This is a genomic window from Bartonella sp. OT172YNZD, assembly GCF_042193725.1.
GTDB classification, from domain to species: Bacteria; Pseudomonadota; Alphaproteobacteria; order Rhizobiales; family Rhizobiaceae; genus Bartonella; species Bartonella grahamii_A.
This window is the reverse complement of record NZ_JBHILZ010000003.1, coordinates 57,672-115,342: the sequence shown is the minus strand read 5'-3', so window position 1 is coordinate 115,342 and position 57,671 is coordinate 57,672. Positions and strand designations below refer to the sequence as shown.

Annotated in this window: 48 protein-coding genes, 1 other RNA gene and 1 pseudogene (1 of these 50 only partly in view); 32 read left to right on the top strand and 18 right to left on the bottom strand. The window is 37.9% G+C overall.

The window, feature by feature from the left end; all coding sequences use genetic code 11:
• Positions 1-1,009 precede the first annotated feature (1,009 nt).
• The 12 genes from ACFIJS_RS02270 to gshB form a co-directional block, all read right to left on the bottom strand.
• Positions 1,010-1,339, bottom strand: coding sequence for a hypothetical protein (locus tag ACFIJS_RS02270; protein WP_375649518.1), 330 nt, complete (start codon positions 1,337-1,339; stop codon positions 1,010-1,012).
• 1,439 nt (positions 1,340-2,778) lie between these two features.
• Positions 2,779-3,399, bottom strand: a complete 621-nt coding sequence (locus ACFIJS_RS02265; protein ID WP_375649515.1) for a ribonuclease D — start codon at positions 3,397-3,399, stop codon at positions 2,779-2,781.
• A complete protein-coding gene (locus ACFIJS_RS02260) occupies positions 3,392-4,786 on the bottom strand; it encodes a M20/M25/M40 family metallo-hydrolase (RefSeq protein ID WP_375649513.1) in 1,395 nt (464 codons plus the stop codon). Before ACFIJS_RS02260 ends, ACFIJS_RS02265 begins: the two co-directional genes overlap by 8 nt.
• A gap of 83 nt (positions 4,787-4,869) precedes the next feature.
• Positions 4,870-5,745, bottom strand: a complete 876-nt coding sequence (gene mutM / locus ACFIJS_RS02255; RefSeq protein ID WP_375649511.1) for a bifunctional DNA-formamidopyrimidine glycosylase/DNA-(apurinic or apyrimidinic site) lyase — start codon at positions 5,743-5,745, stop codon at positions 4,870-4,872.
• A gap of 280 nt (positions 5,746-6,025) precedes the next feature.
• A complete protein-coding gene (locus ACFIJS_RS02250) occupies positions 6,026-7,273 on the bottom strand; it encodes an aminopeptidase (protein ID WP_375649508.1) in 1,248 nt (415 codons plus the stop codon).
• Between the two features lie 176 nt (positions 7,274-7,449).
• Positions 7,450-8,292, bottom strand: a complete 843-nt coding sequence (locus ACFIJS_RS02245; protein WP_375649506.1) for a cell wall hydrolase — start codon at positions 8,290-8,292, stop codon at positions 7,450-7,452.
• A 547-nt stretch (positions 8,293-8,839) separates the two neighbouring features.
• On the bottom strand, positions 8,840-9,562 hold the full coding sequence (gene phoU / locus ACFIJS_RS02240; RefSeq protein WP_375649504.1) for a phosphate signaling complex protein PhoU: 723 nt from the start codon (positions 9,560-9,562) through the stop codon (positions 8,840-8,842).
• A 21-nt stretch (positions 9,563-9,583) separates the two neighbouring features.
• Positions 9,584-10,342 carry a phosphate ABC transporter ATP-binding protein PstB gene (gene pstB / locus ACFIJS_RS02235; protein WP_375649501.1) on the bottom strand — a complete coding sequence of 253 codons (759 nt, stop codon included), beginning with the start codon at positions 10,340-10,342 and terminating at the stop codon, positions 9,584-9,586.
• A 51-nt stretch (positions 10,343-10,393) separates the two neighbouring features.
• A complete protein-coding gene (pstA, locus tag ACFIJS_RS02230; RefSeq protein WP_375649499.1) occupies positions 10,394-11,683 on the bottom strand; it encodes a phosphate ABC transporter permease PstA in 1,290 nt (429 codons plus the stop codon).
• The gene (gene pstC, locus ACFIJS_RS02225; protein WP_375649497.1) at positions 11,680-13,140 is read right to left on the bottom strand and encodes a phosphate ABC transporter permease subunit PstC; all 1,461 of its coding nucleotides are present in this window, start codon (positions 13,138-13,140) and stop codon (positions 11,680-11,682) included. Before pstC ends, pstA begins: the two co-directional genes overlap by 4 nt.
• Positions 13,141-13,213: 73 nt before the next feature.
• The gene (locus ACFIJS_RS02220; RefSeq protein ID WP_375649494.1) at positions 13,214-14,260 is read right to left on the bottom strand and encodes a PstS family phosphate ABC transporter substrate-binding protein; all 1,047 of its coding nucleotides are present in this window, start codon (positions 14,258-14,260) and stop codon (positions 13,214-13,216) included.
• A gap of 142 nt (positions 14,261-14,402) precedes the next feature.
• The gene (gene gshB, locus ACFIJS_RS02215) at positions 14,403-15,341 is read right to left on the bottom strand and encodes a glutathione synthase (RefSeq protein WP_375649492.1); all 939 of its coding nucleotides are present in this window, start codon (positions 15,339-15,341) and stop codon (positions 14,403-14,405) included.
• Between the two features lie 87 nt (positions 15,342-15,428).
• Here gshB and ACFIJS_RS02210 point away from each other — a divergent pair, with 87 nt between their 5' ends.
• Positions 15,429-16,223: a molybdopterin-synthase adenylyltransferase MoeB gene (locus tag ACFIJS_RS02210; RefSeq protein WP_375649490.1), complete on the top strand. Its 795-nt coding sequence runs from the start codon at positions 15,429-15,431 to the stop codon at positions 16,221-16,223.
• A gap of 875 nt (positions 16,224-17,098) precedes the next feature.
• On the opposite strand, the gene ACFIJS_RS02205 is transcribed toward ACFIJS_RS02210, so the two are convergent.
• The gene (locus ACFIJS_RS02205; protein WP_375649487.1) at positions 17,099-17,662 is read right to left on the bottom strand and encodes a c-type cytochrome; all 564 of its coding nucleotides are present in this window, start codon (positions 17,660-17,662) and stop codon (positions 17,099-17,101) included.
• A 104-nt stretch (positions 17,663-17,766) separates the two neighbouring features.
• Between ACFIJS_RS02205 and ACFIJS_RS02200 the strand changes: the two genes are divergently transcribed.
• The 24 genes from ACFIJS_RS02200 (at position 17,767) to truB (ending at position 42,345) form a co-directional block, all read left to right on the top strand.
• Complete coding sequence (locus ACFIJS_RS02200; protein WP_375649485.1) at positions 17,767-18,498, top strand: 3-deoxy-manno-octulosonate cytidylyltransferase; 732 nt, start codon at positions 17,767-17,769, stop codon at positions 18,496-18,498.
• Positions 18,495-19,358, top strand: coding sequence for a prephenate dehydratase (locus ACFIJS_RS02195; protein WP_375649483.1), 864 nt, complete (start codon positions 18,495-18,497; stop codon positions 19,356-19,358). Before ACFIJS_RS02200 ends, ACFIJS_RS02195 begins: the two co-directional genes overlap by 4 nt.
• A 399-nt stretch (positions 19,359-19,757) precedes the next feature.
• A complete protein-coding gene (locus tag ACFIJS_RS02190) occupies positions 19,758-20,129 on the top strand; it encodes a hypothetical protein (RefSeq protein ID WP_375649568.1) in 372 nt (123 codons plus the stop codon).
• A 324-nt stretch (positions 20,130-20,453) separates the two neighbouring features.
• An RNA gene (gene ffs, locus ACFIJS_RS02185) (signal recognition particle sRNA small type) lies at positions 20,454-20,551 on the top strand.
• A 222-nt stretch (positions 20,552-20,773) separates the two neighbouring features.
• Entirely contained in the window at positions 20,774-22,714 is a 1,941-nt protein-coding gene (locus ACFIJS_RS02180) for a DNA polymerase III subunit gamma/tau (protein WP_375649481.1), read from the top strand.
• A 14-nt stretch (positions 22,715-22,728) separates the two neighbouring features.
• The gene (locus ACFIJS_RS02175; RefSeq protein WP_375624615.1) at positions 22,729-23,052 is read left to right on the top strand and encodes a YbaB/EbfC family nucleoid-associated protein; all 324 of its coding nucleotides are present in this window, start codon (positions 22,729-22,731) and stop codon (positions 23,050-23,052) included.
• Between the two features lie 36 nt (positions 23,053-23,088).
• A complete protein-coding gene (gene recR, locus ACFIJS_RS02170; protein WP_375649479.1) occupies positions 23,089-23,694 on the top strand; it encodes a recombination mediator RecR in 606 nt (201 codons plus the stop codon).
• Between the two features lie 68 nt (positions 23,695-23,762).
• Positions 23,763-24,791 (top strand): YeiH family protein, encoded by a 1,029-nt coding sequence (locus tag ACFIJS_RS02165; RefSeq protein WP_375649476.1) that lies wholly within the window; start codon positions 23,763-23,765, stop codon positions 24,789-24,791.
• 725 nt (positions 24,792-25,516) lie between these two features.
• A complete protein-coding gene (tsaB, locus tag ACFIJS_RS02160; protein ID WP_375649474.1) occupies positions 25,517-26,203 on the top strand; it encodes a tRNA (adenosine(37)-N6)-threonylcarbamoyltransferase complex dimerization subunit type 1 TsaB in 687 nt (228 codons plus the stop codon).
• Positions 26,203-26,694: a ribosomal protein S18-alanine N-acetyltransferase gene (gene rimI / locus ACFIJS_RS02155; RefSeq protein ID WP_375649472.1), complete on the top strand. Its 492-nt coding sequence runs from the start codon at positions 26,203-26,205 to the stop codon at positions 26,692-26,694. The genes tsaB and rimI overlap by 1 nt, the downstream gene beginning before the upstream one ends.
• Positions 26,695-26,725: 31 nt before the next feature.
• Complete coding sequence (gene miaB, locus ACFIJS_RS02150; protein WP_375649469.1) at positions 26,726-28,102, top strand: tRNA (N6-isopentenyl adenosine(37)-C2)-methylthiotransferase MiaB; 1,377 nt, start codon at positions 26,726-26,728, stop codon at positions 28,100-28,102.
• A 158-nt stretch (positions 28,103-28,260) separates the two neighbouring features.
• Positions 28,261-29,385: a PhoH family protein gene (locus tag ACFIJS_RS02145; RefSeq protein WP_375649566.1), complete on the top strand. Its 1,125-nt coding sequence runs from the start codon at positions 28,261-28,263 to the stop codon at positions 29,383-29,385.
• Positions 29,382-29,873: an rRNA maturation RNase YbeY gene (gene ybeY, locus ACFIJS_RS02140; RefSeq protein WP_375649467.1), complete on the top strand. Its 492-nt coding sequence runs from the start codon at positions 29,382-29,384 to the stop codon at positions 29,871-29,873. Before ACFIJS_RS02145 ends, ybeY begins: the two co-directional genes overlap by 4 nt.
• 85 nt (positions 29,874-29,958) lie before the next feature.
• Positions 29,959-30,984, top strand: a complete 1,026-nt coding sequence (locus ACFIJS_RS02135) for a hemolysin family protein (protein WP_375649464.1) — start codon at positions 29,959-29,961, stop codon at positions 30,982-30,984.
• Positions 30,965-32,581, top strand: a complete 1,617-nt coding sequence (gene lnt, locus ACFIJS_RS02130) for an apolipoprotein N-acyltransferase (protein ID WP_375649461.1) — start codon at positions 30,965-30,967, stop codon at positions 32,579-32,581. Before ACFIJS_RS02135 ends, lnt begins: the two co-directional genes overlap by 20 nt.
• A gap of 149 nt (positions 32,582-32,730) precedes the next feature.
• The gene (locus tag ACFIJS_RS02125) at positions 32,731-33,144 is read left to right on the top strand and encodes a helix-turn-helix domain-containing protein (RefSeq protein WP_012754634.1); all 414 of its coding nucleotides are present in this window, start codon (positions 32,731-32,733) and stop codon (positions 33,142-33,144) included.
• A gap of 129 nt (positions 33,145-33,273) precedes the next feature.
• Positions 33,274-34,542, top strand: coding sequence for a methionine adenosyltransferase (gene metK / locus ACFIJS_RS02120; RefSeq protein WP_375649459.1), 1,269 nt, complete (start codon positions 33,274-33,276; stop codon positions 34,540-34,542).
• The gene (locus ACFIJS_RS02115; RefSeq protein WP_375649457.1) at positions 34,539-35,240 is read left to right on the top strand and encodes a tRNA (guanine(46)-N(7))-methyltransferase TrmB; all 702 of its coding nucleotides are present in this window, start codon (positions 34,539-34,541) and stop codon (positions 35,238-35,240) included. The genes metK and ACFIJS_RS02115 overlap by 4 nt, the downstream gene beginning before the upstream one ends.
• A 127-nt stretch (positions 35,241-35,367) precedes the next feature.
• Entirely contained in the window at positions 35,368-36,018 is a 651-nt protein-coding gene (gene rimP / locus ACFIJS_RS02110) for a ribosome maturation factor RimP (protein WP_375649563.1), read from the top strand.
• A gap of 47 nt (positions 36,019-36,065) precedes the next feature.
• Positions 36,066-37,697, top strand: coding sequence for a transcription termination factor NusA (nusA, locus tag ACFIJS_RS02105; RefSeq protein ID WP_375649454.1), 1,632 nt, complete (start codon positions 36,066-36,068; stop codon positions 37,695-37,697).
• Positions 37,698-38,333 (top strand): RNA-binding protein, encoded by a 636-nt coding sequence (locus ACFIJS_RS02100; RefSeq protein WP_375624628.1) that lies wholly within the window; start codon positions 37,698-37,700, stop codon positions 38,331-38,333.
• The gene (infB, locus tag ACFIJS_RS02095; protein ID WP_375649452.1) at positions 38,330-40,849 is read left to right on the top strand and encodes a translation initiation factor IF-2; all 2,520 of its coding nucleotides are present in this window, start codon (positions 38,330-38,332) and stop codon (positions 40,847-40,849) included. The genes ACFIJS_RS02100 and infB overlap by 4 nt, the downstream gene beginning before the upstream one ends.
• 121 nt (positions 40,850-40,970) lie before the next feature.
• Positions 40,971-41,378, top strand: coding sequence for a 30S ribosome-binding factor RbfA (gene rbfA / locus ACFIJS_RS02090; RefSeq protein ID WP_375633973.1), 408 nt, complete (start codon positions 40,971-40,973; stop codon positions 41,376-41,378).
• A 4-nt stretch (positions 41,379-41,382) separates the two neighbouring features.
• A complete protein-coding gene (gene truB / locus ACFIJS_RS02085; protein ID WP_375649449.1) occupies positions 41,383-42,345 on the top strand; it encodes a tRNA pseudouridine(55) synthase TruB in 963 nt (320 codons plus the stop codon).
• Positions 42,346-42,804: 459 nt separating this feature from the next.
• Here truB and ACFIJS_RS02080 read toward each other — a convergent pair whose 3' ends face one another.
• Positions 42,805-44,433 (bottom strand): MFS transporter, encoded by a 1,629-nt coding sequence (locus tag ACFIJS_RS02080; RefSeq protein WP_375649447.1) that lies wholly within the window; start codon positions 44,431-44,433, stop codon positions 42,805-42,807.
• Between the two features lie 314 nt (positions 44,434-44,747).
• On the opposite strand from ACFIJS_RS02080, the gene rpsO reads away from it, so the two are divergent.
• From rpsO to ACFIJS_RS02065, 3 genes are all read left to right on the top strand, one after another.
• Complete coding sequence (gene rpsO, locus ACFIJS_RS02075; protein WP_005774142.1) at positions 44,748-45,017, top strand: 30S ribosomal protein S15; 270 nt, start codon at positions 44,748-44,750, stop codon at positions 45,015-45,017.
• Positions 45,018-45,267: 250 nt separating this feature from the next.
• The gene (pnp, locus tag ACFIJS_RS02070) at positions 45,268-47,463 is read left to right on the top strand and encodes a polyribonucleotide nucleotidyltransferase (RefSeq protein WP_375649445.1); all 2,196 of its coding nucleotides are present in this window, start codon (positions 45,268-45,270) and stop codon (positions 47,461-47,463) included.
• Positions 47,464-47,535: 72 nt separating this feature from the next.
• Entirely contained in the window at positions 47,536-48,531 is a 996-nt protein-coding gene (locus ACFIJS_RS02065) for a class I SAM-dependent methyltransferase (protein ID WP_375649442.1), read from the top strand.
• 18 nt (positions 48,532-48,549) lie between these two features.
• On the opposite strand, the gene hslU is transcribed toward ACFIJS_RS02065, so the two are convergent.
• Entirely contained in the window at positions 48,550-49,860 is a 1,311-nt protein-coding gene (gene hslU / locus ACFIJS_RS02060) for an ATP-dependent protease ATPase subunit HslU (protein ID WP_375649440.1), read from the bottom strand.
• A 2-nt stretch (positions 49,861-49,862) separates the two neighbouring features.
• Complete coding sequence (hslV, locus tag ACFIJS_RS02055) at positions 49,863-50,444, bottom strand: ATP-dependent protease subunit HslV (protein WP_375649437.1); 582 nt, start codon at positions 50,442-50,444, stop codon at positions 49,863-49,865.
• 220 nt (positions 50,445-50,664) lie between these two features.
• Here hslV and ACFIJS_RS02050 point away from each other — a divergent pair, with 220 nt between their 5' ends.
• The 4 genes and pseudogenes from ACFIJS_RS02050 (at position 50,665) to ACFIJS_RS02035 (ending at position 55,178) form a co-directional block, all read left to right on the top strand.
• Positions 50,665-51,654 (top strand): asparaginase, encoded by a 990-nt coding sequence (locus ACFIJS_RS02050; RefSeq protein WP_375649435.1) that lies wholly within the window; start codon positions 50,665-50,667, stop codon positions 51,652-51,654.
• A gap of 118 nt (positions 51,655-51,772) precedes the next feature.
• Positions 51,773-52,771 carry a type I pantothenate kinase gene (gene coaA / locus ACFIJS_RS02045; protein ID WP_375649432.1) on the top strand — a complete coding sequence of 333 codons (999 nt, stop codon included), beginning with the start codon at positions 51,773-51,775 and terminating at the stop codon, positions 52,769-52,771.
• A 13-nt stretch (positions 52,772-52,784) separates the two neighbouring features.
• A complete protein-coding gene (locus ACFIJS_RS02040; protein WP_375649429.1) occupies positions 52,785-54,158 on the top strand; it encodes a M17 family metallopeptidase in 1,374 nt (457 codons plus the stop codon).
• Between the two features lie 157 nt (positions 54,159-54,315).
• Positions 54,316-55,178, top strand: a pseudogene (locus tag ACFIJS_RS02035) (NlpC/P60 family protein).
• A 925-nt stretch (positions 55,179-56,103) separates the two neighbouring features.
• Here the strand turns inward: ACFIJS_RS02035 and mutT are convergent.
• Positions 56,104-56,517, bottom strand: a complete 414-nt coding sequence (mutT, locus tag ACFIJS_RS02030) for an 8-oxo-dGTP diphosphatase MutT (RefSeq protein ID WP_375649427.1) — start codon at positions 56,515-56,517, stop codon at positions 56,104-56,106.
• A 128-nt stretch (positions 56,518-56,645) separates the two neighbouring features.
• Positions 56,646-57,671 carry the 3' portion of a bifunctional glutamate N-acetyltransferase/amino-acid acetyltransferase ArgJ gene (gene argJ / locus ACFIJS_RS02025; protein ID WP_375649425.1) on the bottom strand. It continues 207 nt past the right edge of the window, so the window shows 1,026 of its 1,233 coding nt (coding positions 208-1,233); its start codon lies off the right edge, out of view — the gene reads right to left on this strand; its stop codon occupies positions 56,646-56,648.

Here is a 57,671-nt window from a genome sequence, read left to right as displayed (position 1 = left end):
CATTTTTTGCTTATCTGAACCTCATAGAAATTCTTTTTCAGAGTTTCTGTCTTATTTGTAGGCTCTCTATATTCATACTCTTTTATAAACTAAACTGTAAAAAATACCTCAAGACAGGCAACTGGTATGATAAATGCTAAAATCTATATTAAAACTCTTCCTAAAGCAAAAAAGATGAGAGAAGATCTTTCTTAAAGTTTTCACACCAAACTTTGCTTTGAAAAGCATTAATTGAGCAAACAATTTGGCAGAAAAAATATCTGATATTGAATCATAGATAAATAAAAAATATTTTTAGATCTAAGTCGAACAATATATTGATTATAAACATAATTCATCGTTTCGTATATTGAATAAGAAACCGGAATATCATAAGATTCTCTTATTCCAAACCGGTTGCATATTACAATCAATCAAAACCATTCGCTTGCACATTACAAGCAGGAAAAGCCGTGTAGATAAAAACTGTACAAGAAAGAACAAGAACGCCTCTTATGAAGAGTTTCACATACCAAAGGCTGTCACAACATTGAGAGCTAGTAAAGTGTGTGATGAATGCTGGCTTTCCCTCTTCATAAGTGTAAAGAGGGGAGCACTCACTGGATTTACCATTATACCCTTCATAAATGGCGTCGCGAAATGGGTTTGGGAGCATTGAGAAATGTTTCTTTAAAACAAGCGCACGTAAGTATGAAACTCAATAGCGTTTTACATGCCTTATATAATCACACTTAAAATGATGATATTTACGGCATAAAAAACAACCCCAAATCTCTAAGCTATATTCATCTAAACCCACGAATTTTGTAATGACTGATTGCTATTATACAGTATTATTCTTCCACTGAAATTCCTGCTCATATCTTTTCCGAACAGTACTCTTCATTCTCACTGTTCACAATCATAACACCCTTTACACAAATTTCTCCCCCCTGTTTTCAAGTGATAATATCTTCTTTCTTCAATTCTCGAGCATATGTTACACCTATCAATGTTGTTTTCTTACTTTTTAAAAACTCATTGGACTTCGTGTAAATAGGTTTGTCCGCCCTCTTTTCCCTAGTCCTTTTTTGGAATTATATCCTCTTTTTTTACCAGAATGTGACACAGGTACTAACTTAGCTGCTGTTATGCATTCGCTGTTATTTATACAAGAAAATTCTATTTGAAAAACTTCAGATAAAACCTTGCGAAGCTGTTCACTAGAAAAAAGACCTATTGGAGGAACAGCCGAAGATGCTCTCTGTATAAAGTTTTGAGACGCTAAAAAACTCGCACCCTGAGCGATAGAGATTGAAGCAAAAGTAGCAAACGCTGTAATAAAATATTTTATGTTCATAAATTTAACCTTATTAAATATCCATAATGGATTTTATCTAGTGCCTTCATTGCAAATTTCTAGAGAAAAATAATATGTTTATAGAGAAAAAGTGAAAATCCTTAAAAATAAAGCTTGGGAGCATTTTGATTTTAAAATAAAAGCAAATTGTCCTGCTCTGCCAACATAGAAATCACTTATTGAGTAATAAATAAAGACACGAAGTATCATCTGAAAATAACAAACTATACGAACTTCACATCAACATATTGATTTATAAATATAATTTATATTTCTTCACACAAAATGAGCCCCTCGAATATCAGAATATTCTCTCATTTCAAACATGTTCATTATACATTAGTAAATTTATTCGCTTACACATCATAAATGAGGTTTATATATGGATAAAACTCTTGAAGAAGGGGAGGATTCTTACGAATCTGTTTAAATGCAAAAGCTATTGCAACATTTTGGCTTAGTCAAAAGCGCTCTTGCTGACTTGTTTCTAGCACAGTTTTCTAGGAGTCGTTCTTTGTATTGTTCAGTATAATCGTGGTTATTTTTATACATTAATCATATAATGTATTGATTTATAGTGATAGTTTAGCATTATTCATATTGAATGAGAACTCTCAATAGCATAAGATTCTCTCATTCCCAATCTTTTTCATGTTGGATCAATCAAAACCATTTGATTGCATGTTACACGTGAGGAAAACCGTGTAGATAAAAAACACTAAAGAAAAGACTAAAAATGCCTCTTATGAACCGTCTCAAGTGCCAAGGACTAAACAATATCCGAAGTTGGCAAAGTGTGTGATGGTAGCGGCTTGTTCTATAAGCGTAAAGATGGGAGTGCTCAACGAATTTTATATCATATTGAAGGCGTTTACCGTTATACCATTCATAAGCGCCGCCGTAAAATGGGCTTGGGTGTCGGTTTCTTAAAAAAAAAGCACATGAATTAGCAACAGAAATATATTCCGTTTAGAGCGTTCTGTTTTACATGAAGAACGTAAATCCATTAAAAAATGTGAGAAACAAAACCATGAGGCAATGCGTAATCTCTATTATTTAACAGACATTGCTTTAGATACTTTTGAAAGTCGTAAAGCAGAATTAAAAATGATGGTAAAGATGAGATTTGGTTTTTACATTTACGCCTTCATATTCTCCTCCAATGAGGCTGTATACCGGTTTCAGAGATTTAAGTCTTCCAACCTACCGTATGTTTCCAGCCTCTCCTCAAAATTGCTTTTTTTTCAAATAAAAGCTGTTACAAAATAAAAAATATGAATTCGCAAAAGTACTTTTATTGTCTAAACTTCAAATGAAATAGCACTAAGAATTTATTATAACTCTTACCAGAAAAGATGAGAGGATAAAATGCCTCTAATGTACAAGCATTTTGTCCTCTCACTTCGATAATTAACTCCATTTAAAAGCCAATTTTAAAGTTAGCTATGCGCAAAAATATCAACTTCCGCCCATCCTAAAAGATCAAGCCTAGCTCTCATAGGTAAAAATTGAAAGCATGCCTTGGCAACATTTTCTCGCTCTTCACGTCTTAAACGTTCTTCAAATATCACTTTTAAACGATGCAAATATAATACATCCGACGCAGCATATTCAATTTGTGCCTGTGATAACGTTTCTGCCGCCCAATCCGAAGATTGTTGCTGCTTAGAAATATTCACATTCAGCAATTCATTACAAATTTCTTTCAAGCCATGACGATCCGTATAAGTACGCGTGAGTTTCGAAGCAATCTTTGTACAAAAAATGGCTTCTGGCATAACACCAAATGTATGCGCTAAAATAGCAAGATCAAAACGCCCAAAATGGAATATTTTGGTGATCGCCTTATCCTCAAGCAATTTTATCAAATTGGGGGCACTCTTTTGTTCTTTAGCAATCTGTATAACGTCAGCAGTACCATCCCCAGAAGAAAGCTGAACAACGCATAAACGATCACGATGGGGTTGTAATCCTAAAGTCTCGGTATCAATTGCAACAGCATCAATTTGATAATTGTCTAAGTTTGGTAAATCACCTTGATGAACACGAATCTCAGCCATTTACCCTCCTATTTGCGAAAGAAGCAAGAATACGCGCCCAAGACCGCTGCCCCTTATGAAATGATTTTAAATTATACTTTTCATTAGGCGAATGAATACGGTCATCAGCCAGTCCAAAACCAACCAAAACAGTTTCCATACCAAGAATCGACTGAAAGTCTGCTACAATTGGAATCGACCCCCCCATAGCTGTCAATACAGCAGGAACTTCCCACTCTTGCGATAAAGCATCTTTTGCCGCCTTGATAAAAGATGAATCATAAGAAAGCTGTATTGCTGCAGAAGAACCGTGATTTTTAAATGTCACTGTACAGTCATCAGGAATTGAGTTGCGTACGTAATCACGAAAGGCTTGACGTATTTTTTCTGGATCTTGCTTATGAACCAAACGACACGATATTTTTGCACTTGCTTGAGAAGCAATAACCGTTTTTGTTCCTTCTCCCTCATAGCCTCCACTAATACCGTTAATCTCTGCTGTAGGACGTGCCCATATGCTTTCTAAAATGCTTCGTCCTTTTTCACCAACAGGAATGGAAAGCCCTATAGGACCAAGAAATTTTTCAGCAGTACAATTAAGTTCATTCCATGACTGCAAAATCTGTGGAGGTGTTTCTTCTACACCATCATAAAAACCAGGAAGCGTCACCTTATTATCTTCATCATGAAGTCCTGCTAAGATTTTCGTTAAAATATGAATGGGATTAGCTGCTACTCCTCCAAAATAACCAGAATGCAAATCACGATTCGCTGCTGTAATAATAATCTCTTCTGCCATAATCCCCCGAAGAGAAAGAGCAATAGACGGTGTATCCGCATCCCACATCGACGTATCACAAACCAATGCGCAATCAGCCTTAAGTTCATCTTTATTTGCTTTTAAAAAAGGAATAAGGGAAGGAGAAGCACACTCTTCCTCACCTTCACATAAAATAGTAACTTTAACAGGAAGCTGCCCTGTTTCTTTCTTAAATGCACGACATGCTTCAATAAAAGTCATCAACTGACCTTTGTCATCTGAAGCTCCACGAGCACAAATAACTTTCTCTCCATCTCTCTCTTTTAAAGAAGGTGTAAATGGATCATCCTCCCATAAACTCAATGGATCAACAGGTTGAACATCATAATGTCCGTAAAATAACACATGCAAACAATCATCCGAAGGTCCTGGATGATGCCCAACAACCATTGGATGACCCGGTGTATCACGGCGTGAAGCGTCAAAACCAATGCTTTTTAAATCCTCTACTAACCAATCAGCTGCTTTACGACATGCAGCCTTGTAAGCCAAGTCTGTAGAAATCGATTGAAAACGTAAAAGAGAAAAAAGGCGCTCAAGGCTCTTTTCTATATTTCCATCAAGATGTGTTAGTACTTTATTCAGCATAAAAAAACCTCTCAAGCCTTGTCTAATTATATTATAGATACGACAACTTTAAGCCTCTTGTAAGATTTTGCAAGACACCTTATTCATTTTTGACATTGTGAGCAGTAAAAACTTGAACGCCCAGCCTGTAAAATGCGCACAATAGGCGTTCCACATTCCAAACATTGCTTGCCTTCTCGTCCATAAACTGAAAAAGCATGTTGAAAATAACCAAGTGAACCATCTATATGCATATAATCACGTAAAGAAGAGCCACCAGACAAAATGGCTTCAAAAGTTACATTACGTATATTTTGTGCTAAAGAATCTGCAAATTCACATGCACGTGCCGTTTTTGATGCCAATGTAAAGGCACCACGTTGTGGAGACAAACGACTCCGCCAAAGTGCTTCACAAACATAAATATTCCCAAGACCTGCAACAATAGACTGATCAAGTAAAACGCTCTTGAGAGACTTTCTTTTATTAACAAAAGCCTTTTGTAAATAACGACCAGAAAACGAATTACTCATAGGTTCAAGCCCTAGCTTATTTAAAAGTGGATGTTCATAAAGCTTGTCCGTATTAACTAAAAGCATAAATCCAAAGCGACGCACATCATTATAAATAAGATGATAAACTTCACCATCCCTTGTTTGAATATCCATGATAAAATGATCATGCTTAACCAATTTACTTGTCGTTGAAAAAACTGTTCTTAAAAGACCATTCTCTATACGCCATGAACCAGACATTCCTAAATGGCTTAGAATCGTTTCATCCTGAGAAAGATGGAATAATAAATATTTCGCACGCCGACCAAGTTCTATAATTGTTCTGCCAATAAGGCGCTCAGAAAAAGCCTCAGGAAAAGGAAAGCGCAAATCTTTACGATTAAGTCTGACAGATACTATCTTTGCATCAGTTACAACGGACTCAAGTCCACGACGAACTGTCTCTACTTCAGGAAGTTCAGGCATCTCTCTTCTTTAATAATTATACACTTTCCAATCGTATCACCGATAAATTGACTTCTTTCCCCCCTCAAAGAACGAAGACTTCCTCTACATCTGCTCTATAAAAAAACAAATTCTTGATGAGTGGATTTCACTTGGCTTCCTACTCATGTGAGTTAATTAAGTAAAAGCTTTATGGTCAAGCACCGCCTTGAATATTCACCAGACACTCTAAAATACTTAATGTATCAATGAAGCTTATCCAACCCCACCTCAAATGACTATATTTGACGGCATAACGGGATTAAGCCCATTCACCCTTACGAAATACAGGCACTCTTACACCATCTTGGGTAATGCCATCTATATCAATTTCGCTAGAACCAATCATCCAGTCAATATGAATGACACTTTTATTACCACCACGTGCTGCAATCTCTTCTGACGTCAATGATGCCCCATCTAAAAAGCATTTGGAATAACACTGCCCTAAAGCAATATGACATGCAGCATTTTCATCAAATAAGGTATTATAAAAAAGGAGGTCACTCTTAGAAATTGGTGAAGAATGGGGTACAAGGGCAACTTCGCCCAATCGGCTTGCACCCTCATCACTTTGCAAAACCTGTTGCAAAACTTCCTGACCCGTTGATGCACGGGCCTCAACAATACGCCCTGCTTCAAAACGTACTTCAATATTATCAACCAGTGTTCCTTGATAGGAAAGTGGCCTCGTCGAACGAACAAAACCTTCAACCTTATGAGCATGAGGAGTGGTGAAAACTTCTTCTGTCGGAATATTCGGATTGCAAATAACACCATTTTGAGCAACGGATGCACCACCATGCCATTCATGATCGTCTGCCAAACCAACAATTAAATCAGTCCCTGGCCCTGTAAAGTGTAAGGCAGAAAAACGCTGCTCATTAAGCCAAGATGATCGTTTCTTTAAATTCTCGTTATGGACAATCCACGCATGTACCGGATCTTCTTCTGTAACACGTGACGCAGAAAAAATTGCATCGGCTAATTTTTTAATCGCCTCATTAAGTGGTAAAGAAGGAAACATTGTCTCAGCCCATCCTACTGTTGGATAAGCAACAATCGACCAATTTATAGAAAAATTCGATATTTTTTTGAGAGCAGGCTGGTAAGCTAGTGAAGTCGCCTTATTCAAACGCGCAACCTTATCAAAATCTTGATTGGAAAGGAGCAAAGGATTATCACCAACAATCGCTAAACGCGCTGCCCCATTTTCAAAAGCCTTCGCCATTCCCTCATAAAGCCAAGAAGGGGCACAATCAAAACTAGCTGTATGGGCATTTTCAAAACGTGTAAGCGATAACATATCATCACTAAAAATTGGTGTAATGACACCAGCACCAACCTTATAAGCATGATATGCAATACGCCGAACAAAAGGTAATGCTGAAACTGGAGAAGTCAAAACAAGATCCTGCCCCTCTTGTAAATTCAACCCCACTTTTACTGTAATTTCTGCAAGACGATTAAGCATTTCAGGCGAAATTGTCTCATGAATATCAAAGTACATTACCAATACCCTTCTTTAAATAAAATGCGTTCTTCACGTCGTCATATTATAAATTGTTTTTCAGATCCTTTGAGTTCACTTTCTCTACGTATATTTATGCGTGTCATTATCGCTAAAAGGTTCACTTAATTCATAAACCGCAATAGGTGTATAACCCTTCTTTGGTCGTGAAAAACTTACCAATTTCTGTGTCGTTTTTCTAACATTGCAACAATTGCATTTAACTGATCTGATGAAGGTAAAGCCATTATCGTTTTATTTTCCTCTTTCCTAGCTAGATGTTGAGGTGCATAGGCAGGAATAGGAACTTTATCAAGCTGTACCATCGCAAAAGACGCAGGATGTGCTGTCTTGGTCTTGGACTGTGCTACTTCTGTCAAAGAAGATGCACTTTTCTCTGCCTTTATTCTTCCACTTTCTAAGCTTTCATCTATAAAGCTTGGCGCATGACCAGAACGTTCTTGAGCAAAAGCATAAGCAACATCATAAGGACGATTATTTGTAGGAACTTGAAGTTCCCCATCACGTGATCGTTTTTCATAAAAAGCATTTCCCCCTGCAACCTGAACATAATGCATGTTTTTATAGGGAAAAGATAAACCAGCGGTATGAAAAAACTTAGCGTGTTTAACTTTCTTATCTCGTTCACCCCGTAAAACAGCATCAGCCGCCTCTCTTACACGAGCAACAGATGCTTTCTCCGTCATAGGACGCGTTAAAACACCAGGAGCAAATTGCCTATATTGACCAACAACACCACAAATCGTCTTAGGATAGGCGGTTGAATTAACACGATTCATAACAACCGTTCCAACGGCAATCATTCCTTCACGGCTTGTGCGATTTGATTCAAAATACATCGCTCGCATAAGACATTGACGCTCTGTCAATGGATATGTAACCGTTTTTGTCTTATTATTATCTACTTTTCCAGCATCTAAATGACTTGAAGCACATCCCACAACAACTAACGGTGCTACACAACAGGTAACAAAAACATTCCAACGATTTTTTTTCATCTTATGCAACACATTCCTATAATCTCTGAGATATTCAAGTCTTGAAATGAGCTTTAAATGTATCTCTCAATAAAGTACATAGCTAATTGTTACCACTCAGTAAAATTTTAATACAAGAGGTAATCAAAAAGTATCTATGCAAAATAAAAAATAAAAAACTATTAATTTGCGGATCGATATTGTTATTCTTTATGGTTCAATATAGGCTATAATAACCTACACGTTTCAATTACAATAAAGTAACACTATCCACTTCTTCTACATACGAAAAAATAATACAGATATCCCCTTTAATATAAAATTTTAACAAAATGATCCGAAAGGAAATCCCCTAGAAAACTCCCCTCCTGCCACAATACGAGTGATGATATCATCCAATATACAAATATGTCAAACCAAGAGTTAACAATCTGCCATGCTTCTCTGAAAAAACTCTTTGTTGCTTCTTTGTGCTTTTCCATAGATGGTTATCTTATTCTTTCTATAGCTGCACTATAAGAGAATACTTATATATCTACAAACTGATTTTATATATATAAGAGAAATTTTAATCTATTTTCTTCTCACCTACCCCAACTTTATAAGTAAGGTCATCGCGAGGACGATCAGAGGACATATGGTAACCCGTTATGATATAATGCAGCATTTCAGCAATATTAGTAACATGATCACCAATTCGTTCAATATTCTTTAAACAAAACAGTAAGTGCGTACAAACCGTAATATTGCGCATATCTTCCATCATATACGTCAAAAGTTCACGAAAAAGAGAAGTATACAAAGCATCAATCTTCTCATCACGCTCACGCACCGCGTCAACACACTCTAATAGGCGACTCGTATAAGCATTTAAGACTTCTTTTAATTGATTGAGTGCTAAAGCTGTAATTGTTTCAAGCCCATGATAAACAGAAGCAGATTGACGTATTTCTGAAAGTGCAACAGTCCTTTTAGCAATGTTTTTTGCCATATCCCCAATCCGTTCAAGATCAGAAGAAATACGAATGGCTCCAATAATTTCACGCAAATCGACAGCCATCGGTTGGCGTTTGCAAATAATAGCAACTGCTTTTTCATCAATGTCACGTTCTGCTTCATCTAAAAACACATCATCGGCAATCACTGTCGTTGCAAGTTGAAGATCACTACACACAACCAATTCGACAGAACGTTCAATCATCCTTTCTGCATGGCTCCCCATTTCTGTAATCCTTACTCTTAAATATTTTAGTTCTGCATCATAAGAACGGACAGTATGTTTCATAGACATATCTTACACTCCTCAATTCACCTATCCAAAACGCCCCGTAATATAATCTTGCGTCCGTTGCTCTTTTGGTGAGGTAAAGATCATTTCAGTCGCACCAACTTCTACCAAATGCCCTAAATGAAACATAGCCGTATATTGAGAAACACGTGCGGCCTGTTGCATGGAATGCGTTACGATAACAATTGTATAATTTTGCCGTAACGCATCGATAAGCTCTTCAATCCGTGCTGTCGCAATGGGATCAAGAGCTGAACATGGCTCATCCATCAAAATAACTTCAGGACTAACCGCAATAGCACGTGCAATACACAAACGCTGTTGTTGTCCCCCTGATAAACTTGTTCCAAGATCATGAAGGCGGTCTTTTACTTCTTCAAACAAACCTGCCTGCCTCAAACTCTTTTCAACGACATCATGCAGTTCAGAGCGTGTTTTAACTAAACCATGAATGCGTGGACCATACGCAACATTCTCAAATATAGATTTTGGAAAAGGGCTGGGCTTTTGAAAAACCATTCCAACACGAGAGCGCAATTCTACAACATCAATCCGTGTGTCATAAATATTCTCCCCATCTAAGGTAATAAGACCAGTTGTTTTAGCGCCTTCAATTGTATCATTCATACGGTTAAAACAACGCAAAAAAGTTGACTTTCCGCATCCTGATGGACCAATCAAAGCAGTTACTTGATGTTCAGGAATATCAAGTGTAATACCGTGGAGTGCTTCTTTATCTCCGTAAGAAACCTTCACATCCTGACCGCGCATTTTAATCTTCATTACAAAAATTCACCTTACAAAAATCTTATCAAAGCTGTTGTTTTATTAAAATTACTGGCGACGTTCAAATCGTCGACGTAAAAAAACCGCAGAAATATTCATGATCGCAAGAAAAATCATCAATACAATAATAGCACCTGATGTCTTTTCAACAAAAGCACGCTCTGCTTCACCCGCCCACATAAAAATTTGAACAGGCAAAGCCGTTGCTGGATCCATGGGGGTCGTAGGAATATTAACAACAAAAGCAACCATTCCAATCAAAAGCAAAGGAGCTGTTTCACCCAAAGCCTGAGCGACTCCAATAATTGTGCCTGTCAAAATGCCAGGCGCAGCTAAAGGAACAACATGATGAAAAATCATTTGTGTTTTTGATGCTCCCAACCCCAAAGCTGCTGCACGAATAGAGAGAGGAACAGCACGCAGAGCAGAACGTGTTGCAATAATGATCGTGGGAAGAGTCATGAGCGCTAAAACAAGACCACCAACAAAAGAGGCTGAACGTGGTAATCCTAAAAAATTAACAAAAAAAGAGAGTCCTAAAAGACCAAACACAATTGAAGGAACAGCTGCAAGATTATTGATATTAACCTCTATAAAATCTGTAAATTTATTTTTGCGTGCATATTCTTCTAAATAAAGAGCCGTTGCTATACCTATTGGAAGTGAAACTAATAAAACGATGCCTATCATATAAAGAGAACCAATGATCGCAACACCTAATCCCGCAGTCTCAGGACGACTTGAAGCGCCAAATGTAAAAAAACCAATATTAAATGTTTTATAAAGCGTACCATCATGCGCTAAACGCTTTATCCATTCTACTTGTCGATTAGAAACTTTACGGTTTTTTTCTGCTACACGCAGATCAATCTGTCCCTTATAAGCAGAATCAATATCCGCAGATGCCAAAACTTTAACTTTTTGCATTGTGCCAATCAGTTTTGGATTCTTTGTCACCATTTCACGCAGTTGAACGCGGGCACCATTTGAAAACATACGGCTAACATCCCGAAGAGAGGCTCGATCATTTTGATCTATATTAAGTCTCTTTGCTAAAGCATTGCGTACAAGAAGTGGATAATTCGCCATCATGAGCACTCGCGGTTTTGTGTTACGTTGACCACTTGGATCAATGATCTTTTCGTCCAAATAAATTGATAATGTCATTTCAGTTTGAAAAAAAGCTGTATAACCCTGACTAATGATAGACCATAAAAGCGCAAATAAAAAAAACAAACCAATAAAAATGGCAATTAAACCATAGGCACGAAAACGACGTTCAGCCCAATATCGACGCTTGAGGCTAATATTGCGACGAGGAAAAAAATCTTTATTCATTCATATTGTTCCCGATATTTACGCACAATATAAAGAGCCAGAATATTCATCAAAAGTGTCATAACAAAGAGCGTCATTCCTAAGGCAAAAGCTACCAGAGTTTGTGGAGAATTAAACTCAAAATCACCGGTCAATTGATTAACAATCTTAACAGTCATCGTAGTCATTGCTTCGAACGGATTGAGTGTTAAATTTGCTGCAACACCTGCTGCCAAAACCACAATCATTGTTTCTCCAATTGCACGCGATGCCGTCAACAAAATAGCCCCCATAATCCCTGGAAGCGCTGCTGGTATAACAACCTTTTTAATTGTTTCAGATTGCGTTGCGCCTAAACCATAAGAACCTTCACGTAAAATGCGTGGAACAGCCGTAATAACATCATCCGATAAAGAGGAAACAAAAGGTATCAACATAATTCCCATTACAACTCCAGCAGTAAAAACACTTTGTGCCATAATAAAACCGACCCCATCTGAGAGAGAAACAGAGAGATCACGTAAAAATGGTCCTACCACCTTCAAAGCAAAAAAACCATAAACAATGGTTGGGATGCCAGCAAGAACTTCCAACAACGGTTTTACAATTGCTCGCAATCGCGCAGAAGCATACTCCGCCATATAAAGAGCTGAAAATAGTCCTATAGGTACAGCAAAAAGCATGGCGACAAATGCAATATAAAGCGTACCAGCAAGAAGCGGTATTAAACCAAATTGTCCTACTTCATCGCTCGAACCGCTCGCGGAAAAACGTGGATCCCAAACTGTTCCTAAAAAGAAATTTGAAAAGGATACAGACTGAAAAAAGCTTAATGTCTGAAAAAGCATAGAAAGCGCAATGGCTATTGTTGTCAAGACTGCAACAATAGATGCACAAATCAATCCAATAATAATAAAAGATTCAACCTTATTGCGCGCACGCTGATGAGGTGCAATTTGCATCATTCCACAGATAAAACCAAAAGACGCAATAGCAAAAAGGAAACCATAACCTATAAACTTAAGCTTTTCAGAAGAGAACACCCACGACTGTGCTATTTTGAACACATCATCCGATGCTTCATAAGGTAAAATCAATCCCTTCGCGAGTAGTTGTGCCTGCACTTCCTTATAGGAAGCGTTAGAAAGATTCCCCTCAAAGCGATGAATCATTTTGACGAGACTTCGAAGTGTCTCCCAAAGTAGATCATGATTTACAGACTCTGTTACATGCGCACTATACGCCCCAAGTTCTCGAGAGGCATTATATTCTAAATAAATTGTACTCCCAGCATCCCAAAAAATTAAAAAAACAAAAGCTGGAATAACAGTAATCAAAAATGTCCACCAGCCATAATAATAGGCACGAGAATGCATTTTATCTCGTCTGTATTCAAGAGTGCGTGCTCGCATATAAGAAATACAAAAGCCACAAAATCCAAAAATCAATAATAGCAAAATAATGAAGGAAATGCGCATTTTATCTTTCAGTTTTTATAAAAAATAGCACCAAAATTTCCTATCCCAGAAATCCAATAAATTTCCCTGCGAATTATTTCAATGTCATTACTCGACCAGCAGAAAAATCAGAACGCTGTGCTTGACGCTCCTTTTCAGGAGAAACAATCAAACCATATTCAGCCAAGGGACCCTCTGGACCAATCATTTGATCAGAAAGAAAAAAGTCAACATACTCTCGTAAACCTGAAACAATATCTAAATGTGCTTTCTTAATATAGAAAAAAAGCGGACGAGAAACTGGATATTGTCCACTAGAAATCGTTTCAACTGTTGGCGCAAAACCGTTAATATAGGCAACCTTTAGCCTATCAGCATTATTTTGATAAAAAGACAAACCAAAAATACCAACCCCTGTTTTATTAGAAGTTAGACGCGCAAATGTTTCAGAATAATCACCATCAATATCAACCGCTTTTCCATCCTTACGTACCGCAATACAAGCAGTGTGTATCTCCTTATCATCCATTCCTAAAGACTTCATCACCTCAACTGCCCCACTCTCTTTACACCCTTCAGTAAGTAATTTTTCCTCAAAAACTTCACGCGTCCCATGCTTCTCTCCAGGAATATACGCTACTATTGTCCAATCAGGAAGAGCACTATTAACTGCACTCCATTTCAAAACATTATTCGGTCGCAACTTTCCATCCACAATAATTCGAGCAGCAAGGGCTTTATAAACATCTACTGGCTGTAATTTCCAATCAGGACCCTTAATATCTGTTGCAAAAACAATGCTATCATACCCAATACGTATTTCCTCAACATCTTTTACACCAGCATCAAAGCAAGACTGTAATTCACTCGGTTTCATTGCTCGCGAAGCATTAACAATATCAACGGTGTTCTCCCCAATACCACGGCAGAATTCCTTAATACCAGCTCCTGTTCCACCCGATTCGATAACAGGAACCTTAAAATGGGGATAAATTTCTCCAAATGTCTCAGCAACAATCTTTTGATAAGGTAAAACTGTAGATGAACCAGTAATCTGTATTTGATCACGCGCATTGCCTCCATTTGCTGACAGCAGTAGCGCAAAAATCAATCCCACTCCAATTGATAATACTTTGCTCATCTATAAACTCCCTAAAATTGAGGACAAAGCCTCCTAATTTATATCATACGGTCATTCTAATTCACATTTGCAACATAACAAATATAAAAAAACAACATGGATCATTTTTTTAAAACCATGGTTTTGTCCTCTGTCAAATAAATTAATTTGAACGCTTGAACTCAATAATATCCCAAAACAAATGAGCAACATCTGTCCCGCAGAAGCGTTTAATTTCACGAATTCCTGTAGGAGACGTCACATTAATTTCTGTTATATAATCTCCAATCACATCAATCCCCACAAAAAGAAGACAACGTTCTTTTAAGGCTGGACCAATGCGTTCACAAATCTCATAATCACGTTTTGTTAACTCAACATTTTCCGCTCGACCTCCAACATGCATATTAGAGCGCACATCTGTTTTTGTCGGAATTCGATTAATAGCTCCAACAGGTGTACCATCAAGTAAAATAATCCTTTTATCTCCTTTTCGCACTGCTTCTAAATAGCGCTGAACAATAAAAGGTTCGTGATAAATTTCTGCAAACATTTCTAACAATGATGCGAAATTGCGATCATCTTGTTTTAAATAAAAAATACCAGCGCCCCCATTTCCATAAAGTGGTTTAACAATAATATCGCCAAATGTCTCTCTAAAAGCTGTTATTTCTTCAATATCTTTGGTAATTAATGTTTCTGGCATCAGATCAGAAAATTCAGTAACAAAAATTTTTTCTGGAGTGTTGCGTACCCATGCCGGATCATTCACAACGAGTGTTTTAGGATGAATACGTTCTAACAAATGAGTCGTTGTGATATAATTGAGATCAAAAGGTGGATCTTGGCGTAAAAGAACCACATCCATATCTGTTAATTCCGTGCGAACAGGCTTTGCTAATTGATAGTGGCTTCCCTCTTTATCATATACAATCAATGGCTCTAGTCGTGCAATCACACAACCACCGCACAGAGATAAACGATCTGGTGTATAATGGAAGAGAGAGTGTCCACGTTCTTGTGCTGCTAAAGCGAGTGCAAATGTCGTATCTCCTTGAATCCGAACTGTTGAAATATGATCCATCTGAATGGCAATTCTCATAAATAAATCCTCCCTATCCTAAAAGCAGACTGGTCTATGCACCATAAACTTAGTAAACAATAAAAGAACTATGACAAGAGAAAATTTATGACACAAGAAACAGATACAAAATTCAACAACAAAGAAATCGAACGCTATGCACGCCACATCATTTTGCCTGAGATTGGTGGTGCAGGGCAACAAAAGCTAAAAAAAGCACGTGTTCTTGTTGTGGGCGCTGGTGGTCTTGGTGCTCCTGTCTTAACCTATTTGGCTGCTGCAGGTGTTGGAACCCTTGGAATTGTTGATAACGACATCGTTTCACTTTCCAATTTACAACGCCAAGTTATTCATAAAACAAATGCAATAAACAAAAGCAAAACAGACAGTGCTGAAACCACTATAAAAGCAATAAACCCCCATGTTATAGTTGAAAAACACACCCTACGCTTAGATAACAGTAATGTGGATAAACTGCTCTATGCTTACCACATCATTGTTGATGGAAGTGATAATTTTACAACACGCTATCTTCTTGCTGATCACGCTGCCCAATGCAAAAAACCTTTAATTAGTGGTGCTGTAGAACGTTTTAATGGCTCATTAACCGTCCTTATGCCGTATAAAGACAATAATCCTCACTATCGCGATTTATTTCCCATCCCTCCGGCTCACGGAACTATCCCAACATGCGCTGAAACTGGAATCATCGGTGTTTTAGCTGGCGTTATTGGGACCCTACAAGCAATGGAAGTTATTAAAATGATCACAAACATCGGAGAGCCATTAGTAGGAAAGATTCTTCTCTATAATGGATTATTAGCGCAATTTAATATTATTACTTATAAACGCTCAAATTATAAAGAAAATGCCATAGTTATTAAGAAGCTTAGAGAATCATGATTGTGTCTCTTTTCCGACTAATTTTAAGCACTCTCGCAATATGTATTGAAATACTTAATATTTTATCGCAAGTCATCGAAACACTGTAACCAATGGAAACTATTAAATTTATCCCAAATATGGAAGACCTTTTGTGAAAAAATAATTCTCTATAATGGATTATCAGCATAATTTCATGTCATCGTCTATAAATGGACAGAAACTCGTGCAAACGTAGTTACCATCAGTATTCCTGTGTCATAAATTTTTGAAGTAGATAAAAATACACTCAGCAGAACTCTATTCAACTATTTTACTATTCATACATAAAAATTGCTTCACATGAAAGTGCTTACTTCAAACCATAACTTATAAATAAATAGTCTAAATCATATTTTAGTGATCGACACTATAAAAGGTCAATGATCTGTACCTACACCTCTAACCTCAAGAGAAAACGTCTATTCATCAAACATCATAAAAGGACAATCAATTGTCTCTGTGCATAAGAAAAATACATGGGGATTGATGTGTATAGAAGGATTAAGATAAACCTCATGGCGAGCTTTAATTACATAATTATTGCATTCAGAAGCAGAAACCTGCGGCTCATGAATTGATAATCCTTCAGCGATAATTTCACAGACAAGCATATGTAGAAAAAGTGAAGCAAACGAATCTTGAAAACTAATCTGCAAATGACAGCGTAAAAAGTGCACTTTCTTAAGAAATCTCTTTAAAACAAGCGAGTCAATATGCAACGTTAAATGTGTTCTGTTTTGCGTGAGGAGCGTTCTCCCTAACAAAACATCAATAAGAGCCCTTGTGATAAAACCGTGAAACTAAAATTACAAAAAAATCAGACTTCTTTCTAAAATTAACATCTATGGTATATATTAATTTGGCTCGTTCGCTTTATTATTATCTATTGGTAAAGGAATAGGATGATCGGATAAACTGCGTAAATAAAGTAAAAGATCGGCACGATCTTGGTCATTTTTAATTCCACGAAAAGACATAATGGTCCCAGGAAAAGCTTCACGTGGAGAATGTAGATAACGATCCAAAGTGATAAAATCCCATTTTTGATCAGAATGAGCACGCAATGCTCGTGAATAAGAAAAACCTGCTGCTGATGCCAAAGGGCGGTTAACAATCTCCCAAAGAACTGGACCAACACGCCCTGCTTCATTGCGTCCAGAAGTATGGCATATGGCACATTGGCGAAAAATTTTACGGCCATTTTCAAAATTGCCTTGTTGAAGGCGGCTATTTAGTGATAGGGAAACATCAGGTGCTTTTTGTTTTTCTTGAAATGTATCATTCTTGGCAACTGTATGATGATATTGGACTGATGTAGGATAATCGTAAACTATATTGCTGAGTGTGGAAATCCCCACAATAATGACCAGCACACATAAACAAGCACAAATAAAATAAATAAAACTCGAGCGATTCATAAAAACTCAAATGTTCACGGTTTCATTACCATTTTTAGTTTAAGCTTTTTCTTTAGAACACACAACATCATAAATGCATCATAGATGACATTTGGAATCTTACAATGACTCTTGAACCAATTATTCTTATTCCTGCCCGTATAGGCTCAACCCGTCTTCCTCAAAAAGCTCTCGCTGAAATTGGCGGAAAGCCGATGATTGTTCATGTCGCAGAACAAGCCAAAAAAGCTGCAATAGGGCGTACGATCGTTGCAACAGATCATAATGATATTGCTAAAGCTGTTGCAGATTATGGGCATGAATGTATCATAACACAAGGTGATCATAAGTCTGGATCTGATCGTATTTATGAAGCTTTAATGCGTATTGATCCTGAACAACGTTACAATGCCATTTTAAATATACAAGGTGACTTACCAACAATAATGCCTCGTGAAATCATTCATGCGCTACGCCCTTTAGAAAATAGCTTTACTGATATTGCAACCTTGGGAGCTCAAATCATTGAAGAAAATGAAACAAGAGATCCAAACGTTGTCAAAATCATTGGTACACCGCTTTCTCAAAATCGCCTTCGTGCTCTTTACTTTACGCGCGCCAAAGCACCTTATGGAGAGGGTCCTCTTTATCACCATATTGGAATATACGCCTATAGGCGCGAAGCACTTGAGAAATTTGTATCATTCAAACCCTCACCACTTGAGAAACGTGAAAAACTTGAACAATTACGTGCATTAGAAAACAATATGCGTATTGATGTGGAAATAGTCGATACAATTCCCTTAGGTGTAGACACACAACATGATCTCGATAGAGTTTGTGAGATTTTAGCATGAAAATACTTAAAAAAAACAATAAAATTTCTTTCCAAGGAGAATACGGCGCTAATTCCCATATTGCTTGCTCCAATATGTTCCCCAATATGGATGCTGTTCCCTCTGCTACTTTTGAAGACGCCCTTAATTTAGTGGAAAGTGGGAAAGCTGATCTTGCTATGATTCCTATTGAAAATACTCTTGCGGGACGCGTTGCAGACATTCATCATCTTTTACCGCAATCATCTCTTTATATTATTGATGAATATTTTTTACCTATCCATTTTCAATTAATGGTTTTGCCCGGCGTTACATATGACGAAATTAAAACCGTCCACAGCCATACGCATGCCCTTGCACAATGCCGAAAAATCATACGTGAAAATGGCTGGATACCTGTTACTTCTGCTGATACAGCTGGTGCCGCAAAGTTTATTAAAAAAAATGGAAAGCGTTCACAAGCAGCCTTAGCTCCTCTGATCGCAGCAGAACTCTATGGACTTGATATTCTTGAAAGAAATGTTGAAGATAGTCCTCATAATATTACGCGTTTTGTTATCCTTTCACGTTCTCAACAACACGTACCCAAACCTCAAAACGGTGAAAAAATCATTACTAGCCTTCTTTTTCGAGTCCGTAATGTCCCTGCTGCCCTTTATAAAGCTATGGGTGGATTTGCCACAAATGGTATCAATATGACAAAATTAGAAAGCTACCAAATTGGCGGAAATTTCAATGCAACACAGTTTTTCGTTGATATTGAAGGGCATCCTGAAGATCCCATGATGAAACTCGCTCTAGAAGAGCTTGCTTTCTTTTCTGCTGAGTTGCGCATAATCGGCATCTATCCTGCTAAAAACGATCGAAAACCGCAGGTATAAAGAACAATTAAATTGTTAAATTGCATAACGGCTCTTCATAAATAAGCACTGAAAAATAAAATAAGTAACAGTATATACTCATAGAATCCTTTTATTATCCGTATAGCATTCCTTCGCGAATTTACAAAATAATGAATCCGAGTTCAGCCGGTACAAAAAAAATGACGCCAACATCGGAAACAAAAGTCTCCTTTCACCATTATACCAATCATATAAGAGTGCATTCACTGAGAGTACAAACAATCTTCCATAGCGATCTACCCCAAAGGAATAAATGTAAAGCTAAAAAATGGAGTATAGTCTGGCATCCCTGAGTTAAATTCAACCTTTTACATTCATCAAAAATAATTTATAATCGGTATGGTTATGCACTAAAAAGGAAAAACACAATGGAAAAAAATTTTTACTCAAGGATTATTAGCTGCAAATATTCTAACTTACTCCACTGTTGCATCTGCTGGATTTGGTGAAAGAGAATGGAATTTTGCACCAAATGAAAGTGTTACAATTGGTACGCCTGGTAAACTACCGCAAGGCTTTGAGTGCGGTTGTGAGAGATTTGAACCCGAAAAAGTATCGTTCACTTTATCGTACACAACTCCTTCCGATTTAGACAGATTAGAAATTATTGCTGATGATGAAAATAAGATATTTATCCTTAAAGATGTAAAGTCTCTCGTTCTCGGCTTTCCTGGGTCGGAAAGCTATATTTTTAAAAACATTACTAACCAAAATGTTACTGACATAGAATGTAATGCAGGGGATTTTTAATAATATTTTCTATAGTACCTCAGTTTTAAAGTAGTCCTCTCAGCAACAAACTAGCCCTAATTTAGTGAGCGGCTTCAGCGAGTTAAGCTCCCTACCACTGTATCTTAATATCCTTTAACCAATGAGCACCTCCTATAATCTGTCATTATATCAAACCAATATACCAGATAAATATGGAGTGATCTTCAAATAGAAATTGATAACTCCCCAGAATATTAGTAGTTCATAGTGTGAGAATTAAGCTAAAAGAAAAAAATCGCTGTTCTTTCCATATTTTTCGTTTCTGAGCTTGATTTTTTATTCCAAATCGACAATATGAACTTGGGAGGTTGGCGATGGACGAACTGCTCGCCAACTGGGTCAGGTCTGGAAAGAAGCAGCCCCAACGAGTTCTGGTACGGGTCATCGTCCCAACCTCCTATTTTGCTGAAGAAATTATTTTTATGCTGTCTTTTAGCAAGGTGTTTTTAATCTTCAGAGCGGCATTTGTATGCAGCAAATAAAGGGGTTTGGTTATTTTTAAACAAATTGTCCCGTAAATAATTTGATTAAGAAAAAATCCTTTTATATGAGACTACAGTATTGATCTATGCTTTTGTATTATCAAAATGTACGCATAAAGAACTTCGAAGTTGGAAATATTCATGGAAAATGTACCGGTAGAAACAGCCTATCGTGTTCTTGCTCGTAAATATCGACCCCAAAACTTCTCTGACCTCATTGGTCAGGAAGCTATGGTGCGTACTCTCACCAACGCCTTTAAAAAAGGTCGGATTGCACAAGCGTGGATGTTAACAGGGATTCGTGGCGTAGGTAAAACCACAACAGCACGTATTTTGGCACGTGCGCTTAATTATAAAACAAAAGATATTGACCAACCAACAACCATATTGGACTCTCTTGGTGAACATTGCACACAAATTATCGAAGGACGCCATATTGATGTTATAGAAATGGATGCTGCTTCTCATACGGGCATTGATGATATTCGTGAAATTATTGAACAAATACGCTATCGTCCTGTTTCTGCACGTTATAAGGTTTATATTATCGATGAAGTACATATGCTCTCAACACAAGCCTTTAATGGTTTATTGAAAACTCTTGAAGAACCACCGTCCCACGTGAAATTTATTTTTGCCACAACAGAAATTCGCAAAGTTCCTATTACAATCCTTTCGCGTTGCCAACGTTTTGATTTGCGACGTATTGAATCAAAAGCTTTGAGTGCACATTTACGCCAAATTGCGAAATATGAAAAGGTAGAAGTAGAAGATCAAGCACTCTCTATGATTGCCCGTGCTGCAGAAGGATCTGCACGTGATGCATTATCCATTTTTGATCAAGCGATTGCCCATAGTAATGGCAATGTTAATGCCATTGCGGTGCGTACAATGTTAGGATTAGCGGATCAAGCACGTATTATTGATCTTTTTGAATTTATCATGAAGGGCGATGTTATTAATGCATTACATGAATTACGTAGTCAATATGAGGCAGGTGCAGATCCTCTTACTATATTGACAGAACTAGCCGATTTTAATCATCTGGTCACACGTTTACGTTTTACACCAGAAATAGTGGAAGATTTCTCACTGACTGAAGAACAACGTTTAAGAAGTTTAGACTTTTCAAAAAAACTTTCCGTTCCTGTTTTATCCCGAAACTGGCAAATGTTACTCAAAGGTTTACAGGAAGTTAACCAAACTGCACGTCCGCTTCAAGCCGCTGAAATGCTTTTAATTCGTCTTGCTCACACGGCTGACTTACCAACTCTTGATGAAGCTTTAAAAAAGCTTACGCAAGAAAAAACACCTCTCACACTGGTTAAAAACTCTTCTCATCAAAAATCTACAAACGCAAATAATATAACAAAAGAAACAATGATCGAAGCCTATGCTTCCTCGAGTATTTCAAATACATTACCAGATCAATCAGATTTAAAAACATCCTTGAAAAACCAATTAGATCATTCCTTACATCCGGAAAATTTAGTTAAAAATCACACTACTGACAAAATAAACGCCCAAGAAGTAACAGAAACTCTTGAAACTTCTCAAGCTATTAATCTTTCTGAAAAGATTGCAAATTTATCGCATTCTGTCACGCAAACAACAGAAAAGATTACTCAACCTAAAACTCTAGTGATTAATTCTTTGCACGATATTGTTCAATTAGCCGAACAGCATAATGACGCTCCTTTCAAACTCCTTGTTAAAGAATTTGTTCATCCTGTTTCTTTTGAAGCTGGGCATATTACCTTAAGACTTTCTGAAAATGCTCCACAATTTCTTGCTCATGATATAGAAAAAAAGATATCTCAATGGACTGAAAAACGCTGGACAATAACTTTTGTTAATGAAGGAGGTGGACCAACCTTACAGGAGGAAAGTATAGCGATTCAAAAGTCTCTTTTTTCCAATGCAGAAACAGATCCTGATATCGCGAAAATCCTCAACCATTTCCCAGAAGCAAAAATTGTCGATATCCGACTCAATAAAGAAGAAAATGATCTTGATTTACTCCCCAATACCTTTAAAAATGCTGATATTTTTAAAAATAAAAATGATATCAATGATGAATAAGGATACCTATTCCTATGCGTGAAATGATGAGCATGATGAAAAAAGCCAAAGAAATGCAAGAAAAAATGCAGAAAATTCAGAAAGAAATAGCTAATCTACAAGCTACCGGCACTGCAGGGGGTGATCTCGTCAATATCACTTTAAATGGCAAAAATATTATAACAGCAATTCAAATTGATCCTTCATTACTCAAACCTGAGGAAGCTGAAATTCTTGAAGATCTCATTATGGCAGCTTATAATGAAGCAAGAACAAAAATCGAAGTCGCAATAGAAGAAAAAACCAAAAGTATGACGGCAGGGCTACCACTCCCATCAGGTTTCAAACTTCCGTTCTAATGAACTGGATTTTACCTAATCCCTTGGAGTAAGAGTATGTCTAAATACATCGCAGGACCTGAGATTGAGCGTCTTATTCAGCTTTTAGCGCGGATACCAGGTCTTGGCCCTCGTTCGGCACGCCGTGCTGCACTTCATCTCATCAAAAAAAAGGAGACATTACTGGAACCTTTAGGAGCAGCAATCCAAGAAGCTGTAGAGAAAGTCTGCATTTGTTCTGTTTGTGGAAATGTCGATACCATTGATCCGTGTTCAATTTGTACAGATTTGCGCCGCGATGATACAACAATTATTGTTGTTGAAGATATTGCTGATCTTTGGGCTCTTGAGCGTGCAAAAACTTTAGCCGCACGTTATCACGTTTTAGGTGGCCGGCTCTCCCCATTAGATGGAATAGGTCCTGATGAACTCAATATCACCTCTTTAATACAGCGTGTCGTACAAAATCCAATTACAGAGATTATTCTAGCCGTGAATGCTACGGTTGAAGGACAAACAACAGCTCACTACATCACTGATCAGCTCACCAATTATTCGGTTAAAATTACACGACTTGCACATGGAGTACCCGTGGGAGGTGAACTAGATTATCTTGATGATGGAACTTTGGCAGCAGCTTTACAGGCAAGGACCAATCTTTAAAACTCGCTTCTAATACCCGTTATCTCTTCTTACTTGCTATTCTTTCTTTTTATGGGGAAAGTATTAAAATGATCAAGAAAAATTTCTCACTTGTAAACAACTTTGGTCCAGGTATTCTAGTATGTTTGCTCATATCAGCCTTAGCTTATGGTTTAGAGGTTGTAGAAAAACAGCTTTTCGCAGAAGCGTGGCTTGAAAGCCTTGTTTTGGCAATTCTCTTAGGATCTATTACTCGTAGTTGTTTGACTTTACCAACATACTTTCAAAAAGGTATCACCTTTTGTGCAAAAACACTTCTTGAAATTGCTATTGTTCTTCTAGGAGCAAGCATTAGTATTAACGCAGTGCTTTCAGCCGGTTGGAATTTACTTGCTAGCATCATATTCGTTATATTCGTAACGATTATCCTTAGCTTTGCCATTGGTCGACTTTTCGGGCTTTCTACAAATTTAGCAATGCTGGTCGCTTGTGGTAACGCCATTTGTGGCAATTCAGCTATTGTCGCTGTTGCGCCTGTTATTAAAGCAAAACATGACGATGTAGCTGCATCAATTGCTTTTACTGCTCTTTTAGGGGTCCTTATTATTTTACTTCTTCCTTTTTTACATCCACTTTTGAATTTATCATTTAGCCAATATGGTGTGCTTGCAGGTATGGTTGTTTATGCTGTACCACAAGTTTTGGCAGCAACAGCATCTGTCTCTTTTGTAAGCGTTCAAATTGCAACAATTGTCAAATTGGTGCGGGTTTTAATGTTAGGTCCTGTTATCTTTACTCTGTCAATCATCTATCGTCGATCAGCACAAACACATTTTCGTCTACATACTCTTGTACCATGGTTTATCATCGGTTTTATTATCATGATGCTTATCCGCTCAAGTGGGCTCATTCCTGAAACGGCTATAAACCCGATCAGACTTATTGCTCAAGTGCTCACGGTCATTTCAATGGCAGCTTTAGGATTAGGTGTTGATATTTGTTCATTAAAAAAAGCAGGACGGCGGGTTATTTTAGCTTCAACTTCCTCCATACTCCTTCTCGGTGCTTGTAGCCTTATCATGATAAAATTGCTTGATCTGAACCATATAACATTTTGAAATATGCAATTTATTATTTGTTTCAACGGAGCATGCAATCAATCTAAAGACTCACTAATATTAAAAGCAGTTTTTTCATAAAATCAGCAACAGTTCTAAAAAACTGCTCATTATTCTATACAAAAAATTGAAAGAGCTGTGATATTTAAGTGAAAACTGTCAAATTTGCTTATTAGCTTTTCAGTCCATAATGATTTACAATGACATAATATCAAAATACGTAACTCATGCAAAACAATGCCATTCCTTTCATCTGCTCTCATTATGCTGAAGTTTTTATATAAAGACTGATAGAATATGCTCTTATTTGGAAAAAATGTGAGGTCATGGCTTTCCCCCCTTTTAAATTACTTTTACTTACTATATAATACAAGTGGTATCATCGTACTATGTGATAGCTTAAAATGGTGTGACAATCCTTACATTTAAACGATTCGTGAAAGGAGTTTTTATTCATACGCTAACTCCGCTTGTAATATACAAGCTAATAACTTTAATTGTTTCACCATAAATAGATTTGAAATAAGAGAATCTTACAATACTCAAGGTACTCATTCAAAAAGTAAAAAAAATAAAGATTAAATCAACATCTCGTTCTATCCCATAAAAAGATATTGTTGCTTATTGGCACTAGTAACTTTTTTACAAATGAAATATACGATAATAAAAAGATTAAAAATACAGCAGGACTTTTGTTTATCGTTTTATTCAACTAAAATATTTTTATGCTTATCCTTGCTATAGATACTGCTTCAATTTATTGTGCTGTTGCGCTCATTCGTCATAAATCTGTTATTGCGCGTATCAATGAGCGCATGAACAAAGGGCATGCTGAAAAACTTATTGGGCAGATTACACAAATAATGACACAAGCCAATATGGCGCTTGATCAAGTTGAGCGTATCGCTGTCAATATTGGACCTGGATCATTTACTGGTGTACGTGTTGGTGTTGCAACAGCGCGCGCTCTGGCATTAGCACTTGAAATACCAGCTGTTGGAGTGAGTGCTCTTGAAGCGTTAGCAGCACAAGTAATAAACAGTAAAAGTACAGCATCAGCAATTACTGTTGTCATTGAAGCAGGGAGAGAGATGTTCTACCATCAAAATTTTCATAATGATCTAACACCTTTGGGAACGCCGGGGTTAAAAACAATTGAAAATATCCTCGAAGATTTGCCAAAAAAAACCCGTCTAACTGGCCCAGCTGCTGATGTCGTCGTGGAGCATATTAAAAACCATAAAATAACCGAAAAAATTGTCCTAGAAAAAATCCCCTGCGAAGCGGCTGATATTGTAAACTATGCTTATCTTGCTGCAAACAAACAATCAAAAAATTCGCCTCGCCCACTCTATCTACGTAGTGCTGATGCAAAACAACAAACCAATTTTGCTTTACCACAAAAAAAATAATGACAAAATTTTCATTGACAAAAAAGAATTTTGGAATTGCTCCGCTACAAGTTAATGATAGTGCTCCTCTTCATCAAATTCATCAACATTGTTTTACCCCTTCTTGGAAAAAACAAGCTTTTGATAATTTCTTAACAGATCACTCCATTTTCGGATACAAAGTTTTTCTCATTGATCGCTTTGATCAAATTTTAGGCTTTTGCCTATGCCGTCTCATCCTTGATGAAGCAGAAATCATCACAATTGCTGTTCACCCTCATTATCGTCAACAAGGAATTGGTACCTTTCTTATCGATCGTACAATTCACCATCTTCATGACAAGGGCGCTATAAAATTATTCTTGGAAGTAGAAGCCACAAACCTTTCTGCTTTGAACCTTTATCAACGCTTTGAATTTCAAAAAATTTCTCAACGTCTTTCCTATTACCCGTCAAAAAATGGTCGTGGTGATGCAATTATCATGCAAAAAACTTTTAAGCAAATAGATTGAGATTTGTGTAAAAAACATTTACACATGCATCATGAATAAAGTAGATCCTAAAAGTACGCCTCCTATTGCTCCGAAAAAGGTTTTTATCAAAACCTATGGATGTCAAATGAATGTTTATGATAGCCAACGGATAACTGATAGTCTTAGTTCGCAAGGCTATGTGACAACACAAATTCCCAATGATGCCGATCTTATTCTTGTTAATACCTGTCATATTCGTGAAAAAGCAGCAGAAAAACTTTATTCTGATCTCGGTCGTTTGCGCGTTATGCGTCAAGAGCGCACACCTGATAAACCCCTGATGGTTGGTGTAACAGGCTGTGTTGCACAAGCTGAGGGAAGTGAAATCTTGCGCCGTGCTCCAACAGTGGATCTTGTTATTGGTCCGCAAATGTATCATCGCTTGCCAGAATTGTTAGAAAAAGCCAAACAAGGAAAAAAAATTATCGAAACAGACTATGCTGTTGAAGATAAATTTGCTCATTTGCCGCCCCATAATAAACATGCAGTAAGGAAACGAGGTGTGAGCGCATTTTTAACAGTACAGGAAGGTTGCGATAAATTTTGCACTTTTTGTGTTGTTCCCTATACACGCGGTGCCGAAATATCACGATCCGTTGAGCAAATTACTGAAGAAGCCCTTCAACTCATCGAAGCGGGTGTCAAAGAAATTACGCTGCTTGGACAAAATGTCAATGGTTGGCATGGACAAAGTGCTGATGGCAAAACTTGGCGTCTTGGCGATCTTCTTTATCATCTTGCAAAACTCGATGGTTTAAAGCGTTTGCGTTACACAACCAGCCACCCACGTGATATGGATGATAGCCTTATTGCCGCACATCGAGATCTTGATATGTTAATGCCTTACCTCCATCTTCCTGTTCAATCAGGTTCAGATCGCATCTTAAAAGCTATGAACCGCCAACACAAAAGCTCTCATTATCTTCATCTTATCGAAAAAATTCGAACCGCACGACCAGATATTGCCTTTTCAGGCGATTTTATTGTAGGGTTTCCAGGAGAAACAGATGAAGATTTTGAAGAAACCATTAAACTTATTCAACAAGTACAGTACAGTTCAGCTTATTCTTTTAAATATTCCCCCCGTCCTGGAACAGTGGGAGCCACAATGGAAAATCATGTTGATGAATCTATAAAAGATGCCCGACTTCAACATTTACAAGTTCTTCTCCTTGAGCAACAAAATGCGTTTTTGCGTTCTAAAATTGGTCAAACAACTAACGTTCTCATCGAAAAACCTGGACGTCACTCAGGGCAAATGGTAGGACGTTCCCCTTGGCTTTTACCTGTTGTCGTAGATACGGAAGCCTCTACAGGTAGCGTGATAGAAATTCATATTAAAAATACAAGCTCAAACAGTTTTGTTGGTGAAGTGACAAATAGATAAACATGCCTCTAACACCGTGTTCACAATAAATATTTTGGAAAACTCTTTTATTTTAAAAGAAAATGATTACATCTAAAATGCGCACTTTTATAAAAAATTGTCTTTTATAAAATTTACTTAACAAAATGTACAATATTTATGTAGATATGGAGAATAGGCTGAAAGCTTCAACCGAAAAAATAAAGCGTATTAAAGAAAAAGTAAATATGTCCCTTGGACCGGCTGATACCTTGAAGCAAACAAGCACTTCAGATCGGGGCCAGGTTGTTTTTATTTTCGAAAATAATAAATATGCAAAAGCAGTTTTTGGTAAATTTGACGAAAATCTCGCTTATATCGAAAAAAAACTCGAACTTAGTATTCATCCGCGTGGTAATGAAGTCTTAATCCGTGGAAATCTTTCTGTTATAAAACGTGCGCAATATGTATTGCAGCAGCTTTATGAACGTGCCAAAACACATCAAGAGCTCACTTTATCAGATATAAAAGAAGCGCTTGCTATGGCAAATATACCAAAGAAGCAGAAAGAAGACACAATAACACACAAATCTGCAACGAAACGTATACCAGCACGGTTGAGTACCCATAAAAAAATAATTCATGCAAGAACTCCAACACAAGACGCTTACATACGCGCTATGGAGCATACTGAACTTGTGTTTGGTGTAGGACCAGCAGGAACAGGCAAAACGTATCTTGCTGTTGCTCATGCTGCAATGCTTCTAGAACGTGGTATCATTGAGCGAATTATTCTCTCACGTCCGGCTGTTGAAGCTGGAGAACATCTTGGTTTTCTTCCCGGTGATCTCAAAGAAAAAGTCGACCCATATTTACGACCACTTTATGATGCTCTTTATGATATGATGCCCGCTGAAAAAATAGAACGCATTTTAGCTTCTGGTATCATAGAAATTGCTCCTCTTGCCTTTATGCGTGGACGAACACTTGCCCATGCTGCTGTTATTCTTGATGAGGCACAAAATACTACGCCCATGCAAATGAAGATGTTCCTCACACGTCTTGGAGAAGGAACACGTATGATTGTTACCGGTGACGTAAGCCAAATTGATTTGCCTACAGAGCAAAAATCAGGTCTCATTGAAGCAATTCGAATTCTTTCAAATGTAAAAAATATTGCAATTGTGTATTTTGATGAAAAAGATGTTATACGCCATCCACTTGTTGCTGCTATCGTTCGTGCTTATGATCGTGATTCCGAAATACAAAATAAAACAAAATCATTCGCATGCGATGCATTAAAAAATGAATTTGATTCATCATGATTATTATTGATATAATGGTTAAAAGCGCAGGGTGGAATGATGGGAAAATGCTTTATAATATCACTGAAAAAGCATTAATGACAACTATGCATCATGTTTCATTGGCAAATGTTGTAAGCGAGATTAGCCTGCTTTTTACGGATGATGAACATATGGCACAAATCAATGCACAATGGCGCAACAAAAATAAATCTACTAATGTATTATCCTTTCCTGCTTTTCCACTTAAAGCTGGAAATCGACCTGGTCCCATGCTCGGTGATATTATTATTGCGCGAGAAACTGTTGTTCTCGAAGCAGAAAAACAAGGAAAAACATTTCAAGACCATTTAACGCATATGATTGTTCATGGTATCTTGCATCTGCTTGGCTATGACCATGAAACTGATAATGAAGCATATCAAATGGAAAAGCTCGAAAGAGAAATTCTTCAAAAGCTTTCCATAAAAGATCCTTACGCTGAATTGTCTATAAATGATAAAATTTAACTTTTAAAATCAATATTACGAACATACCATTTAAAGCCTCTCATTCACCTAATTATAAAAAGAAAGTTTAGAAGATTTCAAAACCATGACAAACAAAACAAATGCACAAAATAATAGTCAAACATCTTCTAATAATGAAAAAAAAACCTCTCAACAGACGAATCATACAGAAAAATATTCTCTGATGAATCATTTGTTTTCATTCTTACGGGGTCGTAATTGTGTGTCTACATCACTGCGCGATGATCTTACCGTTGCACTCACGACTGACAATGAAAAAGACACTGCCCTCTTCTCACCTGAAGAACGTACTATGCTGCATAATATTTTACGCTTACGTGAAGCACGCGTGGATGATGTTATGATACCACGTTCTGAAATAGAAGCACTGGAAATAAACACTTCACTTGGAGAAGCCCTTAAATGTTTCGCAAAAATTGGTCATTCTCGTATACCTGTTTATGCTGAAACTTTAGATGATCCGCGCGGCATGATTCATATCCGCGATATCCTTAACTATATGACTCGCTTTATTGTCAGCCCAATAAAAACCGAACAGAAATCCGATTTGCTTCAATTAAACTATACAGACTTACATACCCCAATCGGTGAATTGGATCTGATCCGAACTGTTCTCTTTGTTCCTAGTTCTATGCTTGCAAGCAAATTATTAACACGAATGCAAACTACACGAACTCAAATGGCTTTAGTTATTGATGAACATGGGGGAACAGATGGTCTCGTTTCAATGGAGGATATTGTTGAATTGGTCGTTGGTGATATCGAAGATGAACATGATAATGTCGACAATGCTATCGTCCGTGAACCAAACAATAAATGGCTCGTTGATGCAAGAACTGAACTAGAAGATGTGGAAAAAGCTCTTGGTCCTGATTTTATTGTAGGGGAATACGGTGATGATGTTGATACTATTGGTGGTTTGATCGTCTCCATTCTTGATCGCATTCCTGCCAAAGGTGAAATTATCGAAGCTGTACCTGGCTATAGATTTCGTATTTTAGAAGCTGATAAACGCCGGATTAAGCGATTGCGTATTTTTCGCATTCCCAAAAATGAGAATCTTGAGAACAATGCCATCCCTAAAGAATAGTCCAGCGTTTTTAAACAATTTCATCGTTTTTTTGTCCTCTGTTACCGGCTGGAAGCGCCAAGCATGGATATTTCTGTGTGGTGCTCTTACTTCTTTTGCACTTCCACCCTTTTATTTGACACCTCTTTGCTTTTTAACTTTCCCTCTCTTTATTGTTTTACTTGACTCAATACGCACTGCAAAAAATAATAAAAAACATTTTTTTACTTACGCTTTAAGCTGTGGAATCTTTGGTTTTAGTTATTTTATTTGTGGACTTTGGTGGCTATGCAATGCTTTGCTAACAGATCCAGATTCTTTTGGTTGGGCAGTCCCGTTAGCCATTTTAGTTCCTCCACTCTACCTTTCTCTTTATTGGTTTTTTTCTGGTTTCATTGTCGGTTTATTATGGACAAAAGGAATAGCACGCTTTTTTGCTTTAGCCTTTGCATTAGGATTGTCTGAGTGGTTGCGTGCGTTTTTATTCACAGGATTTCCCTGGAATGCTCTTGGCTATACAGCCATGCCAACCCCAGTGTTCATGCAATCTGATGCAATCGTTGGACTTTACGGAATGAATATTCTTGCTGTCTTAGCCTACAGTTTGCCAACTGTTTTATTAACAGATGAAAAAAAGAAAGTGGCACTTTCTCTTTGCTTATCACTTATATTCATTCACAGCGGTTTTGGGTTTTATCGTCTTCATACTATAGAAAACACAGCTGAAAATCAAAAAAGTGCTTATTGGGTGCGCATTGTTCAACCTTCCATCCAACAAAATATAAAATTGCGTGATAATACACGAGAATCTATATTGGAAGCACATATGAATCTAAGTACAACGCCAACAACTGATCAAAATTCAGAACCTGATTTTATCGTATGGCCCGAAGCTTCCGTTCCTTACCTTCTCTATGAGAACTCATCTATCACAATGCGCATTGCCTCTTTTTTAAAACCTAAACAATGGGCTATTATCGGAGCAATACGAGCTAGCAATGATCTACCTTATTCCCAAACACAATATTTTAATACAATTGCAGTCATTAATGCTCAAGGTAATATTTTAAATACTTCCGATAAACTTCATTTGGTTCCTTTTGGTGAATATCTTCCTTATCAGAATTTATTAAGAAAAATTGGATTGCGCACCCTTGCCGATAATATTGGTGGATATAGTGCTGCAAGTGTGCGCAAAATTGTTACAATGCCAAACGGATTTTCTTATCTACCCTTAATTTGTTATGAAGCAATATTTCCCCATGAAATGACTTTTAAAGGCTCCCCGCCTCAAGCAATTATTAATATTACAAATGATGCATGGTTTGGTGTAACACCGGGACCCTATCAACATCTTCAACAAGCACAGCTTCGTGCTGTCGAACTGGGAATCCCCCTCATACGAGCAGCCAATAATGGAATATCAGCTGTTATTGATTCTTATGGACGAATCGTTGTAGCTCTTCAACAAAATGCTGTAGGCATTATTGATTCACAAGTTCCATCATCCATTACCCCCATAGGAAGCAATGAATACAGAACTTTCTCTACTTTTATCTTATTCATCCTTATGCTATTGTGTCGTATTGGTTTTGGTTCTACAAAACAGCTTAAATGATTCAAGAGCCCTTTGTACGGTATTATGTTGCGTGTACCAGTAATATTGGGAAAAAATATTACATATTATTTTAATTATATTGATAAATCAGCTGCGCATAAATATGATGTTGGTTTAGAAGAAAAGTGCTGGAAATAAAGAGTTGCATTATGACCGAAACTAGAAAAAAACCTGACCCTATAGATATCTATGTTGGAACTCGTATCCGTTTACGTCGTAATATTTTAGGACTCACTCAAGAGAAACTAGGTGAAAAATTAGGAATTACTTTTCAGCAAATCCAAAAATATGAAAAAGGAACAAACCGTATTGGTGCCAGTCGTCTTCAAGCGATAGCAGAAATTATGGATGTTCCTGTTTCTTACTTTTTTGATAAAGGTATTACCTCCCAACAAGTAGAGGGTTTTGCTGAAAGTGATCACAATTTTATAGACTTTTGTTCTAGCAGCGAAGGGATTCAGCTCATGCGCGCTTTTACAAATATATCTGATGCTAAAGTGCGTCGAAAAATTATTGACTTGGCAAAAGCACTTTCTGAGGAAGATTTGACAAATAAGCTATAAATTAAAATTATATCTTTTCCCTTTTATTCATATAAATTTGCATTGACGATTTGCTGTAGAATTAGCAAGTCGTGACAACTTTAGTAAGCAATTAATTAAATCGTTGATTTTCTTTTTGAAGGAGTTCCTATGCCGCATCAAGATTATCTTTTTACGAGCGAATCGGTATCGGAAGGACATCCTGATAAAATTTGTGATCGTATTTCCGATGAAATCGTTGATATGATCTATAAAGAAGCTGAAAAAACTGGCACTGATCCATGGTTAATACGCATTGCCTGTGAAACTCTCGTCAGTGTCAACCGTGTTGTTATCGCTGGTGAAGTGCGTGTTCCTGATACGCTATTAAAAAAAGATAAAAATCAAGAATTTATCTATGATGAAACTGGCTTTCCACTCATTAATCCTACACGTTTTCGTACAGCAGCGCGCCGTGCTATTCGTACCATTGGCTATGAACAAGCAGGATTCCATTGGAAAACTGTTAAAATTGATGTTCTTTTGCGCCCTCAATCAGCTGACATAGCAAGAGGGGTTGATAATGCTACGGATCGGCATGGTGAAGAAGGAGCAGGTGATCAAGGCATCATGTTTGGATATGCTTGCCGTGAAACACCTGATTTCATGCCTGCACCAATTTATTATGCGCATAAAATTCTCAAACTTCTTGCCGCAGCCCGTCATAAAGGAGAGGGAGAAGCCGGAAAATTAGGACCAGATGCTAAAAGCCAAATAACCATACGCTATAAAAATGGAAAACCGATAGAGGTCACATCCATTGTTCTTTCAACGCAGCACCTCGATGAAAGCTGGGATTCCAACAAGGTACGTACAGTAGTTGAACCTTACATTCGTCAAGCTTTACATGACATTCCCATTGCAGCTCAATGCAGTTGGTATATTAACCCAACAGGAAAATTTGTCATTGGTGGTCCTCAAAGCGATGCCGGATTAACAGGACGCAAAATTATTGTTGATACTTATGGAGGCGCAGCACCCCATGGAGGCGGTGCTTTTTCAGGAAAAGATACAACAAAAGTTGATCGTTCTGCAGCCTATGCGGCACGTTATCTGGCTAAAAACATTGTTGCTGCTCATTTAGCAGAGCGATGCACCATTCAACTCTCTTATGCAATCGGTATTGCACAACCTTTATCCATTTATCTTAATCTTCATGGTACAGGAAAAGTCGATGAAAAAGTTCTTGAAGCAGCCATCCGCAAAATAATGGACCTTTCACCGACTGGCATTCGAAAACACCTTGACCTCAATAAACCTATTTATGCGAAAACAGCTGCCTATGGTCACTTTGGACGTAAACCAAAACACGATGGTTCATTTTCATGGGAAAAAACTGATCTCGTGAAAACGCTTCAAACAATGGTCCAAATCCCATGATTAAATATAATACACGCAAAAGTGAAGCATTTTTTGGACGCCGACAAGGAAAACAACTTCGAAACAGTCAGCTTGCACGTATAAAAATGCTTCTCCCCAATTTTAATATTGATTTAAATGTCCCTCCTCCCTCAAACCTTACATCCTTATTTTCAAGCAAAGTAAGAGAAATTCGACTTGAAATCGGCTTTGGTGGAGGTGAACATTTACTTCATGAAATGGAATATTTTCCAAAAACCGGTTTTATTGGCGTCGAACCCTTTATCAATGGCATGGCAAAAATATTGTTGTCTCTTGAACAGCATCAAAACCATCAAAATCATCTTCGCCTCTATAATGATGATGCTACACGCCTCCTTGATTGGCTCCCTGATAACTCGCTTGATGGAATAGACCTCTTCTATCCTGATCCTTGGCCGAAAAAGAAACACTGGAAACGACGTTTCATCAACATAAAAAATCTTAACCGTTTTGCTCGTGTTCTTAAAATAGGGAAAATTTTTCGCTTTGCTAGCGATATAGACAGTTATGTAAACTGGACTTTGTACCATTGTGCAAAACATGATCACTTTGAATGGGAAGCAGAAAGCCCTCAAGATTGGAAACTCCCTTATCCACTATGGAAAGGAACCCGCTATGAAGCAAAAGCTTTACGCGAAGGACGAACGCCTGTCTATCTTACCTTTATCAAGAAATAAATGATCAAGCGCTTTTCTCATAAACAACTTGAAAAATTTTGAATTTAAGAGTATCAATAGTTAAATTCTTGGTCTTATGATGAAGGGTGGGCCGTTGGACCCGCTCTTTTTTAATATTATAAAACTGATGAAAACAACTTGGATAAAATGTATGAACGAAGCTGAAAAAATAAGCAATCTTGACGAACCACGCCTTTTTGAAGAAGATGATATCGAAGCACAGATTGCTGCTCTTGTCATACCACTACTTAAACCTTTAGGTTTTCGTTTGGTTCGTGTGAAACTTCTTGGTCAAAATGGTTTAACACTTCAAATTATGGTTGAACGTGCCGATGGTTCTATGACTGTGGAAGATTGTGAAACTGTTAGTCGAACTGTCTCCCCCCTCCTTGATGTACAAAATGTTATTGAACGCAAATATCATTTAGAAATCTCATCACCTGGAATTGATCGTCCATTGGTAAGAAAATCTGATTTTTTTCATTGGCAAGGGCATCTTGCAAAAATTGAAACTAAAATAACAATTGATGGGCGCCGAAAATTTCGCGGGACACTTACAAATATCACGCAAGATGGATTTATTTTAAACACTGATAAAGCGGCTTATGGAGAAGCCATGTATACCCCTATTTCCTTTTGTGACATCATAAATGCACATTTAGTGCTTACCGATGAGCTTATTCGCGATGCATTGAAAAAAAATAACGATTTAGGTCAACAATTTATTGCTGAAGAGAAAGCTAACGACTCTACACAGACGCTCAATTTCAAAAAATAATATCACTGGGAAATACTCATCGTGTGGCACAAAGAAGGAGAAAATTGATGGCTACAAGCACTAACAGGCTTGAGATTCTGCAAATTGCGGATGCTGTTGCACGTGAAAAGTCAATCGACCGTGAAATTGTCATTTCTGCGATGGCTGATGCTATTCAAAAAGCAGCACGTTCTCGTTATGGTCAAGAAACCAATATCCGTGCTGAAATCAATTCTAAAACAGGTGAAATTAAATTACAGCGCCTACTTAAAATCGTTGATGTCATTGAAGACTATACAACGGAAATTACTTTGTCTGATGCTCTCAAACATCAAGCAGAAGCAAAAATTGGTGATTTTTTTGCTGATCTTTTACCTCCTATGGATTTTGGACGTATCGCAGCACAATCTGCTAAGCAGGTTATTGTACAAAAAGTACGCGATGCAGAGCGTGATCAGCAATATGAAGAATTCAAAAATAAAGTTGGTGAAATTATTTCTGGTACAGTTAAGCGTGTGGAATATGGTAACGTTATCGTTGATCTAGGACGCGGTGAAGCTATTGTGCGCCGTGATGAATTAATTCCTCGTGAATCATTCCGCTATGGAGATCGTATTCGTGCTTTTGTCAATGATGTACACCGTGAAACGCGTGGACCACAAATTTTCCTTTCACGCACACATCCCCAATTTATGGTAAAACTTTTCACTATGGAAGTGCCAGAAATTTATGATGGTATTATAGAAATCAAATCTGTTGCTCGTGATCCAGGTTCACGGGCTAAAATCGCCGTTGTTTCACGCGATGGTTCCATTGATCCCGTTGGAGCATGCGTTGGAATGCGAGGAAGTCGTGTACAAGCTGTTGTTGCTGAATTACAAGGCGAAAAAATTGATATTATTCCTTGGTCACCTGATGCAGCAACATTTGTCGTTAATGCACTGCAACCTGCTGAAGTTTCTAAAATCATTCTTGATGAAGATGCTGAACGGATTGAAGTTATTGTGCCAGATGATCAACTTAGCCTTGCTATTGGACGACGTGGACAAAATGTTCGCTTGGCTTCGCAACTAACAGGATGGAACATTGATATTTTAACGGAAAAGGAAGAATCTGAAAATCGTCAAAAAGAATTTACTGAACGTAGTACGTTATTTATGGAAGCCTTAGAGGTTGACGAAATGATTGGACAGGTTATGGCATCAGAGGGTTTTTCTTCTATTGAAGAAATTGCCTATATTGATCTTGAAGAAATCGCTTCTATTGATGGTTTTGACCATGATACCGCCGCTGAAATCCAAAGTCGTGCCCGCGAATATCTTGATCATCAAGAAAAAGAACTTGATGAAAAACGCAAAAAGCTCGGAGTTTCTGACGAATTGCGAACACTTCCTGGAATGACAAGTGCTATGTTGGTTGCTGTAGGTGAGGATGGTGTAAAAACAATAGAAGACTTTGCTGGCTATGCCGTTGATGATTTAGCTGGTTGGAGAGAACGCAAAGAAGGTCAAACACAGAATTTTTCTGGTATTTTAACTCCTTTTGACATTACACGCGCGGATGCAGAAGCTATGGTTTTAGCCGCACGTGTACAAGCAGGCTGGATAGACCAAGCTGATCTTATTACAGAAAATCCTGTAGAAGATAAAAATTCTGCAGAAAATAAAAAAACAGATAATTTGGATGTGGATACACTTTAAATGAATGAACGGACTTGTATTGTGACCAGAAAAAATGCTTCAGCACAAACGCTGATCCGTTTTGTTATTGGTCCTAATAACCAAATTGTTCCTGATCTTAAAGCGAGTTTACCAGGGCGTGGCGTTTGGATTTCTGCCCACCACGCTGTTATTGAGAAAGCAATCAAACAGAAAGCTTTTCATAGAAATTTTAAAACAGATGTTGAGGTTGCACCAAATCTTGTGCATGTTGTTGATACGCTTTTACTAAAAGCCGCTCTTTCAAGCCTTTCCATGGCACGAAAAGCAGGAGCAATTGTTATGGGAGCAACAAAGGTTGATGCTGCTATCCGCTCTGGTAAAGTTATTCTTGTACTTCATGCTAAAGAAACAACAGAAGATGGGAAACGAAAAATTGCACAGGCCATCCATTCAATACAACAACAAACAAATCGGACTATAAAAACCATATCTTTATTTACTCGTGATGAAATGCGAGTGGCTTTTGGCTCTAATCCTGTAATGCACGCGGCCTTATTGGACACAAAAGCTGCTGAAGGATTTCTCAAAACGACATATAAATTGATCAGCTATCGTGACGACAAGCATAGTAAGCCTAGTGAGATGACGGTACAAGCCGTGAAGGAAGTACAATGAGTGAAAATAACAACGACAAAACAACAGTCAAGAAGACACTAACTCTCAAGCGGTCTGTCTTGGAAACGAGCACGGTCAAACAAAATTTTAGCCATGGCCGTACAAAGGCTGTCGTTGTCGAAACCAAACGGCGTAAAATTACGCGACCTGATGAAAAAGCTGAAACCCTACAGCCCATTACAAAGCCGCATGTGGCCCCCCAGCGCTCTAAACCGCGTTTTGAGGAAAAAAAGCCTCAAGAATCTGTCGCCAAAAGCAATCTTTCATCGACTGAAATGGAAGCGAGACTTCGCGCATTAGAAGAAGCACATATCCAAGAAAGAATAACACGAGAACAAGCCGAAGAAGAAGCAAGACGCGCTAAAGAGCGTGAAGAAATTTTACAGCAAGAAATTAAAGAAGAAGAACTACATCTCCAAAAAGAAGAAGAAATATCGCCAGTACAGACTTCACCTGTTCCCCCTCTCATTGAACAGACAGATATTCCTATTGCGCCTAAAAATACAACCGTGGTTGAAAAACGCAAAATAGATGAAAATAAAGAGGAAGAACGGCATAGTCGACGTGCTAATCCTGCTAAATCAGAAATACGTGTACCAAAAGTTGTCAAAGGAGCTGATGAGCGGCGACGCGGAAAGCTAACTCTGAATAGTGCATTGGATGACGAAGGAAGCGCACGTGGGCGCTCAATGGCTGCAATGCGGCGTAGACAGGAAAAGTTTAAGCGTGCACAAAATCAAGAACCAAGAGAAAAAATTTCTCGCGAAGTTGTTCTTCCTGAAACGATTACCATTCAAGAGCTCGCACAACGTATGACTGAGCGTTCTGTTGATGTGATTAAATTCTTGATGAAACAAGGACAAATGATGAAACCTGGCGATGTTATTGATGCAGATGTTGCCGAACTTATCGCTGTTGAATTTGGCCATACTGTTAAACGTGTTTTAGAATCTGACGTAGAGGAAGGTATCTTTAATATAACAGATAATCCTCAAAACATGCAGCAACGCCCCCCTGTTGTAACCATTATGGGCCATGTTGACCACGGAAAAACTTCTCTTTTGGATGCTATTCGTAAAGCAAATGTTGTTTCTGGCGAAGCAGGAGGTATTACGCAGCATATTGGTGCCTATCAAGTAGAACAAAACGGTCAAAAAATTACCTTTATTGATACACCAGGGCATGCTGCGTTTACGGCTATGCGTGCACGTGGAGCTCGTGTTACCGATATTGCTGTTCTCGTTGTAGCCGCTGATGATAGTATTATGCCTCAAACGATTGAATCAATCAATCATGCGAAAGCTGCTAGTGTACCTATCATTGTTGCTATCAACAAAATTGATAAACCAGCTGCGAATGCACAAAAAGTGCGTACAGAACTTCTACAACATGAAGTGTTTGTTGAAACTATGGGTGGTGAAACTTTGGACGTTGAAGTTTCTGCTAAAACTGGTCAAAATCTTGATAAACTTCTCGAAGCTATCCTTCTTCAGGCTGAAATGCTTGATCTGAAAGCAGATCCCCAACGAACTGCAGAGGGCGTTATCATTGAAGCCAAATTGGATCGCGGACGTGGGTCTGTTGCAACAGTTCTTGTTCAAAAAGGTACATTACACCCTTCTGATATTATAGTTGCTGGAAATGAATGGGGTCGTGTGCGTGCTTTGATTGACGACCATGGCCGCCATGTCAAAGAAGCCGTTCCCTCTACACCAATTGAAATTTTAGGCATGCAAGGAACACCACAAGCCGGAGACCGTTTTGCTGTTGTCACACATGAAGCAAAAGCACGTGAAATTTCTGAATATCGACAACGATTAGCACGTGATAAAGCTGTTGCGCGGCAAACTGGTTCGCGTGGTTCTCTTGAGCAAATGATGACAAAATTGCAAACGACTGGTGTTAAGGAATTTTCTCTTATTATAAAAGGGGATGTGCAAGGATCAATCGAAGCAATTGCTTCAGCATTGGAAAAACTTGGAAATGATGAAGTTCGTGCACGTATTGTACATTCTGGTGCTGGAGGAATTACCGAAAGTGATATTTCTCTTGCAGAAGCTTCTAACTCTGCTGTAATTGGCTTTAATGTTCGAGCCAATAAGCAGGCACGTGATTTTGCTAAAACACAAGGAATTGAGATTCGTTATTACAACATCATTTATGATCTTGTTGACGATATCAAGGCTGCCATGTCTGGATTACTCTCACCAGAACAGCGTGAAACTTTCCTTGGTAATGCTGAAATTCTAGAAGTCTTTAACATTACAAAAATTGGGAAAGTTGCAGGATGTCGTGTTACAGAAGGTAAAATAGAACGAGGAGCCGGTGTTCGCCTTATCCGCGATAATATCGTTATTCACGAAGGAAAGCTGAAAACACTCAAACGCTTTAAGGATGAAGTCAATGAAGTGCAAAGTGGTCAAGAATGTGGAATAGCCTTTGAAAATTATGAAGACATGCGTGCAGGAGACATCATTGAGACCTTCCGTATCGAACATATTAATCGCACATTATAAAATAATCCAATAACTTTACTCTGTTGTGAAATGAGAAAAGTTATTAGGTTTTATACACAATATCTCTTTTTCCTTATCTAAATGGTCAAAAAAGAGATCTTGTAGCAAGGATAAAACTTTGATGAAAAATGCAGGGCCATCACAACGGCAACTTAGAGTAGCAGAGCAAGTACGTCATGCAATAGCGCATATATTACAGCGTGATATTTTGCTTGATGATATCTTAAAAGATATTGTTATTTCTGTCTCTGAAGTACGCATGTCACCAGATTTAAAAATTGCTACTTGCTTTGTATCACCTCTCAGCACTCTTAAAAATGCTTCTCATACCGATGTTGTTGATACCCTCAATAAACATAGTCGTTTTCTCCGTGGAGAAATCAGTCATGCGTTGCGACAAATGAAATATATGCCAGAACTGCGTTTCCGAATTGATAATAGTTTTGATAATTTTTCAAAAATTGATGCCCTCCTTCGCTCGCCTGAGGTTGCGCGCGATCTTCACCATAGTGATACAGATGAGGATTAAAGATATGGCTCGGCAACACAAGAAAAAAGGGCGTCCTGTTTCTGGTTGGGTCATATTTGATAAACCAAAAGGAATGAAATCAACAGAAGCTGTCTCACAAATCAAATGGCTCTTCCATGCTCAAAAGGCAGGACATGCGGGCACACTTGATCCTCTTGCTTCTGGTCTCCTTCCCATTGCATTGGGCGAAGCAACCAAAACCGTCCCTTACGTGATGCAAGGCAAAAAAACTTACCGTTTTCATATTGCTTGGGGGCAAGAGCGCTCAACAGATGATTTAGAAGGAGAAATAACGAAAACTTCTCTCATACGTCCAACACAAGAAGAAATACTTGCTCTTCTTCCTCAATATACAGGTGTTATTTTGCAAACACCTCCACAATTTTCAGCAATCAAAATTGCCGGAAATCGTGCCTATGATTTAGCGCGTGAAGGAGAAATTGTTGAAATTCCGCCCCGTGAAGTCGAAATAGAAACTTTCAAGTTATTAGAAATGCCTACCAAAGAGCACTCTGTCTTTGAAATAACCTGCGGTAAAGGAACTTATGTGCGCTCTTTAGCACGAGATATAGGACGTGATCTAGGTTGCTATGGGTATATTGCTGATTTAAGACGTATCGCAGTAGCACCTTTTGATGAAGAAGATCTCATTACATGGGACGAACTAAAAGCGACCATTCCGCCAAATAAAAATACTACAGATGAAAATAATCGTTCTTTTGAAAAAAACTTCACAACAATCGATAAGCTCTTAATTGAAACAAGCGCCGCATTGGATTGCCTCCCTCACTATATCCTTAATGAAACTCAAGCACAGAGAATTATAAAGGGGCATTCTATCCTCTTGAGTCATCACAAAGTACCTCTTGATGAAGATGAGATTTTTGTCCTCTATAAGAAACAACTTCTTGCCATTGGCACCCTCGATAAAAGTTTATTTAAACCGAAGCGAATTTTCACAATTTAATCGATTCTTTTCCACACCCACCTTTTGCGGAAAGATATTTTTCTCCATCAATTAAGAAAAATATGGTGCTTTTCATTGTCTATATTTACCGTATTCATCTCAAAATTTAAGTCAATGCTATAAGCTAACCACCACCCACTTTTTCCTCTTAATGTCGCAATAATCCTTGCATTTGAAAAAATTCATAAGAGGCTTTTTATTTCTTTTTCAATCGTTTTTTACTCACACTTTAGCCCTCGTTTGTAATGTGCAAGCGAAGATTTTGACTGATTTACTCTAAATAGATTTGAAACGAGAAAAGCTTAAGATTTTCAGGACTATCATTCAACATGAAAAATGAAAAATAACCATTATAAATCAACTTATTAAATATTGAAACAGCAATTTTTTTATGATTATGCTAACAAATTGATCGAAATAATATTAATATATTTAATATTTACAAAAACTGTTTTAACCCTAAGGGAGATGATCAGAGGAAACTTTTAAAAGCATCTCATTGGCTTGAGGTATTGTTTGGCGTTCAATCATGCGGTGCACTCTTATACCGTTAGGAGCACAATTTAAATGACGCAGACGCTTATTGACTTCTGCATCTGCTTTTGTACGACGATGATTATGGCGTAAATAATCTACCCATGTTGGCATATGATAAGCCTCTGTCCAATATTCAGGTCTTTCAAGATCTCGTAAAAGGACCCACTGACGCGCACCATCACGTAACCGAATATGGCGTCGACGCGTCATCACTTTGAGAAACTCTTCGAGATCATTTTCATGAATTTGATAATCAATCATTATCATGATCGGTCCACTTCTTGCTTTGAGGTCGAGTAATAGTTCCGGCTCTCTAAAATGATCAAGAGGATTTAAATCTATCTGAGGAATTTCTTGAATTCTAAATTTTACCCCCGCAAGAGCACCAAAAATCAAGAATAGAGAACAAACACTCAAAGCAATTGTTGGAGAATAACCATCAGCTAAACCTCCCCAGATTGCACTTCCAAGAGCCATCCCCCCATAAGATGCCGTTTGATAAAGTGCTAAAGAACGTGCAACAACCCAGCGTGGTGTAGAGAGTTGTACAGATGTATTAAACAATGATAATGCCAAAACCCAACATAAACCTGCAGGAAATAAAGCAATATGGCTTATAATCAGTGAACGGCTAATTCCCAGTAAAAAGCAAGAAAGGGCAAAACCAATAAATGCACTTGCAATAATTGTTTCTGAACGAAAATGATGCCGTACAACTGCATTAATAATACCTGCTGTCATGGCTCCTAATCCAAAACAACCGAGCAATGTACCATAAAGAAGGGCACTTCCTCCAAGAACTTTATGCGCAACAATTGGCAAAAGTGCTAAAATAGAAATTGCTCCTATACCAAAAAGGAACGCTCGAACCATAATACTCAGGAGATTAGGTGACATCGCAACATAACGCAAACCATCTGAGACAGCTCCTAACAGCCTTTCTCGTGGCAATGAGTTGTTTTCATAATTCGACTTCCAGAAAAATAACGCACCAATAAGAGGAATATAGCTTATAGCATTAAACAAAAAAGCAGCCGATGCCCCCAAAGTTGCAATGATGGCACCACCGATAGCAGGACCAACACTCCGCATCAAATTAAAGCCGACACTATTCAAACTAACAGCAGCAGGAATATTTTCCCTGCTCACAATATCTCCTATCGTTGCTTGCCAAGAAGGATTATAAAAAGCTGTGCCACATCCAATCAAAAACGTAAAACATAACAAAAGCCAAGGCGTTAGAAATCCCATATAGGCTAAAACAGATAAACTCATGGATATGACCATCATCATAATCTGCGCACACAACATAATTTGACGCCGATTAAAATTATCAGCTAATGCCCCTGCCATCAAAGAAAACATAACAAGTGGTAATGTCGTGGCACTTTGAACAAGCCCAACCATGGAATGCGAAGAACTAATCAACGCCATTAACCACCCTGCTCCAACAGCCTGTATCAGCCCCCCTAAATTAGAAATAAGAGTAGATGACCATAAATTTCGAAATACCGAATTACGAAAAAGTTTTAATGTTGAAATGCTCTGCATCTTTTTCCTCCAAATCGGTATTTATCACTTTTGTTACCACACACGCGCTCATAATCTTTGTATCAAAAGGATGCATAATTCTTTAAAAAACTTCTCATAAAACTCTATTTAAATCAATATTTCAAAACAAAAGCTTTTATTTAAAGAAAGACTTCAAAATGCTGTCAAGGACTAGTATTTTAACCTTCTTTCCTATATAAGGACAAAAATAGGTAAGAGTCTTAGACTCTTCTTGTTTCTTCACAGACCCTTGCTGAACGACATCTCGGCTATGGGCGGCTTTATGTTTCTTCGTTTTTGGAAAGGATAATACGATGTCGATTACAGCTGAACGTAAACAAGCTCTTGTCGCAGAATACGCAAACAAAGTTGGTGATACAGGATCACCAGAAGTACAGATTGCCGTACTTTCTGAACGTATTTCTAATTTAACAAACCACTTTAAATCTCACAAAAAGGATAATCATTCTCGTCGTGGTCTTTTGAAGATGGTGTCTCAACGCCGGCGCCTTCTTGATTATCTTAAAGGAGTTGACCAAAATCGTTATCAGACACTTATCAAGAAGTTAGGTTTGCGTCGCTAAAAGAAAAATGGAGGTGGTGTTTAAAAAAATCACCCATTTTTTTACGTATTTCTTTTAATTAAAAATTTTAAAAACTGACAAGTTATTATGGGATAGGACTGCTCATCATTTCGCATTTAAGGCAGTTTACTTCTCTCTTCTCGCAACAAAGATAAAAAGTATGTTGTCCACCCCAGAACTTGGAAATATGCTACGCAAAGCCAGAATGTGAGCAATCAAAGATTTAAACACTGGTCATTAAGGATAAAAAATGTTCAAAACGCACAAGATAGAAATTGAATGGGCCGGGCGTCCGCTCACCCTTGAAACAGGGAAAATAGCACGTCAAGCTGATGGTGCAGTGATTGCTACCTATGGGGAAACTATTGTCTTAGCAACCGTTGTATCAGCCACAAGTCCAAAACCAGACCAGGATTTTTTTCCACTCACTGTTAATTATCAAGAAAAATCCTATGCTGTTGGTAGAATACCTGGAGGCTATTTAAAACGTGAAAGTCGACCAAGTGAAAATGAAACTTTGGTTTCACGTTTGATTGATCGCCCAATTCGTCCCCTTTTCGTTGAGGGATATAAAAATGATACACAAGTTATTGTTTCCGTTATACAGCATGATCTCGAAAATAATCCCGATATCCTTGCGATGATTGCATCTTCTGCCGCATTGACCCTATCAGGTGTTCCTTTCATGGGGCCTATAGCTGGTGCTCGCGTTGGTTATTGTAATGGACAATATGTTCTCAATCCTCATATCGATGAAATGCCTGAATCAAAACTTGATCTTGTTGTTGCTGGAACAGAAAGTGCTGTTTTGATGGTTGAATCAGAAGCACAGGAATTACCGGAAGATATCATGTTGGGTGCCGTGATGTTTGGTCACAAAAGCCTTCAACCTGTCCTTGATGCCATTATAAAGCTTGCTGAAGTTGCTGCAAAAGATCCTCGTGATTTTATTCCTGAAGATCTCTCTGAACTTGAAAAAGCGATGCAAAAAATGGCAGAACAGGATATACGAAAGGCTTACACAATTACTGATAAGCAAGAACGTTATGCTGCAATTAATGCACTAAAGACAGAAATCCTCAATAAATTTATGCCAGAAACAGAAGAAAACTGTAAGTTTAGTGCTGATCAAATTGCAACCGTATTTAAACAGTTGCAAGCAAAAATTGTTCGCGGGAACATTCTTGATACTCAAAAGCGGATTGATGGACGCAATCTTTCTACCGTGCGCCCTATCCAATCAGAAGTAAGTATTTTACCCCGCACACATGGATCAGCACTCTTTACCCGCGGAGAAACACAAGCTATTGTCGTTGCAACACTAGGAACTGGTGAAGATGAACAATATGTTGATTCCTTAACAGGAATGTATAAGGAAACATTCCTTCTCCATTACAATTTCCCACCATTTTCAGTGGGTGAAACGGGACGCCTTGGTTCTCCTGGTCGTCGTGAAATTGGACATGGCAAATTGGCATGGCGGGCAATTCACCCCATATTGCCAACGAAAGAATCTTTTCCTTATACCATTCGTGCTGTCTCAGAAATCACAGAATCCAATGGATCTTCTTCTATGGCAACAGTTTGTGGGACCTCACTTGCTCTTATGGATGCTGGTGTTCCTCTAGCACGCCCTGTTGCTGGTATTGCTATGGGCTTGATTAAAGAAGGAGAACGCTTTGCTGTTCTTTCTGATATTTTAGGGGATGAAGATCATCTTGGAGATATGGATTTTAAAGTCGCAGGAACAGAAAATGGTATTACTGCCTTGCAAATGGATATCAAAATTGATGGTATTACCGAAGAGATTATGAAAATCGCGCTTGAACAAGCCAAAGGTGGCCGAATCCATATCCTGCATGAGATGGCGAAAGCTTTAACCAGTGCACGTGCTGAGCTGAGTGAATTTTCTCCACGAATCGAAGTTATGAGTATTTCTGTCGATAAAATCCGTGATGTTATCGGCTCTGGTGGTAAAGTTATTCGGGAAATCGTGGAACAAACTGGAGCAAAAATTAATATTGAAGATGATGGTACCATTAAAATTGCTTCTGCTGATGCTAAAACCATTGAAGCAGCAAAACGCTGGATCCATTCTATTGTTGATGAGCCTGAAGTTGGTGCTATCTACCAAGGAACAGTTGTAAAAACTGCAGAATTTGGTGCATTTATAAACTTCTTTGGTTCTCGTGATGGACTCGTTCATATCTCTCAGCTTGCATCAGAACGCGTCACCAAAACAACCGATATTGTAAAGGAAGGTGACAAAGTTTGGGTTAAATTAATGGGCTTTGATGAGCGTGGAAAAGTTCGGTTATCAATGAAGGTCGTTGATCAAAAAACCGGAAAGGAAATCACCGGTGATAAAGCGATGAATGAAGAAAAGTGCGTGGATGAAAAAAAACAACCTGAAAATAAGCGCCGCCGTAAGAAAAAAGAAGAGTAAATTTTTTCTTTTATCGTATCATGAAATGCCATCCCAACATTGGAGTGGCATCTTTCTTTGAAAGAGTCATATGTGTTATTATTTTTTCCTTTTGAAAATCATGTACTCCCGTATCCTAATCCAAACCAATGTTGGCTAAGTTTCGGTTTAACAGAAATTCCAGCTCCAGAATGGGCACAAAATTTAAAAGTTATTACGCCTTGGCGACCAGATTTTTTAAAATTTGTCGATACTCAATTTCACTGCTCTCCTCAAATAGATAAAACCCTCATCTATGATGGTGCATTTTTACGTTTGAGCAAATATCGTGGTTTTAACCAAAATTGTTTTCTTGATTTATTAGAATGCGTTAAACCAAATGGATGGATTGTAATCAGTGGGAATAAAACTGCTGGTGCTACTTCAATGATGAAATGGGTCAAAACAATTGTTCCCATCACCAACAAATTGTCTAAAAATCACGGTCTTGTATTTTGGTTGCAAGTTCCTCAACAAATTGAGAGACGTAACATTACGCAATTGCGCTCACCACCGCTCACTTTTGGTAAATTTCAAACCACTTCTGGTATGTTCTCACACGGGCGTATTGATCCAGGATCTGCTGCACTTGCTTCTTATATGCTCAAAGTTATCTCTGGAAAAACGGCTGATTTTGGCGCTGGATGGGGCTATCTTTCTCACGTTGCACTTGAAAGAAGTGAAAAACTCACCGCTCTCGACCTTTATGAAGCAGACTACAACGCTTTGAGAGCAGCAAAGCAGCACCTTAAATCCATAACAGCTCCTTTTTCAATTCATTTTTATTGGCATGATCTTGTGCATGAACCTATCACAAATCTGTATGATACAATCATTTCGAATCCACCGTTTCATACGCAACAAACGACAGATGTTTCATTAGGAAAAAATTTTATTATAAATGCTGCAAAGAGCCTAAAACCAGGCGGAAGTCTGCTTTTTGTTGCAAACCGCCACCTGCCTTATGAAACATTATTAAAAAATATTTTCCGCACAGTGTTGATACATGAACAAGCCCATGGTTTCAAAATTATCGAAGCACGCAGATAAAGAAAACAAACAATCACTCTAAAGAATAAAACGTGAAAGATCGATATCAGCAGCAAGCTCGCCTATAGATTTTCTCACATAAGCGGCATCAATTGTAAACGATGTTCCAGCTTTATCAGGTGCCGTGAAAGAAATTTCATCCAAAACGCGCTCCATCACTGTTTGCAAACGACGTGCCCCTATATTTTCAATCCTTGCATTTAAATCTACAGCAATATCTGCTAAAGCATCAATTGCATCATCGGTAATTTCCAAATGAACCTCTTCTGTTGCCATAAGAGCAATATATTGTTTAATCAAACTAGCTTCTGGTTCCGTTAGAATGCGCCGTAAATCTTCCCTTGTTAAAGGATTGAGCTCCACACGGATGGGCAAACGTCCTTGAAGTTCCGGTAATAAATCAGATGGCTTGGAAACATGAAATGCACCTGAGGCAATAAAAAGAATATGATCTGTTTTAATTTGCCCATATTTTGTAGCAATTGTTGTTCCTTCAACCAAAGGCAAAAGATCACGTTGAACGCCTTCACGCGAAATCGCAGCACTGGCTCCACCGTCTCGAGTTGCAATTTTATCAATCTCGTCAATAAAAACAATACCTTCATTTTCAGCAACACGAAGCGCCTCTTGAATAATTTGCTCCTGATCAAGGAGTTTTTCAGATTCATCATCAATGAGCGGCTTAAAAGCATCCCTTACTGTCGTCTTACGGACTTTTGTACGACTGCCTATTTTGCCCAAAATATCTGATAAATTCATAATACCCATTTGTGCCCCAGGCATACCAGGAATATCAAAAGTTGAAGCACTATTGCTATTATTATCGGCGACTTCAATTTCAATCTCTTTCTCATCCAATTCACCTTCACGCAATTTCTTGCGAAAACTATCACGGGTAGCGGGACTGGCTGTTTTACCAACAAGGGCATCTAAAACGCGCTCTTCAGCATTCACGTGAGCCTTTTCTTTTATTTCATCCCGTTTCTTTTCACGCACAAGAGAAATGGCAATTTCAACAAGATCTCGAATAATTTGCTCAACATCACGTCCCACATAACCAACTTCAGTAAATTTAGTCGCTTCTACTTTAACAAAGGGTGCTCCAGAAAGTTTTGCTAATCGACGTGCAATACCAGTTTTACCAACACCTGTTGGCCCTATCATTAAAATATTTTTTGGCATAACTTCTTCACGCATCGGTTCATCAAGCTGTTGTCTACGCCACCGATTGCGTAGTGCTATAGCTACAGAGCGTTTGGCATCATTTTGGCCAATAATAAAACGATCAAGTTCAGAAACAGTCTCACGAGGGGAAAATACAACACACATTTTTAAATAGCTTTCTCTAAAGAAGATAATTCTGCATCCAATGTTTCAATTGTAAAATGATCATTGGTGTAAACACAAATTTTAGCGGCAATAGCCATAGCTTTACGAGCAATAGTTTCTGCATCCAAATCCAAGTCCATGAGTGCACGCGCTGCTGAAAGAGCAAAATTTCCCCCAGAGCCAATTGCCATAACCCCATCTTCTGGCTCTAAAACATCACCAAGCCCTGTTAGAGCCAAAGTTACTTTCTTATCAGCCACGAGCATCATTGCTTCGAGACGACGCAAATAGCGATCTGTTCGCCAATCTTTTGCAAGTTCTACACATGCACGCATAAGCTGATCAGGATATTGCTCAAGCTTTGTTTCCAATCTTTCCAGTAATGTGAAAGCATCTGCCGTAGCACCTGCAAAACCAGCAATAACCACTCCGTTCTTTCCAAGACGACGCACTTTACGTGCATTGCCTTTCATAATTGTCTGTCCAAGAGAGACCTGACCATCACCGGCCATCACGACTTTTTCACCTTTTCGTATCGTAATAATTGTTGTACCATACATTATGTCTGGCTTATGTTCTGTCATAAGGAGACTCCTTAATATTAACTTTACTTTTTAATATTGATTTCTTTTCATACAATGTAAAACTCAATTACTATTGTCCTATTTAAGAACATATACAGCAAAACACAATAATTCAGCATAACTCAATTTGTTGAAAATGGAAAAATGATATCATTGTTGTCAATGTAAATTACTGCTAAATAGCTTTATATAAACAGTTTGTACCTTTTAGAGAAAAATTATGAAAAAAATAGCCATAGGGACCTTAGGTGGAACAATTGCAATGACTGCTGATAGTTTTGGTCACATGCAACCGACTTTAACTTCAAATAACCTCATAAAAAGTGTTCCTGATTTAAATAACGTTGCTGATATTCATGCACAAACATTAATGCAAATACCAAGTGGATCTTTATCATTTCAAATTCTTTTTGAAATAATCGAGTGGGCAAAACAACAAATAAATGCTGGTGCAGAAGGTATTGTGTTAACACAAGGGACTGATACTCTAGAAGAAACTGCTTTTTTTCTTTCTCTTTACTGGAAGGAAGCCGAACCACTTATCATAACCGGTGCTATGCGCATGCCTCATGAAGCAGGCGCGGACGGCCCCGCCAACATTTTAGCAGCCACTCGTGTCGCAGCAACCCCACAAAGTCGTAACAGGGGCGTTCTCGTTGTCATAAATGATACAATTCATTCACCTTATTGGCTCTATAAAAGCCATACCGTCAAAGTTGAAACATTTCAATCAGGTTTTGCAGGTATTTTAGGAACTATTTTAGAGGGAAAACTTATTTATTTCAATGATCAAAAATTTTTTCCGACAACGTTTGATCTTCCCCAAAACCACGATCATCAAATTGCACTCCTCTATTCCTCTTTATCATCTGATGCACAATTAATGAAACTATGTCTCGAAAGTGGGTATTATGCTGGAGTTGTTATTGCTGGTTTTGGTGCAGGACACTGTAGTTTTCAAGAAGCAGACCTTGTACAACAATATGCACAAAAAATACCAATCATTATTGCTAGTCGTTGTTGTAATGGCTCAACAACTCGTATAACTTACGGCTATAAAGGCTCAGAAATCGATATGATTTCTTCTGGTGCTCTCATGTCTGGTTATTTATCAGCTGTAAAAGCGCGTCTACTTCTATGGGCTTTTTTAGCGCAAGGGCACTCATTAGCACAAATCCGTGCAAACTGGAATGATTGGACTATAAGTTAATGAAAAATGATCTATTATCTTGAAGAGAGCATGCAATACAAAACTTATTTCAAAATCAAGCCGCTTATCTGTCTACTTTTAATCGATTGCTGCAGCAAAAAATTCTCGACCAATACAAATGATTGATACGACTATACAAAAAATTAATCAGGAAGATAATCTGGTCAAATCCGTTTCTGACCGATATTCACCCTATCGTGTTTTTACTGCACAAGAATGGTCAGAGTTTCGTGCAGACACACCTCTTACTTTGACTTTTGATGAAATTAAGCGTTTACGCTCTATTGATGATCCTATCGATCTTAAAGAAGTCCAACGCATTTATCTTTCTTTATCGCGTCTGTTATCATGCCATGTTGAAGCAGTACAGGAACTTTTTCACAAACGTCAGCAGTTTCTCCATCAAGAAGAGAGTAGAAAAACGCCCTTTATTATTGGAATTGCTGGTTCTGTAGCAGTAGGAAAATCAACCACGGCTCGCATTCTTCAAGAACTGTTGAAACGATGGACATCTAGCCTTAAAGTTGATCTGATTACAACGGATGGTTTTCTCTATCCTAACGCAATCTTACAGCAAAAAAATCGTATGAATCGTAAAGGATTTCCTGATTCCTATGACATTAAAAAATTGCTGTGCTTTCTTTCGGCTATAAAAGCAGGCATCGGAAATATCCGTGCCCCGCTTTACTCACATATGACCTATGATGTTCTAGAAAATCAGACAATTACCATTGATCGTCCTGATATTTTAATTGTTGAAGGTATTAATGTATTACAGGTCAGTGATCTTCCTAAAGATGGGAAAGCTATTCCTTTCGTATCAGATTTTTTTGATTTTTCAATCTATGTTGATGCCGAAACAGAAGTCATTCGTCACTGGTATTTGGAGCGCTTTAAACGTTTGCGTAAGACAGCTTTTCAAAATCCTGAATCCTATTTTCATCGTTATGCCCTGCTCAGTGAAAAAGAAGCCTCAAAAATCGCTGAGGATCTTTGGCAAACAATCAATTTAAAAAATTTACAAGAAAATATATTGCCAACACGACCACGATCCAATCTCATTCTACGAAAAGGAAAAAATCATTTGGTCGAGTATGTCGCACTTAGACGACTATAAGGATCTCATAACTATGCAGCACTATCACATTCATTTTACCTCAACGCGTATCGATAACAGTTGCCCTATCATCTTGGTAAACCAAAGAACTCTTGCCAACTTATCACTTGATGCGTCAACAACAGCATGGATAAAAGTTAATGACTTTACTGGTAAAGCAGGACAAATACTCTTTGTTCCTCACGAAACAGGGCATTTAAAAAAAGTTTTATTTGGAATTGGCAATGGGAGCGATCCCTTTATCACAGGACTGCTTGCTCAAAAACTTCCTGCTGGTCAATGGCATTTAGAAGGTACAACCTCTGATGAAATAAATGCCTATCTTGGATTAGCATTCGGTAGCTATCAATTTAATCGCTATCGTCAAAATTCTTCTTTCAAATCATTATCCATCCATGTCAATGAGGCCGTTGATCTTAATGAACTCCAACGAATTTATGAAGCTGTCTTTTTCGTCCGTGATCTCATCAATATTCCAGCCAATGATATGCCCCCTGATGCTCTCGAAAAAGAAGCCCGAAAACTAGGAAAAACCTACGGTGCTCATGTCCACAGTATTTGTGGAGATGATCTCTTAACCCATAACTTTCCGATGATTCATGCCGTAGGACAAGCAGGCAGTACTGCACCGCGACTGATTGAGTTACACTGGGGGCAAGAACATCATCCTAAAATAACGTTGGTGGGCAAAGGGGTAACTTTTGATACGGGAGGACTCGATATTAAATCAGCCAATAATATGTTGCTTATGAAAAAAGACATGGGGGGTGGGGCAAACGTTTTGGGATTGGCTAAACTTATCATGGATGCCAAATTGCCTTTCCGTCTACGTGTCTTGATTCCAGCTGTAGAAAATGCAATTTCTGCGAATGCTTACCGACCAGGTGATATTCTTAAGAGTCGTAAAGGCTTAAGTATTGAAGTAGGTAATACAGATGCTGAAGGGCGACTTGTTCTTGCCGATGCGCTCGCCTATGGTGATGAAGAAAGTCCACAATTCATGCTTTGTATGGCTACCTTAACAGGGGCAGCGCGTATAGCATTAGGACCAGATCTTCCCGCATTTTATTGTAATGATTCAATATGGGCACAACAAATTTCTGAATCTGCTCACGCTGTTTTTGATCCTCTTTGGCAAATGCCCCTTTGGAAACCTTACCAAGAGATGTTATCATCACCAATTGCTGATCTTAACAATGTAACTGGAAATAGCTTTGCTGGCTCTATAACGGCTGCTTTATTTCTTAATTCTTTTGTTGAAAAAGCTGAACATTTTGCGCATTTTGACCTTTATGGATGGGTTCCAAAAGAAAAACCAGGATACCCTATTGGTGGATCAGCACAAACTATTCGTGCCCTTTATAATATTTTTAAAAATGAAGTTTGACACACTATATCCACAAGGATAGACAATTTTACATCTTAAAGAATAATTGCGACTGTCTTAAACTCTGTTCTTATTTTTGTTTGAGGATAAAAACCTTACCGATAGAGTTTTCATGAGTTTGTTTAAAGGTAAGAAGCAAAAAACGGAAAACAAAAAGATGATCTCTAAAGACCCAAGGCTTTATGCATTCAGAGATGATCTAGCAGATCAACGTCTTGAAACAGAAATTACGGCCCAGCGCTTTGTTCAAGGTGAAAAAAGACGTGTTAATACAGTGGTCGCTGGACTTTTTAAAGAAAATAGTAAAAAAAGTGAAAGACAAACAGAATGCTTATTGGGAGAAGAACTTCTCATTTTTGAACAAGGGGAAACGATGTCGTGGGGGCAATCCCTCAAAGATGGTTACGTTGGTTATATTGATACAACAGTCCTTTGTACATCAACTATAAAACAAACGCATATAGTTTCAGTACCACGTACATTTAAATATTTACATGCTAATTTACGTGGACCAATAGTGTCTCCGTTATTTATGGGAAGCAAAGTCAGTGTTGTTGATGAAATTGAAGTCCGTAACACAATGTATTCTATTCTTGAAAATAGAACAGCAATCATTACGAGCCATCTCAGCCCCATTGGACGTGTATATGAAGATTATGTCACAGTTGCAGAAACCTTTATCCGTACACCTTATCTTTGGGGTGGTGTCAGCGGTTTTGGAATTGATTGTTCAGGACTCATTCAGCTCTCTATGATGATGACCGATCGAATAGTTTTACGTGACACCGATATGCAGCAAGAAACTATAGGTAGTCCTCTTATAGATACTGATAAACTTCAACGAGGCGATTTAATTTTTTGGAAAGATCATGTTGCTATTATGGTTGATCATGAAAATATTATTCATTCAAATGGTTTTTCCATGGACGTTATGATCGAGCCATTGGAAAAGGCAATTACGCGTATAGCTAAAAAAATCAATATCCCATTGCAAAACGTCGTCCAATGCAAGAAACTTAATACATGCCTCCTATAAAAATAATTAATTGAATGTTTTTGTTATATAATAAATTGATTTATAAGGATAATTATCCATCATTCATTCTGTGTCAAGAATTCTAAATATCGTAAAATTCTCTCATTTCAAATCTTTTTTATGTTGAAGCAATCAAAATCATTTGCTTGTTTTGTCCGTCACAAGTGGAATTGATATATAAGTAAAATGATTACGAAAAGAAAAAATATCCCTTCTGAATGCTCCCAAATGCTAAGAACTATGTAACATTGGGACCAGCTTACTCCTTCATAAGCGTAAAGATAGTAGCACTCAATAGATTTTACATTATTTCTATGGGTGCTTTAACGTTATACCATTCACTAATACCGGCACAAAATGGGCTTTAGAGCGTTACGAGATGCCTCTTTTAAACAACCCCGTAAATATGCAACACAATGGCGTTCTATATTACGTAAGGGATATGCCCCTCTTAATCAAAAGCAACATTTTTTGAAATTTTTCCTATTATCGATATCTTATGAAATAAATACTCCTAATATCTCTCGATGCATCCAAGACAATCTCTCAATAATAATCGCGAAAAGTATAAATCCATTACCTACCACCATTTTTATGCTTATGAAGCGCGCAAAAGCATCATTATACACTTTGCCAATTCTCAATGTTGCGATAACCCTTGGCTATTGAAGAGTGTTCTTTCAGCACGTATTTTATTTATTTCTGTCTTAAATAATTTTATCCACATGACCCGCCCCGCTTGGAACGTGCAAAAGAATGATTTTGATTAATTTAACATAAAACAAATTTGAAATGAAAAAATTTTTTATGACCCTGGACTTCCCCATTCAACATAAAAAAAATTATAAATTATTATTATAACTCAATATATTGATTTATATTTAAACAATATTTCCTTCTTATAACACATTAAAGAAGGTGATTTTTCAATACCTGAACCAATGGTTTATCAGCATCAGGCATAGGGTATTTATCAAGATCATTAATAAAAAACCATTCTAAATTTTGCCCTTCTCGTCCTTGCGCAACGCCCTCATAATGGTCACAAAGATACAATGGCATTAAGAGATGAAATGTTTTATAGCTATGACTTGCAAATGTTAAAGGGTGTAAATTATTTGCCTGAACATACACACCAAGCTCTTCTTCTAGTTCACGGATCAATGAAATTTCTGGAGTTTCACCTTGCTCAACCTTTCCACCAGGAAACTCCCATAAACCAGCCAGCGATTTTCCTTCAGGACGCTTGGTAAGCAAAACACGATTATTTTGATCTAACAGTGCACATGCAACAACAAGAAGAAGGGGGCTTTTTACACACATATCACTCTCCAATGAAAATATAAAGATAACTGTCTCTTTCTAGTATATTTCCTTACCTCAAAAAGAACTCACATATCTCATTCTCTTTTTAAAAAATAATAGGCAGTTTAATATAGAGAGTGCATCCGTTAACTTCTGTAATCGCTATTGATCATAACGTACTCTTTTGTTAAATCGCAAGACCAAATCGTCGCCGTGCTCTTACCCAAACCGATATCAACACGAATTGTGATGTGTTTACTTTGCATATAAGCACCTATTGTCTCTTCACAATACTCAGGATCTCGTACGCCATTCACGGCCACACGATGCTCACCAAACCAAATCGTCAATAGATCACGATCGACTTCAACACCGGCCTTCCCAACTGCCATAACGACCCGCCCCCAATTCGCATCTTCACCGGCAATAGCCGTTTTTACGAGCGGTGAATTTGCAATTGATAAAGCAATAGTTTTAGCTGCATTGTTTGTTGTAGCCCCCATCACATTAACCTCAATTAAATGACGAGCACCTTCACCATCACAAACAACTTGTAGTGCAAGCTCATGCAGAAGTGCACTCAATTGTTTCACAAAAACCCCATAACGCGGATCAGATTTACTTGTAAGACATGGAAAATGTTCTTTTCCTATCGCAAACAACATAAGCGTATCTGAAGTTGAGGTATCGCTATCAACAGTAATTGAATTAAAAGAACCCTCAACTGCCTCTGATAACATGGATTGGAGTGCATCCGAAGAAATAGTAGCATCACTAACCACAAACGACAGCATTGTCGCCATATCGGGTGCAATCATACCAGCACCTTTTGCAATTCCATTAATGGTAACACTCTCTCCCCCACAGTCAAAAGTGCGCGTCGCAAGTTTTGGAAATGTGTCCGTTGTCATTATGGCTTTTGCAGCTTCCAACCAATTTCCCTCTTCTGCTGTCTCTGCCATACTTGGTAAAAGATTGACAATACCCGATGCATCCATTTGCTCACCAATAACACCCGTAGAAGCTATAAAAATTTCATCTTCTCTAACCTTTAAAGCATTTGCTGCTGCACAGATGATTGCATTGGTTGTGTGCTTTCCTTTGCTTCCTGTAAAAGCATTTGCATTTCCAGAATTCACAACAACACCCCTCGCAACCCCATGAGGAAGCGA

Excerpts from the sequence above, each read along its gene's own strand:
- ACFIJS_RS02270 (WP_375649518.1), bottom strand. The coding sequence starts at position 1,339 with ATGAACATAAAATATTTTATTACAGCGTTTGCTACTTTTGCTTCAATC.
- infB (WP_375649452.1), top strand. The coding sequence starts at position 38,330 with ATGAGTGAAAATAACAACGACAAAACAACAGTCAAGAAGACACTAACT.
- ACFIJS_RS02245 (WP_375649506.1), bottom strand. The coding sequence starts at position 8,292 with ATGAAAAAAAATCGTTGGAATGTTTTTGTTACCTGTTGTGTAGCACCG.
- ACFIJS_RS02040 (WP_375649429.1), top strand. The coding sequence starts at position 52,785 with ATGCAGCACTATCACATTCATTTTACCTCAACGCGTATCGATAACAGT.
- ACFIJS_RS02165 (WP_375649476.1), top strand. The coding sequence starts at position 23,763 with ATGATCAAGAAAAATTTCTCACTTGTAAACAACTTTGGTCCAGGTATT.
- pstC (WP_375649497.1), bottom strand. The coding sequence starts at position 13,140 with ATGCGCATTTCCTTCATTATTTTGCTATTATTGATTTTTGGATTTTGT.
- rbfA (WP_375633973.1), top strand. The coding sequence starts at position 40,971 with ATGAAAAATGCAGGGCCATCACAACGGCAACTTAGAGTAGCAGAGCAA.
- rimP (WP_375649563.1), top strand. The coding sequence starts at position 35,368 with ATGAAAACAACTTGGATAAAATGTATGAACGAAGCTGAAAAAATAAGC.
- mutM (WP_375649511.1), bottom strand. The coding sequence starts at position 5,745 with ATGCCTGAACTTCCTGAAGTAGAGACAGTTCGTCGTGGACTTGAGTCC.
- ACFIJS_RS02125 (WP_012754634.1), top strand. The coding sequence starts at position 32,731 with ATGACCGAAACTAGAAAAAAACCTGACCCTATAGATATCTATGTTGGA.
- rpsO (WP_005774142.1), top strand. The coding sequence starts at position 44,748 with ATGTCGATTACAGCTGAACGTAAACAAGCTCTTGTCGCAGAATACGCA.
- mutT (WP_375649427.1), bottom strand. The coding sequence starts at position 56,517 with ATGTGTGTAAAAAGCCCCCTTCTTCTTGTTGTTGCATGTGCACTGTTA.
- pstA (WP_375649499.1), bottom strand. The coding sequence starts at position 11,683 with ATGAATAAAGATTTTTTTCCTCGTCGCAATATTAGCCTCAAGCGTCGA.
- ACFIJS_RS02080 (WP_375649447.1), bottom strand. The coding sequence starts at position 44,433 with ATGCAGAGCATTTCAACATTAAAACTTTTTCGTAATTCGGTATTTCGA.
- ACFIJS_RS02260 (WP_375649513.1), bottom strand. The coding sequence starts at position 4,786 with ATGCTGAATAAAGTACTAACACATCTTGATGGAAATATAGAAAAGAGC.
- ACFIJS_RS02205 (WP_375649487.1), bottom strand. The coding sequence starts at position 17,662 with ATGAATCGCTCGAGTTTTATTTATTTTATTTGTGCTTGTTTATGTGTG.
- rimI (WP_375649472.1), top strand. The coding sequence starts at position 26,203 with ATGACAAAATTTTCATTGACAAAAAAGAATTTTGGAATTGCTCCGCTA.
- hslV (WP_375649437.1), bottom strand. The coding sequence starts at position 50,444 with ATGACAGAACATAAGCCAGACATAATGTATGGTACAACAATTATTACG.
- phoU (WP_375649504.1), bottom strand. The coding sequence starts at position 9,562 with ATGTCTATGAAACATACTGTCCGTTCTTATGATGCAGAACTAAAATAT.
- ACFIJS_RS02115 (WP_375649457.1), top strand. The coding sequence starts at position 34,539 with ATGATTAAATATAATACACGCAAAAGTGAAGCATTTTTTGGACGCCGA.
- ACFIJS_RS02175 (WP_375624615.1), top strand. The coding sequence starts at position 22,729 with ATGCGTGAAATGATGAGCATGATGAAAAAAGCCAAAGAAATGCAAGAA.
- pstB (WP_375649501.1), bottom strand. The coding sequence starts at position 10,342 with ATGAAGATTAAAATGCGCGGTCAGGATGTGAAGGTTTCTTACGGAGAT.
- recR (WP_375649479.1), top strand. The coding sequence starts at position 23,089 with ATGTCTAAATACATCGCAGGACCTGAGATTGAGCGTCTTATTCAGCTT.
- ACFIJS_RS02265 (WP_375649515.1), bottom strand. The coding sequence starts at position 3,399 with ATGGCTGAGATTCGTGTTCATCAAGGTGATTTACCAAACTTAGACAAT.
- gshB (WP_375649492.1), bottom strand. The coding sequence starts at position 15,341 with ATGAGAATTGCCATTCAGATGGATCATATTTCAACAGTTCGGATTCAA.
- coaA (WP_375649432.1), top strand. The coding sequence starts at position 51,773 with ATGATTGATACGACTATACAAAAAATTAATCAGGAAGATAATCTGGTC.
- ACFIJS_RS02050 (WP_375649435.1), top strand. The coding sequence starts at position 50,665 with ATGAAAAAAATAGCCATAGGGACCTTAGGTGGAACAATTGCAATGACT.
- ACFIJS_RS02195 (WP_375649483.1), top strand. The coding sequence starts at position 18,495 with ATGAAAATACTTAAAAAAAACAATAAAATTTCTTTCCAAGGAGAATAC.
- ACFIJS_RS02250 (WP_375649508.1), bottom strand. The coding sequence starts at position 7,273 with ATGTACTTTGATATTCATGAGACAATTTCGCCTGAAATGCTTAATCGT.
- ACFIJS_RS02135 (WP_375649464.1), top strand. The coding sequence starts at position 29,959 with ATGACAAACAAAACAAATGCACAAAATAATAGTCAAACATCTTCTAAT.
- ACFIJS_RS02200 (WP_375649485.1), top strand. The coding sequence starts at position 17,767 with ATGACTCTTGAACCAATTATTCTTATTCCTGCCCGTATAGGCTCAACC.
- hslU (WP_375649440.1), bottom strand. The coding sequence starts at position 49,860 with ATGTGTGTTGTATTTTCCCCTCGTGAGACTGTTTCTGAACTTGATCGT.
- tsaB (WP_375649474.1), top strand. The coding sequence starts at position 25,517 with ATGCTTATCCTTGCTATAGATACTGCTTCAATTTATTGTGCTGTTGCG.
- lnt (WP_375649461.1), top strand. The coding sequence starts at position 30,965 with ATGCCATCCCTAAAGAATAGTCCAGCGTTTTTAAACAATTTCATCGTT.
- nusA (WP_375649454.1), top strand. The coding sequence starts at position 36,066 with ATGGCTACAAGCACTAACAGGCTTGAGATTCTGCAAATTGCGGATGCT.
- ybeY (WP_375649467.1), top strand. The coding sequence starts at position 29,382 with ATGATTATTATTGATATAATGGTTAAAAGCGCAGGGTGGAATGATGGG.
- ACFIJS_RS02100 (WP_375624628.1), top strand. The coding sequence starts at position 37,698 with ATGAATGAACGGACTTGTATTGTGACCAGAAAAAATGCTTCAGCACAA.
- miaB (WP_375649469.1), top strand. The coding sequence starts at position 26,726 with ATGAATAAAGTAGATCCTAAAAGTACGCCTCCTATTGCTCCGAAAAAG.
- pnp (WP_375649445.1), top strand. The coding sequence starts at position 45,268 with ATGTTCAAAACGCACAAGATAGAAATTGAATGGGCCGGGCGTCCGCTC.
- ACFIJS_RS02220 (WP_375649494.1), bottom strand. The coding sequence starts at position 14,260 with ATGAGCAAAGTATTATCAATTGGAGTGGGATTGATTTTTGCGCTACTG.
- truB (WP_375649449.1), top strand. The coding sequence starts at position 41,383 with ATGGCTCGGCAACACAAGAAAAAAGGGCGTCCTGTTTCTGGTTGGGTC.
- metK (WP_375649459.1), top strand. The coding sequence starts at position 33,274 with ATGCCGCATCAAGATTATCTTTTTACGAGCGAATCGGTATCGGAAGGA.
- ACFIJS_RS02210 (WP_375649490.1), top strand. The coding sequence starts at position 15,429 with ATGACACAAGAAACAGATACAAAATTCAACAACAAAGAAATCGAACGC.
- ACFIJS_RS02180 (WP_375649481.1), top strand. The coding sequence starts at position 20,774 with ATGGAAAATGTACCGGTAGAAACAGCCTATCGTGTTCTTGCTCGTAAA.